Raw genomic sequence first — 56,151 nt, 5'->3', positions numbered from 1 at the left:
TTCAACCCGCCCCTAAAAAGCGGAGAAAGGGTAACCCCTGCCTTATGGCCCGGTAATCAGGGCAGCTTGGGCGGCGACAATCATTGGGGCCGAAAGTGGAGCCAAGGTCACGGGGCTCCATGTCATCCTGGAATTTCATGTCCTCGCGTATGGCACCGAAAAGCGAGTCATTCAGGCCACCCGACAGCATGCGGATGACTACCTCGGGCGCTGTCACGTTGAGGTGTTAGTGCCGCAATAGCGGAGAGAACGTGCATTGCTCAGAAAGCGAACGGATTTTGGGTGAGATCAGTGAAGCGACGCCACGCGGCAAAGCGTGCTGCGAGCTGTTCTCGATACAGTGAGGCGCGCAGCAAATGTCGCTTGAGCGCGAAGTGCTGGCGGATCGGACCGAAGCTCGACAGGAACGCCTGCGTACGGTTGGGATCGCGGAAGCCACGCATGCGGCGCTCGCGTTCACGCGTAGGCTGATGGCTATTTTCGGCACGATTGTTTAGGCGGGCACTGGCCTTGACAAAGACATGCTTGACGAGCAGCTGATAACTGCAGCCGGAAAGCGATGACCGTGATAAAGCGATTTTGCATTCTTCATCGCCCTATCTTACGCGACCGCCCAGGCAACGTGAGAATGCCGTCGGGATCTGATCGGCACCGCGATCGGCCGCGAAATCACGGGTAGTCCTGAGGACGGTTGGTGGCCGCGCTTGACAGCTCTCCTTATCGTGACCGCTCGTTTCAGACCGTCAATCGATTGCTCTTACAAATATGTTAGTCCTGCATCCGCTCTTGCGGGAACTGGTACGGCGGACGCGGGAGCCGAAGGCATCGGTTGAGGACAAACATATTTGCAACATCGGATCGGGGATGTGTCACGCGCGCCTCCTCGCTTGATGTTCGTGCGTGGGCAGTGTTGTGGCCGGACGCTTATTGGGCTGTTGTGGTTGCGAGCTTGGCTGGTGGCCTTCATCATCACGGACTCTCTTCACGCAGGAGCGTCCGGCTTTGATCGACGCCTTGTCGGGAGACGCCCTTTCCATTTCAGATTGACCCCGTGCTTTTGCAGCAAGGCCACGATCTGGCCTTCGCGCATGTGCGGCAACTGCGCCGGCGCCTTTGCCTTGAACCAGGCGTGCAATTCGACGAACTGGTAGTAGCCGATGTCGGAACGGAGCCAGAATTTCGATCCGGACGAGGAGTCCTGACACTGCATGCGCGTCCACACATACCGGCGCGCGCAGAAATGCCATTGCGTTTCGGCCAACTCGTCGCGCACCCCGTTGCAGCGCGGGTATGCCGATCGTGCACATACGACGTGACTCAGGTTAGCTGCGCGTCCGATGTGGCTCCTGGAAACCCTCACCGGTCGCTCGAGGCTGGCGTAGAGTTTGATCGCTGCCTGCCGGATTCTGTCGGCCAGTTCAGCATCCATCGGGTGGGGCGAGACGGGCCGCGTTGCGGCGTTCGTTGGTATCCCGCGGGATTTTTGCGCTGCTTCCGGCCCCGGGGCGCCCCTGCATAAGCAGCGTCATGTAGCAGATTCCATCGCCACGTTGCGATTGGAACTCGCCGTAGCCCTGCTGGCTTGCTTCGAAAGGTGCCCATGCTGCGGTCGACGAAACGAACATTTGTTAACACAGTCGTACTAGGAGATGACCTGTGGCTGCAACCCCCGCGCCGATCGCCGGCATCCGCAACATCGGCGTCATTGCTCACATCGACGCTGGCAAGACCACCATTACCGACCGGATTCTCTTTCACACGGGACGCACCCATCGCCTGGGTTCGGTCGACAGCGGCACGACGGTGACCGACTGGATGGCCCAGGAGCGCGAACGGGGGATCACGATCGTGGCGGCGGCCATCAGCGCGCGGTGGCGCGACTGCATGATCAACCTGATCGATACCCCGGGCCATATCGATTTCACCGCCGAAGTGCAGCGCTCGCTACGGGTGCTGGATGGCGCCGTGGTGGTATTCGATGCCGTGCACGGCGTACAGCCGCAAAGCGAGACGGTATGGCGGCAGGCCGATCGCTACCGGGTGCCGCGGCTGTGCTTCGTCAACAAAATGGATCGCATCGGGGCCGACTTCGAGCGCGCGGTGGCCAGCGTGCGTGAGCGCCTCGGTGCGCCGGTGGCGTGCCTGCAAATGCCTGTCGGCCACGAAGGGGCGTTCGAAGGCGAGGTCGATCTGCTGTCGATGCAGGCGCTGCGCTGGGGGGCTGCGCAGGAGGGCAAGCCGGAATGCGGTCCCATACCGGCTGAATATCGTGCGGCGGCCGAGGCCGCGCGGCAGCGCCTGATCGAGTCCGTCGCCGAGGCTGACGATGAACTGCTCTCGCTTTACGTGACCGGCGGCGACATCGGGACGGAGCCGTTGCGCGCGGCGCTGCGCCGTGCCACGCTCGCCAATCGCCTGTTTCCGGTTTGCTGTGGCGCCGCGTTACGGGACATCGGCGTGCAACCGCTGCTGGACTGCGTGGTCGATTTTCTGCCGTCACCGCTCGATATCGGCGAGGTACAGGGGACCGATCCCGACAGCGGCCTCACGATCTGCCTCGCGCCGCGCGACGAAGAACCGCTCGCGGCGCTGGTCTTCAAGATCGTCAACGATCCCTACGTCGGCCACCTGGCCTATGCGCGCATCTATTCGGGCATGGTCAGCGCTGGCATGACGCTGCACAATGCCACCCGTAACCGCAAGGAGCGGGCCGGGCGCCTGTTGCGCATGTATGCCAATCACCGCGAAAACGTCGAGGCGCTGCACGCCGGGGAAATCGGTGCGTTTCTCGGCCTGAATCAGACCTATACGGGCGATACGCTGTGCCACGCGGAACACCCGGTAACGCTGGAAACGATCACTTTCCCGGAGCCTGTCCTGCGGGCCACGGTAGAACCGAAAACGCTCGCCGAGCATGGCCGCATGGCCGAGGCGTTACGCCAGTTGACCGACGAGGATCCGACCCTGCAACTGAGCCTCGATAAAGACAGCGGCCAGTTGCTGATTGCCGCCATGGGCGAACTCCACCTCGAAATCTTGCTGGACAGGTTAGAGCGCGAATACGGTGTAGCGGCGAAAATGGGGCGGCCGCGCGTGGCCTACAAGGAAACCATCACGCGCGAAGTGGCGGCTGAGGAGGGGCGTTTCGTCCACCAGACTGGCGGGCATGGCCAATACGGCCATGTGATTCTTTCGCTGCACCCCGGCGCGCGCGGCTCGGGCATGCGCTTCGAAAACGCAATCACCGGCGGGGCTGTGCCGCGCCAGTTCATCCCGGCGGTGGAGCAGGGTGTGCGCGATGCCGCCGAAATCGGAGCGCTGGCAGGCTATCCCGTCACCGACCTCGAGGTGCGTCTCGAAGGCGGTTCCAGCCATTCCGTCGATTCGAGCGAATTCGCTTACCGCGCCGCGGCCATCCAGGCATGCCGCGCGGCGTTCGGCAAGGGGCGGATGGTGCTGCTTGAACCGATGTTCCGCATCGAGGTGCTGGTCCCGACTGAGTACACCGGGGCCGCGCTGGCGCAGCTCGGCGCCCGCCGCGCCGAGATTGATGCGGTGGCGTCGCGCCCGGGCGGTGTGGAAGCGATTGCCGGCCAAGTGCCTCTCGCCGAAATGTTCGGCTACGTTACTGAATTGCGCTCGGTCACCCAGGGCCGCGGGCTGTATTCCATGGAGTTCGACCACTATGCCGAGGTCGAGCTTGAGGTGGCAGGCGTGCCGTCCCGGAATTAAACGGCGGAACGACCTTCATCGGTCGAATTCAGCGCCTGCCGGCGCGGTTCGAAACCCGCCGTTTTTGGGTCACACGCAGGCGACCGGGATCCGTTTGGGCAGCGTCATCCCGCGCTTCGTGTGTAACCCTCGTTTGAACCATGCCCACCTGTTATGAGGCGTCCGGCCGTCTGCAGCATGCTGACTTCGCGGCTATAATACAGATCTGTGTTCCCTTGTCAGCGCATCGCGCAAACGGTCGTGTAGCCCCCAACTCCGGACGTCGTACGCCTGTTCCCAACCTTCGTGTGCCAGAGCCGCCTCGAACCAGCGTGCTATGAACCACTTGGCGTATGTCGAAACCTTGATGCGCGCTGGTAGCGGAACACGCACAGGTGCCACTTGGCAATCCGGGCACAAACAACATCAGATGCCCGAATTTGCTGCGCTGATCACTCGCATCGATGCAGCCGTGCACAACGTGGTCGCGTTTATCAAGATAGCCGATGCCCCGTTCCGCATCACGGGGTGCTGGGTCCAGGTGCGGCACACGCCACGCACAGCCATCCCAACAATTTCCTGAGCGGCGTCTACTATCTGCAAACGCAGGCAGGCACAGACACGATCAATTTCCACGATCCGCGCCCTCAGACTGCCATCATTCGTCCGCCGGTCACCGAATTGACGGCGTACAACACCGACCAGGCGGTGGTGACGGTGAGCGACGGCACCTTGCTCGTGTTTACCGCCTGGCTGCCACATTCGGTGTCAGTGAACACGAACGCCCGCTCGCGCATCAGCGTTAGTTTCAATGTCATGTTCACCGCTTACGACACGACCATGAGCCTGCCGCTATGGGGCCAGGACTAAGTGCCAGCCCGGCCCTGTAGATATCGGGCGGTGACGTTAATGGGTGAAACTGCGCGCACCATGGCTCCGCTGAAAATGATTGGGCGTTCCCTCATGCTGGGACTTCTCCGAGACAATAGGAGTCGAGTTCATGGAAGATAAGCGCAGCTACGAGTACATGGGTTTCGAGATGACTTCCGGTGTCAGCGGGGACTCGACCAACGGGTTCTACGTCGCCATGCAATGGATCAGGGAGACCACGCCGGCAAACCGGATCAACGTGCCGATTGACGGCATCGCCGCAGGCCGCTTCTGCAGTCTGGAAAATGCATTCGATGCGTCGTTTGATCGTATGAGGACAGCAATTGACCGCCAGGTTAGTGCTGGACGCACATCCTGATCCTGCGGCACATCTTCGATAGTCCGTCGCTTGACCGTCGGGCAGCGCATGCACTAACGCGCCACTGGAAAGAATAGGGCGTTCCTTCATGCCAGGATCCCTCGAGAATCAATGGGAGGACGGCAATGGCTGTCGAGTCGCCCTCTGATCCCCAGCGTTCGCGCTGATGAGTGGTCTTGAGCACGACCGCCTTCGCGAAGGCGTGCAACTCGGGCATGTTGATGAGCGTCGACAGTTGCGCATTCTCACGCTGCAGCTTTTCGACCTGATCGAGCAGGGCCAGGACCGTTGTAGGGTCGACAGCTGATATGTGGTCCACGTCAGCAGCGCCGCAAGCGACGTCGGCGTAGTCTCGGCGTACCATTGTCGCATGCAGTACGCCGCCGTCGGGGTCGCGCCCCGCAGTTTGGCGCTTAGCGCTATTGCTAGTCCACCATTTCAACGGACCCGGCGTCGCGCGTTCGGCAATCTCACGCAGCTTGTTCGTGTCAATGTTCATGCTGCGCGTCCTGCTCAATGATGATGGAGATTGACATGGCCCACGCTGAGAATACGTACAACGGATTTCAGTACCTGGTTCGAACGCTTGCGAAACAGGGCGTCGGGGGCGAGCAGTTGCAGATATTCGGATTCAACGGTTTCGTGCTTATCCCGCGCGAATTTGATGCAGAGCAACCCATGCAAATTCCCGTTCAATGCCTCGAGGAAGAGGGATATCGTCAAGAAGACTGGGCGTTGGATGCAGCGATTGACGAAGCGAAGGCGATCATCGACGGCAAGCGTCCGCTGAAAGACCCGAAAACGTTCCGATAAGGCTAGCTTCATTGCGTTTCCGCGAAGGTCGTCAGGTCGGACATTCGGTACGCCAGACCTCGAGGCGCGGCGGAATCTGCCAGCACGAAGGCGGAGAGGAGCCGGGGATGAGCCGGTACAACAGCCGGGAATGCGAACGGTTGTGACCAGGACAGAAGATCAGGAGGCGACGCTGTGCTCTGCACAGGATGCGCGTGCTGCCGGTCAAGTTCCGGGCCATGCAGGTTAACAAGGTAGGATTACTACTTTACGAATTTGGCGTGACATTTCGGGCAGGACGCGTGGCCGGGCTGGGCTGAGATCCGGGCCCGCATGGCAGCGCTGGAGGATAAGCTGCCAGGAACGATGATCGGCAGTCTGCAGGAACAGTTGAAAGGCGCTGTCACGTTGAGGTGTTAGTGCCGCAATAGCGGAGAGAACGCGCATTGCTCAGAAAGCGAACGGATTTTGGGTGAGATCAGTGAAGCGACGCCACGCGGCAAAGCGTGCTGCGAGCTGTTCTCGATACAGTGAGGCGCGCAGCAAATGTCGCTTGAGCGCGAAGTGCTGGCGGATCGGACCGAAGCTTGACAGGAACGCCTGCGTACGGTCCAGAAAGCCCGGCAGTAGCGCATGGCGGTGAAGCGGTGTCGAGATTCCTCGCTGACGCAGTGACGCGGTCACTGAACACCGCGACGGACGGCTGATTCCCAAACCGCGACACAAAGTAGATGCCGTCAAAGTGGCCAGCGTTGCTGTGGATCGCCTCGCTCCACAAATTTGGTACGGTGTAGTCGCCAATTGACAACACGCGTGTGTCGAAGCCAAGGTGCCAGAGGGGGCTGGCTGAGATCGGCGAGGCGCAAGTGTCAAACGAACAAAAGTTGGTACAAATTTGCTATTAAAGTTGAGACTTTCGGGATTCAGAGGGCGCGTCACAAGAGGAGGCCTTGAGTGCCAAGGCTTTGCGGGCAATTGACGTAAAGATGCAACACCATGCCAAGGATGAGTGACCGTATATCCGCACGATCACACCGTTGCAAACCACCCGGCAGAGCAGTTGCAGCGGAGGTTAGAGCGGAGCGTCGTCAGTTCGGAGGATGTGCGAGCCGTCCATGCAGCAGATATTTTCCTCTGACCTGCGTGAAGAGCGCGAAGCGCGAGCATGCCCAAGCCGATATATCGAAGTCTTCCGATAGCCAGAAGATCACCTGGTACGCGAGGAACCGTGTCAGCTGATCGACCAGTTGAGTGCTGTCACGCGATTAAAGTCAAGGCGTCATGTCCGGACTACGAATTCATCGCAGCGATTCGCCGCACAGTATGCGGGCATGGGCAATTGGGAGCATCCCACCGAAGAGTTCGTTCCCGACGCGTTTTATGAATTATTCGGTATCCAAAACATTATCGCAGAAATGCGGCCAGTCGGCTTGGGCGTAGAGCGGCCCGCTGGTTGCCGATCATCGTGTGGCAATAATGCAGCGTCTGCTTGGGAAGACGCTGAACTGGTACGCGAACAGGCTCTGTCATGACAGCGAGTCGGGGATTAACAATGTCCTGACTTTAGTTCAATTTCTCGAGAAGTCGCAAATTTAAGTCAATCTGAATTGACGTAAAAATGGGACCCGGCCTCACTCGTTTCATGATTGAAGCGGGTTTCGGAGATATCAGGGGGGTTCCATGTTTAGTTCGATTGACAGCCGCCTCTCATGTCAAACGTTGAGCGTCCGTTATTCGGCGGTCTGCTGGGCGTTTCGAGCGCCCGCTATGGGTCCAGGCTGTGTGGAAACGCCAAGAGAATTTCAATGCACGCGGTTCTGACCTCGCTTCGCACGTTTGGCGGTTTGCATGTTGACAGTTCATTCGGCGATGACGAACTGCTGAAGGGGTCAAGCGTCCTTTAACTGGCGATTGTGAGCTTGTTTTTAAGGTCGATGGGTATTCAGGCACCCACCAGCCGCATCGCTTTCATTGTCCTTTTGAACCCCAGGATTCTCAGCACTCTCATGAGGTTGTAGGCAAGCACGTTCAGACTCATCTCAGTCCCCACGTTGGGCAGCCTGCGTGTCAGGAAGTGCGTGTAACCCATCCAGTGCTTGAACGTCCCGAATACATGTTCGACGGTCCGCCTGCGCACGGTCATCGCATCAGGCGTCTTGTCCAGCCGACGTTGAACACCTTCCAACACCGACTCGTGCTCCCATCGCGTGATTCGCCGATACGGACTTGGCGTGCATTGCGATTTCATTGGGCACTGAGGACAGGCGCTGCTCCAGTAACGGCGCAATTGCATACCGTGTTCCTCCCCGGTGAAACGGTAGATTGCCCGTTCACCGGCTGGACACTGGTATTCGTCGTCCCGCGCAATATAGATGAAGTCTGCCCTATCAAATCGACCATGGCATTTTGCGCTGGATGTCGTGGGTTTCGGCAGCATTACCGCGATCCCGGCATCCGCGCACTCTTTGATCTGGGGCCCACTATAGTAGCCACGATCGGCGACTGCCCGCAGTCTGGTCCTACCCATAGCGTCGCGCGCAGCTTTAGCTATCGGACTGAGCTGCGCCCGGTCGCTACCAGAGTTTGTGACCTCGTGAGCAACGATGAGGTGGTGTTTGGCGTCTACTGCCACCTGTACGTTGTAGCTCACCATTCCCGAGCCTTTGCCGCTCGTCGCCATGGAGCGCGCGTCGGGATCAGTCATCGAGAGTTGGCCATCAGGCTGCGTCTTGAGTTGCTCCTTAATCTGATCGAGGTTTCGCATCTGCTCGCGTAAGCGCTCGATCTTGTCCCGCAATCGGCTCGTCTTTGCTTCCAGCTCAGCGGGTTGCGTACGATCGGCAGTCTCCAGCGCGTTCAGATACCGCTGGATGCTCTCCTCGATCTGCTTCTGGCGCTTATCGACCTTACCCTCTGTGAAGTTGCGATCGCGAGTGTTGACTGCCTTGAACTTGCTACCGTCGATGGCAACGAGCGCTTGCGAGAACAGCTTCAGTTCACGGCATAAGACGACGAAGCGGCGACATACGTTGCGGATGCCGGTACCGTTGTCACGGCGGAAGTCAGCTATGGTCTTGAAGTCCGGCGCCAAACGGCCGGTGAGCCACATCAATTCAACATTGCGTTGGCATTCACGCTCCAGGCGGCGGCTCGACTGGACCCGGTTCAGGTAGCCGTAGATATAGATCTTCAGCAGCACGCCCGGATGATAGGACGGGCGACCTGTAATCGATGGCATCGCTCCATCGAAGCCCAGTGATTCAAGGTCAAGCTCTTCAACGAACGCCTCGATGATCCTGATCGGATTGTCCTCGGCGACAAAGTCATCGAGACACTCTGGAAGCAGCGTCACCTGCTTGCGATCTTCACCTTCTATGAATCGCTTCATCCGGTCACCCAGGCTGAATGAGTTAATCCAGTTTAGGCGATCATGGCGTTTTCACACAGGCTCGGTCGAGAGGACTCATTCGTCGCACGCTGGATTCCGACCGCCATCCAGAGACCGACGGTGGCCACGAAACGCCCGGGCGTCTAACTCCTCCATTGCCGCCCAACTCCCCGATTGCAATGTTCGCGATACGAATCTGGACATTACAGATATGAAGTCGCAGGTCGATCGGCAGAAGCCTAATGGTTGTGTCGCGATAACACAAATGAAGCGATAGAATTCATGAATGAGTAGGAATGCTTACATGACCAGCGAATAGAATTGCTCCGCTGCGGTGTTTGTGGCGCCGTCGTTCTGCATCAGCTCTTTGCGGATCATGTGTGCGATTTCGATGCCGGACAGGATGATGCGCGCGCAGCGGAAATCCTTGAACCCCATCATCGGTCTGATGATGCGTTTGATGGCGCGGTGGTCCTGCTCGGGCAGATGAAGAGTGACGGTGGTCGGCATAGTTCAGTCGCCTAGCAGTTCTACGATCTTGCGAAATCAGCATTCCTATTCGTGCCGTCTCGACTTTTCCTGATTTTCGTTGCCGCGACAGATCCGATCATGGATGGCCTGGCAGGACTCTGGCCTTATTTCGGGCAGCTGGTGGCGATGCAGGTGCGCGCGTGGCTGGTTGCGCGGCCACTGGCGCGTTTGCTGTTGATGCAATTGGGGCTGGCGCTGGCGGCAGTGCTGCTCATCGGTGTCTCGTAGTACAGCTTGCCGGCGCGGCACCCGGCACCGCTACGTTTTTCAGTGGCGATCAACGTCGATCTTTTTGACCATTGATCTGCGCGGCGCAATCAGGCGGTAACCGCTAGAATTGCGGCTTTAGCCCGGAATACGCCAATGTCTTTTGCCTCGCTTGGCCTGATCGATCCCTTGCTGCGTAATGTGCAGGACCTCAATTACCAGACACCTACGCCGGTGCAGGCCAAGGCGATTCCTGCTGTGCTCAGTGGCAAGGACGTCATGGCTGCGGCACAGACCGGCACTGGCAAAACGGCGGGTTTTGCGCTGCCGCTGTTGCAACGGCTGGTGCAACACGGCCCGGCGGTGTCCAGCAACCGCGCGCGTGTTCTGGTGCTGGTGCCTACGCGTGAACTGGCCGAACAAGTGCTGCAAAGCTTTATCGATTACGGCAAAGGCCTCGACTTACGATTTCTGGCCGCCTACGGCGGTGTGAGTATCAACCCGCAGATGATGAAGTTGCGCAAAGGCGTGGATGTGCTCGTTGCCACGCCGGGCCGTTTGCTAGATCTCAATCGCCAGAACGCAGTGCAGTTTGATCAAGTACAAACGCTGGTGCTGGATGAAGCCGACCGCATGCTGGATCTGGGCTTTGCGCGCGAACTCAACGCCGTCTTTGCTGCCTTGCCCGCTCAGCGCCAGACTCTGCTGTTCTCTGCCACGTTTACCGATGATATCCGCGCCATGGCGGCGGGCATTCTGCGCGGCCCGGTCAATATCAGCGTCAGCCCGCCCAATGTCACGGCCAGCAAGATCAAGCAGTGGGTGGTGCCGGTGGATAAAAAGAACAAGCCTGACCTCTTCATGCACCTTGTGGCTGAGAACAACTGGGAGCACGCGCTGGTGTTCGTCAAAACCCGCAATGGCGTGGATTACCTAGCGGCCATGCTGGATGAAGCGGGCTATGCGGTCGACACCATCCACGGCGACAAACCGCAACCCGCGCGCCTGCGTGCGCTGGAGCGCTTCAAGACGGGCGAAGTACATATGCTGGTAGCCACCGATGTAGCTGCGCGCGGGCTGGATATCGACGACCTGCCGCTGGTGATCAACGTTGATCTGCCGATCGTGGCGCAAGACTATGTGCACCGTATTGGCCGTACCGGCCGCGCGGGCGCCAGCGGCGTGGCGGTGTCCCTTGTGTGTGCCGATGAAGCGCCGCAACTGGCCGCGATTGAAGCGCTGATCCGGCAAACGCTGCCCCGTGAAGAAGAGCCGGGTTTTGAAGCCGAACACCGAGTGCCGCAAACTAGCGCGACGGGCCAGATCATCAAGAAACCCAAAAAGCCTAAGAAGCCGAAAGTGCCGCAAGCTGCGCCGGGCGCCATGCAGGTGCTCAGCAATAAACCGCGCCCGCAAAGTGGCGAAAACAAACGCAAGCCTGCGGCGCAGCGCGCTGTGGCCGCGGGCAAAGGCACAAGCTTGTCCAGCGGTAACCCATTCAGCGTGCAAAAGCCACGCAGCAAACCCGCCAGCAAGCCAGCTGCGGGTTCACGTAAGCCGGCTGGCAAACCCGCTGGTGGCCGCGGCAAACGCCAACCCTGATCCGTGGGGATGAGTAACGCCAGCCCTGGAACAGGCTGGCGGTTTGCGGCCCGCTGGCAGGCAGCGGCGCGGCTTCGGCGTGCATCAGGTCGGCGGGTAACGGCGCACTGAATCCAGAATCGATAACAACTTCGGGGCCGAACGGACGTTGAAATCGTGCGTAGCGAGCGTCCGATCGAGGTCGTCTCTGGCGAATGTGTCCGCTTCTCACACGAAAGCCGTCATTTGATCGGCTCATTGCGAACTACCGCTATATTGGGTCGAAAGTACGCGTTCGCTGAATGCGTAAGCCGCCGTTCAGAACGGCCACGGAATGGATGGATGTTCAACCTACAGGCGCCGCCTGGCGCCAATAAGTAAATGTCTGCTATGGCCGACTTCCTTCCATCGGGCATCGGGGGGGCGTCACGAATCATGAAAACAACGGCGGCTTGCATAAAAAATGGCCAGCATGTGGTCAAGCGCCGTTCGAAAGGCTGGCTTGAGAGGCCGGTGGACGCTCCTGCGGCAATGCTCCTATCTGTAGGAGAATGTTCTGCGCCAGGCATAGATGTCGTGCCAGTTCAGTTCTCTTTGTTTTAGCCAGAGACTACGGCATGCCACGAGGTGAGGGTTAGGGCAGGGCGTGGCTGGCTTACGTGTCGGTACGGACGCGCCGGCTACGCTTTCCTGTCGGGGAACCTGCCTGCACTTTCCCGACGGCCGCTGTGACGCGCCTGGGTGTTGCCTTCTTCAGCACGGCCTTCTTCGACCTCCGCATCCGCTGCACCTTTCGTTCGACGTCAGCGAGCAGATCGCTTGGCGCACACCTCAAGGCGGCCGCAAGCGCAAACAACATCGTCAGCGTGGGTTGATTCTGACCCAGCTCGAGCATGCTGACGTAGTTGCGCCGGATATCAGCCTCGAAGGCGAGCTGTTCCTGGGTAAGCTCCGCACGAAGACGATGCTCGCGCAAGACCGCGCCAAAGACTACGGCCAATTCCAAAATTTTCTCCCAGTGAAATGGGAGAACTGTCCAGTTGACGCTATAATTTGTCTTCCCAGTGAACTGGGAATTAAGTGGATGGTATGTGTGTGCGATCCATATGCAGTAAGGGTTTGCAATTTTTTTTGATGTCGGCGAGATTTGCTCGATGCTGTGGTTGTTTCCTGGCGAAGGCGCACGTCGTCATCAGGTGGTTGATTCATTACGATAGCGTTCGAGGTAGTAGGCAGTATGTTTGTGACGAGTGAAAAGAACCGGATGCCTCCGTATGCAATGCCTTTTTTCGACGAACTATCGGGCGCCAGCACGTGGTCGGCAATCGAGCAGCTGATTCCGCGAGACATGTTGATCCTCCGGGTGTCGCCAGCACGCTCGCGTGTCATTCCGACAATCATGCTGCTGGACCTGTCCGCGATGGCACCGCATCTTGAGCGGTTCGTCGGCGGGGATGTCGTGCTACGAGGGGCCGCTGTGCTGAGCACACAACTGGCACACGAGGTCGACCGGTGGACGCTCGATCCGGTGAGCGAGATCCGGGTGGGGGTAACCGAGCCCGAACAGTACAGCCAGGGCGAACGGCTGGTGACGGTGACCCGGTTCACGACCGCGGCGGGGCGCACGTTCTCGGTGCCGTGCGCTATCGCAACGCGCCCTGCGCGCGGACGGCGGCTCTGGCGGGCGAAAGCGCCAGGCGCGCCGGCTCGTCGCTGAGCGGCGTCGGGCGTGGAAGCGCATACGGGCATGGGGCCGCGCTCGCCCTGCCAGTCGATGGACGTGCTGCCGCGCTGGCGAGGTGGTCTCGTGTTGTATCTCGATTTCGACGGAGTCCTTCACCCGGAAAACGTATGGCGCCACCCCGGCAGCGGGCCGTATGTCGCGAGTCCACCAGGGCATGTGCTGTTTGAACATGCTCCGCTGCTCGCGCGCTGCCTCGAGCCCTATCCCGAGTTGCGCATCGTGCTGTCAACGAGTTGGGTCCTGGTGTTCCGCAGCGTCCGAAAAGTTGCGCGCCGTCTGCCGCTGGCACTGCGCCGGCGCGTGGTCGGCGCGACTTTCCACGGCCGGATGGATCCGGTGTGGTTCCGGTCCATCCCGCGTGGCGTGCAGGTCTGGGGCGATGCGTGCCGGCGTCAGCCCGGAGCATGGCTCGCGCTGGACGACGATGATCAGGGTTGGCCGGCGGTGTGCCGGGGTAATCTGCTGCGTACCGATCCCGTGCTGGGCATCAGCGCGCCGGCGGTCGTCATGGAGTTGCAGACTCGGCTCGCAGCGATGCACGGTTTGGAAGAAGGCTTGCCGTGATAATCCGCCTTATCGTGGCAGGCGTGCAATTGCGCCCATCCGGGGCGCATCCTCTGGAGATCACATGAGCAGGCACAGGAAACCGCCGGCGCTACCGCCGGATGAGACGTCCGCGCAACTGCGCGCGCGCCTGCGGCGCTTCGCGCTTGCTACGCGCGACGACGCCTGCCGGCCCGCCGCTATCCCCTTCGCAGAGCACGTGACCGTACTCGCCGGGCCGCTGCGGCGGATCCGCCGCTTGCGCCGGGATGGGATCGGCGGGCAGCCGGAAGCGCCTGCAACCGCAGACGGTCCGACGGAAGAAGGTAGTGCACCCTGAGCAGCATCGGGCGGCCGGGTTTTGATGGCACGGGTGCGAGGGGTGATCTGGATGCACACGGACCATCTGGCCGCATCACCGGGCCAGGGATCCGGGAGTGCCGCTGCGGGACGGGATGCGACCGGGGCTGCGGGCCGCGCGTCCGCAAGAGAAAGAAGAGCAGAACATGACGGATACATCCTTTCACGGCGCGTTGCTCTGGCCGCTGCCGGCCGAGCTGCAAGGTGGCTCGAACAACCGCTATTTCATCGACACGGAGTTCACTGACTTCCGGCATTGCCAGCTGGTCAGTCTCGCCATCGTTGGAGAGAACGGGAGCGAGTTCTACGGCGAGCGCACCGACTTCGATCAGGCACGCTGCAGTGACTTTGTCCGCAAGGTGGTGCTGCCGCAGCTCGACCAGTTTGAGGGGTGCGCGATGCCGTTTGACCGGCTGCGCGAGGCACTGCGCGCATGGCTCGGCAGCATACCCGGCGACTCCGGGCCGGTGCTTTGCTACGACTGCGAGACGGACCTGAACCTGTTCCGGTTCCTGCTGGGCGGCCCCCTCCCACGCGGCTGGCGTGTCGAGAATATCGCGGGCCGTCGCGACCGGGAACGGCGCGCCGAATACTTCGCCCGGCATGGCGGCGAGCATCACGCGTTGCATGACGCTCGGGCCAACGCGTACGCGTTGGCTGGCTGAATGCGGTGGCCGATGCGGCCGTTGGAGACCACGCTTCCGGGGCGGGCGAAAACAACCTTTCCATGAAAAATCACAGGTATCAGGCAGGAGACCGGGATGACCGGAGGTCACGAGTGGATTCCGCGATCCGGCGCACTGCGGATCGGGCAACGCCTGCGTGAGCGTCGCAGGGCGTTGGGATTAACCCAGGCCGAACTCGCGGGCAGGGCGGGTGTGGCTCAATCAAAATTTGTGCACTGGGAGAAAGCGGGGTTGCCCAACGCCATTGCTACAGCTACCGTGAACGCGCTGGAAGTTGCCCTGCAGGTGCCGCAAGGATGGCTGCTCAGTCATGACATGCAGCCGTTGCCGGATCCCGTGTTCAATGCTGGAAGTGCAGCCGCCCGAGAACAAGGGGGTGACCTCCAGGCGCGAATTCCCCCGGCCCGGTGCAGGGAAATCGGCCCTCACGCGAGGCGGCTGCGCGAGGAGCTAGGCCTTTCGGTTGCGGAAGTGGCGCGCGCCTGTGCTGTATCAAATCCCACGCTGTTGCAGTGGGAGCAGGGGACGTTTCCGAAGGCGCTTACCGCGGAGCGTCTGCGCGCCTGGGAGCGTGCACTCCTGCTCGCGCCGGATCAACTGCTGGCGCCTCCGGCGGCACATCCAGGGTTGCGCGATGGCAGATGGCGCGTGGTCATAGAGGCTGAAACGCTCGAAACCGCAATCCGTCGCGTCGCGGAATGTCTGGCCACCCGCGGACGCAACCTGGTCAGGCCGGAGCAGTCGCTGGATGCAAAAGCCGTTCGGAATGCCGACCTGCTTGCGCACCGGTACGGCATCGGCGCGCATCGCTGGCCACTGGTCGACGTCGCCGTCGCGTACGGCATCACGCTCTCGCACGCGCACCAGACCATTGCCGGCATGATCGTGAGGGCGGCACAGTTCGAGTTTGGCATCGCGGTGCTGGACGCCATCGTGGAGGCCAGCGCGGCAGGCCTTCCGTCGACGACCGCTGTCGCCGATCGCCGCATGCGTGACCTGCTTGGGCCGTCGCTGTCTATGGAACGCGCTGCGGCATTCACCAGTGAGATATTGTCCCGGCGAATTGCTCGCGCTGATGCCCGCATGGCTGCGGCCTGTACCAGCATCCCACAGTAAGCGACGAATGTTCTGTTGAGCGCGCAGTCGATCGCGGTGCATGTACGAGCCCTCGACCGGGTGTGCGTCCGCAGGACTGCTGCACCGAATGAAAGGGTCATCAAAAGGAGAAGCGGATGCTTCGAGTCACCATTGAGTTGCTGCCCGGTGGACGGGAAAGCGGAAAGCGTGTCATCGCGACGGCGGATATCGCCCGGGTGAGTGGCGGGGCGCTCGCGGATTACCGGGTAGCCCTGGAAGATGCGGTGCTCGGTGAGGTAGGCGGGCGCGTTATTGTGCGCAGTTATCCGAGATGGGCGAGCAGTGTGTGGAACCTCGTTGCGCGCTGTCTTGCCGCTGCACTGAACGAGGGTCGCGAAGAGTTGCCACCGAGACCTGCGAAACCGGAGGTGACGGTTCGAATGAACGACGCGGGCTACCGTTACGTGCGTCTGGATGAGATTCCCGAGCCTGCCAGGACATTCTTCGACCAGACGCTGGCCGGTTCGGGCATTCCTGATCACGGCTGCGCTTACGCGCACGACTGGTTCGATTTTCTCAACGGCCAACGCTGATGCCAGAGGCACTAACCGGCCAATTTGAGACGTTCGACGCATTGCCCAAGATGGTCAACAATCGGAAGTCCAGCTTGAGATGAATGGGTCGTCGCGCATCATTCGAATCGGGCCGACGGGATAAGCCTAGGGGGCGGCGAGAATCGGTCCCCACCGACGCCTTACGCCTGAGTGAGCGATCCAGCTTCTGGCCTCGCGCACCGGGCGATTCTGTGCAATTGCAATTGCAAGTGCTCCTTTTGCGGGACGCTCAGATGAGCAATACCGAGCCACCCTTCTCGACGTACGCCTGCAGCAAATGATGGGCAATGGCGAACGGCTTGGGCGTCGACAGACCATTCGCATGCGTTCCCGCGAGCATCGCCGCAACCTCCTGGCGCGAGAACCAGCGGGCGTCTTCGAGTTCGTCCGTATCGACGACGATGTCGGTATCGCTCGCCTGCGCAAAGCAGCCGATCATCAGCGATGAAGGAAACGGCCACGGCTGCGACGCGAAGTAGACAACCCGTGCACACTTCACGCGAGCCTCCTCCATCACTTCGCGGCGCACGGCGTCTTCCGCGGTCTCGCCCGGTTCAACAAAACCAGCAAGCGCCGAGTACATTCCAGGGGCGAAATGGCGCTGGCGTCCGAGCAGACACCGTTCGCCGTCTATCACCAGCATGATCACGACTGGATCCACCCGCGGGAAATGGCGTGCGCCGCAAACATCGCAGATGCGTTGCCAGCCGGCCGTCGTGACGCGGCTTACAGAGCCGCAGTTTGCGCAGAAGGAGTGGCGGCGATGCCAGTCGAGCATCGACTTCGCCTCGGCCAGTATTCCGAGCGCTCCCGCAGCGACGAGGTCTTGCAACGCGAGCGAGCGAAGGTCGATGCGGTCATAGCCGGTGCCTGGCGATGGGTCCTCTGGCGCAAGGTTGAGCGCGAAGCCGAGCGCGAAGCGTCCGCCGCCGTTGGTATCCTCCCCGAGGAAGACGCTATGAAGCGGCTGGCCAAACGCAGCGGTCTCGCTGGCGACGAACCACGGGTCATACTCGCTGCCTCGCTTGAGCATGGGGACGTCGCCGTCGAAGACGAGAAAGCGCGCGGCCGGGTCGCTACGTAGATGCTCGACGAAGGCGTGGTCGTCCCGCTTGTCGGAGCGGCGGTCGAGCGGATTGAAGTTAAAGCCGATGGACGCGGAAAAGGCGGTCATCAAGGTCGTTGACATATGGGCGATGGGATTCGCAAGTATGGCACGGGGTTCAGTCCGGTAGCTCGCCGAGGTTCGGTCGGCGTCGGCACTAAGGACGCCGGCCGGCAACTTTCGGCCATTCGACATCGGCGCCTAGATCGCTAAGAATCGACACCGCATAGCAATGGTTTCGGTTGCCTTCTCGACCGTAGACGGTGATGCCCGTTGTCGTGCGTGGCGGAGCGCTTGTCCCTCGCGAACGGACAATCACAAGCCGGGGTGAACGATCACGATCGGGTTCGTACGTCGGTGCGCACAAGGTGGACAAGCCGGCCATTGTGCGCGGCCACATCGATGGTCTCGGGGAAGTGGAGACTGAACTGACCTGAGCATGGCGTGGAACAAATCCGTCGGTGCGTTGACGAACCGCTTGATGATGCGCGGGTGAACAGCGCCTAAGGTCAGCACAGTGAACGAACATGTAACACAGCGCGTGTTGCTGTAGACCAAATGGCGATGCCGCGCGTTGATCAAAAAAGTACCGGGGCACAGGAAAACGCATAACGTCCGCGCTCGACGCAACAAAGTGTGCGCGTGCAGGCAGGCCGTCCGGTGCAGCAGTGAGATTGTTCGATGAACAAGACGATTGGTGTAACGGAGCATGACGAACTGTGCTGAGCAGCACTGCAAGCAAGAGGATGCCGCCAGAATAGGGAAGGCAGTGGAGAGGCGGCAACGTGGCCCTGCAAGCGCTGCGCAATCGTTGTTATGCGAGCGCAAAATTGTAGGTGAGCGAATCTGTGATTCCAAGTGATGAATGTCGGGAGGCGGGCACGGCGCGATTTTCGCAACGTAGTTCGTGAAAAAAAATTTAAAAGGGTTTAGGATGAATTCGAGCGGTCGGCGATTTAGACAGTTCGTATCGCTTAAGAAAGTACGGCTCGCCATCGGTCTGCAAACTATCCGGCGAGCCGCGTTCCAACCTAGTCGCTAATGAGGTTCAAATTGAACCCGTATCTTGTTTTGTCGTGGGTCTACGCCGTCGCTTCCGCGACGTATGCAATTCTCGCATTTCATCACCCTTAAAGGAGGCTAACCCCGATTTCGGTCGGGGTGCCTATCGACAACTTAAATCTACCACCGGACGTCGGTTTGTCAATATACAAGTGGGGCTAATTTTCACTGTCAAAACGGGTGTTTCCAAATTTGACCGCTAAAGTACCTCTGCTCACAAAAGCAGAGGCGAAGCTATGCGTGGGCCTAGTGCTCTAGGAGGCTCACGGGCGAGTGTTGCGCGAGATATAAGGATTGACGGCGAACTCGGACTCCACGCTTGCCGAAACGTCGGCAATGACGCCAACGGTCGCCAAATCGCTCGGCTCCCAATCGTACCCCGAGGCGTTCTTGCCATCGGCCCCAATGGGGACCAAAAATGCTCGCATACCGGCTTTATAACCATGATGAGCGGGCAACCGTCGATTCACTTCCGAGATGAACTCTTCAGGCGAAATAACTTGCTTAGCCATCGGTGTGTCCCTTCTATGTTGTTAGCCGGTGTACTTTGTAAGTGCCAGCCAATCTTTGCCACGTTGGGTAATCACGAGGCCACCAAGTGCGGCATCCGTTGGTAGGTTCTGCGCCCTAGCAAATCCACGCGACATCATCCATTCCGAAACATCGAAATCGACCGGAGATCCTGGCTTCTTCGATAACTCGAGCAATTGATCCATGAAGCGTCGATCCACCTTCTCGATTTCGTCTGCCATTCCCGCCTCCGCTCTCATTGTCTTGGAAATCGTTGCATGAATGGGTGCTTGGCATTTGCGCCGAGGGGAGCCTGATCGCCGACGGCTCGCTGGGGTGATTTTTAGTGCGATTTGGTGCTGCAGCCTTGGCTCAATGTCCGTTTCGGTGAACGGCGAGTGTTGGCTCGGGGTCGATCTGCGACCTTCATGGCTTGGAGGAGGTAGGTCCGAGTCGTCGGATCATCGCGGCAAAACATGTCGTCGCATCATTGCGGCGATAACGCGGGTTATCACCGCACTGATGTGGCATTAAATGCACTCCTAATAATGGAGATTGTCGGGAGAGGGGAGCGGTAGCGGTGGGTGGCCCCAAAGGCGCGAACCCGCGGGCCGTGATCGTTGGAAGCTCTCGGTCGAAACGAATGCAGCCGCTGCACGCATGGGACTGCAGAAGTTGTGCAACGGAAGCGAATTTGCTGTGGCCTACCGATGCGGCCGACTGCAAATGAAGGCCCGGATAGTCAGAGCTATCCGACCCTTCGTTTCCGGACACGGCGGCCTAACGGGTCGGATCACGTCAGTAAATGCCGCGCAATCAGGGCGCCGTTGTGCAGCCAGTGGGCAGTCGGCGATTTCACAACCGGATCGGCGCGATGCGGCCCGGACGCCGGACAGCACGCAGGGCGCAGACGCGAAAGGCGCGACCGGCAGCGGGCGGTTCATCAGACGTACCCGACGGTGCGCGCGGGCGCGCAGGCGCCGACCACTTTTCCCGCCGGCGCGTCGCCGGAGCGGGCTGCGCCCGCCTGCTCATCAAATCCATGCCGCTGATACGGGCGATCGACAGCACAAGGATGCGACCCAGGGCGCAGGCCGGCTTCATGGCGGCGGCACACAGCGGTCATGCTCCGACGTGCGTGCCTTGTCTGTGTCGTGGATCCAGTCGGGCCGCGCGGCCGATTGCGCAAAGGCGCGCCGATCGGGTAGGGTGGCGACATCTCCACAACCTCAACGAGGCAAAAACAATGAACAAGCAGGAACTGGTAGACGCAGTGGCCGCGAAGACGTGCGAGAGCAAGGCGGCGACGGGGGAGACGCTTGACGCGGTGATCGCGGCGATCACCGGCGAGGTGACGAAGGGCGGCACCGTGCAGCTGGTCGGGTTCGGCTCGTTTTCGACGGGCGCGCGTGCCGCGCGGGTCGGCCGCAACCCGGCGACCGGCGCCGAGATCCAGATCCCTGCCGCGAAGACGGTCAAGTTCACGGCGGGCAAGGCTTTCAAGGATGCAGTGAACGGCGCCTGAGATCTGGCACAAGCCGTCGGCCGGTTTCGTGCCGGCGGCACCTCTGCCTGCCACGTTGCCGCGGCAGGTTGTTCGCGACGGTGGCGAAAAGTCGTATCCATGCAGAGGGCCTGGACCTGGCAATGTCTGCCTGGTAGCATCGGTGGCGAGATGCCGCGATGTACCGCGGCCCCTGCGATTCGCTGCATATCTATATAGATAGCCGTATGGAAAAGAAACGATTGCGGATCAGGCGGGACCCGCTGTGTCCACCGATCGGTGCGCTGTTGCGCTACCGCACGCGCATCGTGCGCGTGATCGCCGAAGCGCGTGGACAGCGCGCGATGATCGAGTCACTTGATACGACGGGCAGGACATTTGTCAGCACCATCAAGTGGAACAGCCTGCGCGAGCTCGGCGCCCAGCTGTTCTGAGTCGGGACGCCGTGCCGAAGCGGTCTGACGACCATCCTAAAAATCCAGCTGGTCCGGACACTCCGGCTCTCGAACTTCAATATGACTACCGGCGCCGCTCACCTGACGACGTGCAGCACGTCACGTCGCAGTGGATGCGGAAATTGGCGGCTTTTATACTGGCGCGGATGTCAGTCGAGGAAACACTATGCGGCGCGTGACCGTCCGGCGATCGTCAATTCACGGCAAGGGTGTATTTGCGATGCGACCAATCGCAGCGGGCGAGCGCGTGCTCGAGTACAAGGGTGAACTCACCGCGTGGCGCGATGCCGTTCGCCGCCACCGGCGCGAAGGCGTCGAGGGACACACGTTCCTTTTCGGACTGTCGGATGGGCGCGTCATCGATGGCAGTCGCGGCGGCAATAGCGCGCGCTGGCTGAACCACGCGTGCGAGCCCAACTGCGAGACCATCGAGGATGAGGGGCGGGTTTTCATTCACACGCTGCGGACCATCGAGCCGGGCGAAGAACTGTTCATTGAATATCTGCTGGCCATCGACGATCCTTCGGACGAGGAACTCCGGGCGCAATACGCGTGCCGGTGTGCCGCTGCGGGTTGCCGTCAGTCGATGCTGGCGGACGCAGCGTGAGTGAGTTGGTCGGGGAAAGGAGGGGCAGTCCGGCCGCGTTGGAAGGCAGCGACGCCCTGAAGTCGCCGGCTGATGGCATTGTCCAGATCAGCATGGACGCGGTTTTTCATCTTGATGTGTTGAAACCGGCCTTGCCAAGGGGAGATGCATCCGACGGATATCCTGTCGCAAACACGAAGAAACAGATGTCGCTGGATCTTGAGGACTTGCAGTGACGTCAGCGCGCGGCGTCTCCCGAATCAGGGGGTGGTCTTATGCGGAAGCGGAAGTCCGCAGGAAAGATGAGTGGGGACTCGGGTCTGCCGGAACTGCTGAACCGGCTTGAACTGGCATTGGCGGGAATGCCCGATCGCACGTTGACGCTGAGGTGGCCGCGCGCCCTGGCGTTCGCGATGGCGCTGAGGAGCGCCGTGGTATCACCTGCGGCTACCGTACACCGGCTCGGCGCGCGTACGCCGTCGCCCAGCGACAGCTTCCAGTTCTTCTCGCCGAGCTCAAAAACCATGTACAGCCGGGCGGCCACCGTCGTATCCTGCCCCTGAAGGGCTGTGTTGGACGCATTCATTTGCATGCTCCTTCGGAGAAAACGAGTCTGGAAATCCCGTTTTACTCCAGCGGGCTTACTTTCACAGCCCTCCCATAGCATCTAGTGTGCGGCACCGTGTGCGAGATAATGCCTGAACTCGGCCTCACGCGTTAGCTAGAAACCTCTTCAAGAGTGACTCCTTTGGTTTCCTGGCCTAATACGGCGATGGTCACTGCTGAGATGAGGAAACAGATGGCCCCCATGGCGAAGACGCCGCTTTGTCCGGTAACCGGAAGAGCTACTCCAATAGCATACGGACCAATGATGGAGCCAAGCCGGCCAACAGAAGAGGCCATGCCTGAACCCGTTGCGCGCGCGCGCGTTGGATAAAGCTCAGGAGTGTAGGCGTAGATTACGCACCACATGCCGAAGAAAAAGAACTGCATGGCGAGACCAGCCATTACGACCTGAGCAATGGGCAGGTGCAGAGCGGCGCATTGTCCATAGATATACGCGGTCAACGCGCTACCTAGCAGCATGAAAATCGCAGCCTTCTTTCGGCCCCAGGACTCCAGCAACCACGCTGCGAAGAAGAAGCCTGGAATACCTGCCGTGGAGATGATAATCGTATAAAAGACGGACTTTGTTGCCTGATAACCAGCAGCCTGGAGCAGGGCGCCCAGCCAGGACGTCAACCCATAATATCCGAGCAGGGTAAAGAACCAGACAACCCAGAGCATCAGAGTGCGCACAGCATACGGAGCTCGCCATAGCTCGGCAAAGATGGCAAACACGCCTCGCTTCGTCGTTTCGCCGACAGCCGCGACTTTCGGAATGGAGGGCAACTCGGTGCCGGTGGCGCGGCGAACCTTGTTTTCAATGGACGCAACCACTTTCTCAGCCTCAACGTTGCGGCCCACTGCCTCAAGCCATCGTGGCGATTCAGGAACCAGACGGCGAATGATGAGCAAAAATGCGGATGGGATCGCGAATGCGATGAACACGCCGCGCCAGCCGATTTCGGGCAGAAGGAAATAGATTAAGACGCCCGCCACCACGAAACCGACTGGCAGGAAGCCTTCCAGAATGGCGCTGTACTTCCCGCGATACTGGGTCGGCAGGAACTCCGAAACCATCGCGAGAGCGATCGGCAGTTCCATACCCATACCAACGCCCAAAAGCACCCGCGCGCCGACCAGTTGATTGAAGCTATGCGAGAGACCGCAGAGCAAGCTTCCCACTCCCCAGATGATCATGCTTACCTGGAACACCGGTTTCCGGCCGATCCGATCGGAAACGACACCGGCGAGCGCTGCGCCGACGAACATACCGAGGAAGCTGGAACTGGCAGCCAGCCCCGCTTGCGCGGTGGTCAATCCGAATTCCGCTTTGATCGAGCCGAGGACGAACGTCATAGCGGCAAGATCCATCGAATCGAACAGCCACGCCGTGGCAATGATAAGAAAAATGCCGCGCTGATAGCCGGTCATCGGGAGCCGTTCGAGGCGCCCCGCGACATTGACCGCTCCAGTGAAATTTTCAGCTTTCATACTTAGGTTTCCTAGACAATATAAACAGAAAATCGTCCTGGTCGACGACATCAGAGCGGCGTCAAACAAGAATCCTTATGGACATCAGTAATATATTACGTGGCGAATGGCCGACGACATGGTAGAAAACCCTTATGCAAGTCCAGCTGTGTAGCCATCCTGAAAAAAACTTCTGATATATTTCATGGATGCGCTGCCTACGAGCTCGCCATTTCGAGGGAAAAATGTTGCAAGTTCCAAAGTCAAACCCGTCGCTCGCTGACCAGGCTCACCGCAAGCTGGAAGAGCTAATCGTCACGCTCGAGCTTCCACCTGGTAGCACGTTCAGCGAATTCGCTCTGAGCGATCTCGTCGGAATCGGGCGCACGCCGGTGCGAGAGGCAGTCAAGCGGCTGGAAGCATGTCGTCTTCTGGAGACGGTGCCGCGGCATGGCGTTCGCGTGTCGAAAATTGATCTCTACGAGCAATTGCAAGTCGTCGAACTGCGTTCGGACCTTGAACGTCTCATTTCGTCCTGGGCTGCAAAACGCGCTCTGCCCGCCGAGCGCAATCAGCTTCTTGAAATGGCAAAAGCATTTGAAGATGCAGTCAAGCGCGACGACGTTCATGCATACCTGCGCACAGTCTTCGTTGCCAACCAGTACATCGCCGAGTGTGCTCGCAATCCCTTCGTGGCGGCGGCCATAGCACCGCTGTTCGGGCTTTCTCGACGCTTTTACTACATGTACCACGATGAACTTGCGAACCTTTCCGAAGTTTCGCGACTGCACGCGGATCGTGCGCGCGCAGTCGCTATGGGCGATGCGGACCTGGCTGCAAAGGCCGCAATGGCATTGATGGAGAACATCGAAAATTTCACCCGCATGGTTTTCATGCGGGAAGTAGGTCGGGGATGAGGCTAAAGAGCGCTTCCGTGCGATCGCATGAGGTCGCGCACGGTCTCGCCTGAAATATCGCGAACCTGCAGTCGGTTTTCAATTGAATGCGCGGCGGCAAGGCCTGCGGCTTGCCCGTACTCAAAGCACTGCGCTGTGACCCGAGCCGAGGCAAGGGCTTCATGCTCCGCGCTCAGACAGCGACCTGCAACCAAAATGTTCTCGCCTACCGCAGGAACCATCGCCTGAAACGGCACCTCATAATAGTCGTCAAGCAACCAGTGAAGTTTGGGACGCTCGCCGACGTGGAGTTCGATGGGCCAAGGTACGCGGCAGATTCCATCGGGACGCTTGCGGCAGTCAAGCACATCTGTATTGCGCAGCGTTTCCACACCAACGATGGAGCGCGTTTGTCGGATACCGGCCTCAACTCCAGTATCAATCACGTAGCTGTCCTCGCACCCTACGACGTTTTCTGCAAAAAACTTCGCATATTCCCGGACCTGCTGACGGCCGAGAACTTCTGCCTGTGTGAAGTCTTCGGGGTCGATGACGTTCAGCATCCTCCCGTCTTTTGCCTGAAGTCGCGTGGCGTTTACGAGCAGTTCGTTCTGACGGGGAGTCGGGAACACCCAGATTTTTTCGCGCGGCAACGTGTACCGCCCCTGTGTGTTTCCATCGCGGATGCGTTCGCTGACTTCTGGTGAGCAAATCGTATCAGCTCCCCAAGCCTCGGCAAACCGCTTTGTGTCAACGTTGCCCAGGCGGAAGAACATCGTCGGATTCTGAATCTTGCCGTTGTCCCCGAATGTGTAGCTGCCGGCCGCCCGAGCAACGACAGACGCGTCGCCCGATGCGTCGACCACGACTTTCGCGTGGATCTGACTACGGCCAGCGGACGATTCGACCAGCAGACCCCGATAAGCCCCTTGGTCGATGAGCACGCCGGTTACGACGGTGTGGTACAGGATGCGGACCCCGGCCTCATTCAGGAACTGATCGGCCGATTCGCGCCACACGAGCGGATCATGGGTGACAGTCCATGTCTTGCCGTAGATCTGAGGAGCGGTGAGTCCGCCGCGCTGGCTCAAACGCTTACGAAAGCGCTCAGTGAAGCCAAACACAACCTGCTCCGGCGTACGGATCTTGTCGCTAGCGAGATACATTCCGCAAATGGTGCCGGACATACCAGCAACGGCTGCCCCGCCGCAGAAGCCGTAGCGTTCGATCAGCATCACGGAGTGACCAGCTTCGGCTGCAGTAGTCGCGGCAGCCACACCGGCCGCGCCACCACCTACGACGCATACGTCAACCTCCGCAAGTACGGGCACATCTCCGAAGGACACAGTGTGGTGAATCGTCTCCCATGACGGGAAGTATCGATCAGATGCCATTGTCGGTCTCCTAAAACATTTGCAATATATTACAAGAATTATCTAGCGCAACCGTACCACATGCAGCGCAGAGTTTTCCAGCGAAAATCCCTGCGTATATGGGTTAACACCGATGACTGTGGTGTACATTAGTAATATATTACAACCTGGCTGGCGATTTACGAACGGTTTTGGCGAAGGAGCGTGAAGATGTCAAATGAAGGGACGCGCGTGTTGGGCGTGCATATGGAAGGCGGGGTTCTGGTGCTCACCATCGATCGGTTTGCTCGCCGAAACTCGATGGATCAAGCTTTGGTCGATGCGCTGCGCGAGTCGCTTTGGGATGCGGATCGCAATCCCGAGGTCAAGGCATTGGTTCTGAAAGGGCAGTCAGGGGGGTTCAGTGCGGGCAGCGACCTCGCGTTCATCTCAAACCTCACGCTTGAAGAGATGGGGCGGTTCGAGCAGGCGTGCGGCGACGTGGGTCGACTGATTGGATTCATCTCAAAGCCGGTCGTCGCCGCGGTTTCGGGTTTTGCGATCGGCGGTGGTTTTACACTGGCCGCATGCTGCGACATCGTCGTTGCAGGACAAATGTCGCGGTGGAGCATGCCTGAAGTGCCGCTCGGTTGGCTTACACCGTGGGGCCTGAAGCCGCTGATTGAACGAGTGGGCAATGTTCAGGCGCGCAAGCTTTGCTACTGCCTTGAAGAACTGAGTGGCGTCGAAGCGGAGAAAATCGGCTTGGTCGACTATGCTGTCGACGATAACGACGTCGAGGCTTTCGCGCTTTCGACTGCACAGAAGCTCGCTGCTTTGCCCGCGCCCGCAGTCTCGGCGACAAAGCGCTTCTTCTCGGGCCAGATGCTGAAGGACGCAGAGGCGATTGATTTCGAAGCTAATCGATTGTTTCTCGAGAATTGTCGCGAACCGGCTGCGCAGCAGACTTTCGAGCGCAAGCGGAAAGGGGGGGCGAAATGAGCAAGGTTTGTTCGGCCGCTGAAGCCCTTCGTTGCATTCGCGATGGCGATGTAGTCGCTAGCACAGGTGTTATTGGCTGGCTGACTCCCGACAGCCTGCTTAAGCAAATCGCAAAGGCCTATCGAGACCAAACTGGACCGGGCAACCTGACGTTCTATTTCCCGGTTGGAACAGGAGACGCGCAAGGCATTCGCGGTATGGACCACGTAGCGGTCCCTGGTCTTATGAAGCGTATCGTCTGCGGCAACTACATCAACCCTGTCAATCCCGTAACCGGGCAACGACCGGCGCTGATGCGTCTGATCCAGTCTAACGAAGTCGAGGCATACGCGTGGCCGATCGGAGCTTCGATGCATTGGCTCCGGGAAGTCGCCCGTCGTAGCCCCGGATACCTGACGAAGGTGGGCCTGGGAAGCTATATCGATCCTCGGCAGGAAGGCGGGCGTTTGAACGCCGCGACGCGCGAGCAACTCGTGCAGGTCCGTGAGTTTGACGGCGAGGAATATCTGTTCTATCCCTCCTGGGACATCAACGTTGCCCTTATCCGGGCGAGTGCCGCCGACGAGAACGGAAACCTCTCGTTCGACGATGAACCACTGCAGTCATCGGCGATTGCTTTGGCGCTGGCAGCCAAGGGGTCCGGTGGCAAAGTGGTTGCGCAAGTCCGGAAGATTGTGCCGCGGGGGCAACTGCAGGCTCACCAGATGCGCATTCCCTCGCCGCTCGTCGACTACGTGACAGTCGATTCTGAGGCGATGATGACCACCGACGTTCCCTTCGACGAACGTTATCTGGGTGGAGACTACGCGGCGAGCGCTCTACCTCCCAGTCCAGGCGGTGCCGACCGCATCATTGCCCGGCGAGCCGCTGCGGAGGTGCGCGAGGGTGAAGTCACCATCTTCGGCTTCGGAGCGTCCTCTGACATTCCTCTAGTGATGGCTGAAGCGGGGCAGTTCGACGGCGATGGCATATGGCGCTATCCGCATATCACGGAGCATGGGGTTTTCGGTGGTGTCGTGATGAGCGGATGGCAGTTCTCCGCAAACATGTTCCCTCAGGCACTGCTCGATGGCGCATACCAGTTCGACTTCATTGACGGAGGAAACTGTGACTTTGCTGCGCTCGCGTTTGCGCAGTTCGACGAGGGTGGACACGTGAACGTCAGCAAGTTCGCATCGTTTAATCCGGGTGCCGGTGGCTTTATCGACATCGCCGCCAACACGCGGCGGCTCATCTTCACTGGCACGTTCACGACAGGTGGTCTGAAAGTGTCTACAGAGGGCAACAGGTTGGTAATCGAACGGGAAGGTAAGTCCCGCAAGTTCGTGAAGCGCGTCGAGCAGATCACCTACCCATTACTAGATGGCGTACAGAAGCGTGGTCAATCGGCGTTGCTGATAACCGAACGTGCGGTCTTCCGTGTCGACGGCGATGGCCTGGTGCTTCAGGAAATCGCGCCCGGCGTGGACCTTGAGCGCGATGTGCTCGGCCAGATGGACTTTGCGCCAAAAGCGGTGGCGCAAGACCTGAAGGTTATGGACGCGACTCTTTTCAGTGCTTGATCTAATTTAATGCAAGGTGACCTCATGTTGATGGATCTGAACGCAGACGAAAAAATGCTGCTCGAAAGCGTGACCGATTTTGCGGAGCGAGCGCTTCGGCCATCTGTCAGACAGTTCGTTGAGCGGCACCAGTTTCCGACCGATCTGGTCAAGCAGTTTGCTCAGCTCGGATTTATGGGTACTGCCTACGATCCCGAGTATGGAGGCGGTGGTTTTGGAGTGCAGGGAGCGGCACTTGTCACCGAACAGCTCGCAAGAGTGGAGCCTGGCTTCGCAGCCATCTATCTTTGCAATAGCGCGCCGATGACGGTCATCTCGCGGTACGGCACCCCGGAAATTAAGCAGCAGTGGCTCGCGCCACTTTGCGCTGGCGAAATGATCGCGTCGTTCGGGGTTACCGAACCGATGGGCGGGTCGGACGTCGCAAGCATCAAGACGCGGGCTGAAGAGGATGGGGACTTCTTCGTTCTCAATGGTTCCAAGATTTTTTCGACGAATGCCGGCACGCCGATGCATGGGCTTTCCACCGTGATCGCGGTGACCGATCCTGACAAAGGTGCCAAAGGACTGTCAACGTTCATCGTCCCCGTCGGTACACCTGGGTTTTCGGTCGGCAAGGCGGCATCGAAAGTTGGTTGGCGAATCGCGAACTCGGTCGAGCTCTACTTTGACAACTGCAGGGTTCCGAAGAGTTACATGGTCGGCAATCGCGGCGATGGACTGAAGCAGATTCTGACTACCCTCAGTATCGGGCGAATTCTGGTGGGAGCCGCAGGCTTGGGTGTCACGAAGAAATGTCTTGACCTCGCACGGTCCTACGGAAATGGCCGACGCGTTGGTGGCAAGCCCATCTTTGAAAATCAAGGCCTGACTTTTCCTCTCGCCGATGTCATGACCAAGGCACACGCGGCAGACTTGATGATCCGAAATGCCGCAATGCTTACGGACGCGGGCCGTGCATTTCGTACGGAGACTTCGATGACGAAACTCTTCGCAACCGAACTCGCGTCTGAAGCGGCGGCGATTGCACTCCAGGTGCATGGTGGTTACGGTGTATTTGAGGACTACGAGGTCTCGGGGCTGCTGGGCGAGGCGAAGGTTCTCCAGATCGTAGAGGGCACAAGCGAAGTTCAGCGACTCATCATCGCTCGCGAACTCTCATCAGACGCTTGACTGGAGATCCCAAATGAAAATCTTGGTTGGTGTAAAAAGAGTAGTCGACTACAACGTGAAGGTCCGGGTGAAGTCGGACAGTACGGGCGTCGACATTGCGAACGTGAAGATGTCGATGAACCCGTTCGACGAAATCGCGGTTGAAGAAGCCGTGCGTCTGAAGGAAGCGGGCGTGGCGACCGAAGTGATCGCCGTGTCGGCGGGTGTGACGCAGGCGCAGGAAACGCTGCGCACCGCGCTGGCGATCGGCGCGGACCGCGCGATCCTGATCGAGTCGGGCGAAGAGCTGCAGCCGCTGGCGGTGGCCAAGCTGCTGAAGGCGCTGGTCGACAGGGAACAGCCGCAGCTGATCATCCTCGGCAAGCAGGCGATCGACGACGATTCGAACCAGACCGGCCAGATGCTGGCTGCTTTGGCTAATCTGCCGCAAGCAACATTTGCTTCGAAGGTTGTCGTCGCTGACGGCAAGGCAACCGTGTCGCGCGAAGTGGACGGCGGTGCGGAAACGCTGTCGCTGACCTTGCCCGCAGTGGTTACGACCGACCTGCGCCTGAACGAGCCGCGCTATGTGACGCTGCCCAACATCATGAAGGCGAAGAAAAAGCCGCTGGAAACGATCAAGCCGGAAGACCTGGGTGTGGACGTCACGCCGCGCCTGAAGACGCTGAAAGTCGCCGAGCCGCCGAAGCGCTCCGCCGGTGTAAAGGTGCCGGACGTGAAGACGCTGGTCGAGAAGCTGAAGACCGAAGCCAAGGTGCTTTAAGTAAAACGCGGAGACGGAACAAATGACGAATCTGGTAATAGCGGAACACGACAACGCGTCGATCAAGGCCGCGACGCTGAACACGATTGCAGCGGCGCAGAAGATCGGCGGCGATATTCACGTGCTGGTCGCAGGTCACAACGCACAGGCCGCAGCGGATGCAGCGGCAAAGATTGCCGGCGTTAGCAAAGTGCTGCTGGCCGACGCGCCGCAACTCGAAGCGGGCCTCGCGGAAAACGTCGAAGCAACGGTGCTGAACATCGCGAAGGACTTTTCGCACATCCTCGCGCCAGCCACCGCTTACGGCAAGAACACCACGCCGCGTATCGCAGCGAAGCTCGACGTCGCGCAGATCAGCGACATCACCGCAGTGGATAGCGCCGACACGTTCGAGCGTCCGATCTACGCTGGCAACGCCATCGCCACCGTGCAATCGACTGACCCCATCAAGGTCATCACGGTCCGCACGACCGGTTTCGATGCAGTGGCAGCCGAAGGCGGCAGCGCATCAGTCGAGAAGATCGAAGCGGCAGCGGACAGCGGCACCTCGTCGTTCGTCAGCCGTGAAGTGACGAAGCTGGACCGTCCGGAATTGACGTCGGCGAAGATCATCGTCTCGGGTGGTCGCGGTTTGGGGAGCGGCGAGAACTACACGAAGGTACTCGAACCGCTGGCGGACAAGCTGAACGCAGCACTGGGCGCCTCGCGCGCAGCCGTCGACGCGGGCTTCGTGCCGAACGACTATCAGGTGGGCCAGACCGGCAAGATCGTCGCGCCGCAACTGTACGTGGCAGTCGGCATCTCGGGGGCGATCCAGCATCTGGCCGGGATGAAGGACTCGAAGGTGATCGTGGCGATCAACAAGGACCCGGAAGCGCCGATTTTCAGCGTCGCCGATTACGGTTTGGTGGGCGACCTGTTCATGCACGTCCCCGAACTAGTCCGAGCGTTAGACTCCTAAGGGCAAGCGGAGCGGAGCTAGGGTGGAGCGTTACGGACAATGGCAGCAATCCGGTGTGAAGCAAAGGCGCGGGCCAACGCCGAGGATGGGGAACTTTGGCGCTGGTTTTCACTGCTTGTGCAAGATTCACGCATCCGGTGGTGCCGTGCCGGCGCTTGCTGGCTCGTATCCGTAGACCATCAACACCTGTCCACGGATAGCGACTTTGATCAGGCAATCCGCACAGCAAAAGCCAAGTCCGAAGCGGCCAAGGCTGGCCGACGGGTTCCACGACCGCCGCGACGTCTGCCTCGGGATATTTAGTTTGCCAGTCGGTCCGCGTGTTCGCGATGCCGGTGTCAAGCCGGCGTTGAATCCGCCTTGGCAGCCCTGGACGGAATTGTGAATCACGCCACGCATCGAGCGCAGACGGCCGTCCATCGCCTCATCCGACGATGCGGCGACTGAACACGCCCAGCACCACGTCATCTTTAGCCGGCCGTCGAGGCAATATGACAAAGCCGCGCCACATCGTCTCTGGACGAAAACACTCTTCCATCCCCGCAACAATGGAGGCAGGCCGACGACTGGCGCCTTGAAACTCCTTTGCAGATGGCCGTTTGCCGATTTCACAGTTTGGCGAGGCCGTCTGAGGGGGCGAGCGTTCTCCACAGTCGACCCAATTGCCTATCGAAATCTGGCGGGCTATGTTGAGACCGCTTTCAAAGTAGTGGCCGTATTGGCCTACCGCAAACCGGACCGGCCAAACTTCGTTGTCGGCAATCAAATGGGATCAATCGTGGCGCCCATCGATCATTTCAATCTTCGAACGTTTGACCTGAACCTCCTCGTAGCGTTTGATGCACTGATTCAGGAGCGAAGCGTGACGCGCGCGGCGGCGCGTCTGCGCGTGCAGCAACCAGCGATGAGCCATTCGCTTGCAACCCTGCGCATGCTGCTTGGTGACGAACTCTTTGTTCGCGTCGGACAGGCAATGGAGCCAACGGCGCGTGCTGCAGCCATGGCCGCACGCGTCAGCGATATCCTCCGGCAAGCGCAGACAACTTTGGGGTCCTTTGAACTTTTTGACCCATCCACGTCGAGTCGGACATTTCGTCTCGCGCTCACTGGCGAACTCGAGGTGCTGCTGTTGCCTTCGTTGTTGGCGCATCTTGAGAGCATTGCACCTGACCTTCGCATTCTTACGCAAGGCGTTGCCGAGCGCTCGCAAGCGCGTCGCTTACTGAATAGCGGTGAAGTCGATCTCGCAATTGGCTGTTTCAGCGAGTTCGATTCATGGCACCGCAAAGAGCTGTTGTTCGATGAGACTGTCTCGTGTTGCTTCAACAGCGACCTGCTTGGCCTGACGCCCCCTATCAGCGAGGGTACGTATCTTGAACTGCCCCACGTTCTGGCATCCTTCGACACCAAGCTCCATGGATGTTTCGAAGACTCCCTAGCGCACCTCGGCGTCAGGCTCAATGTTAAATGTACTGCGCCGAACTATCTTGCAGTTCTCGCGATGGCTAGCGTTGCACCGGTGCTGTGTACCTTGCCGACCCGCCTGGCCATGAAGTACGCAAAGCAGTTCCGCCTTTCGATAGCTCCGGTTCCATTGCCGATGGGGAAATTTCCCACGTGGGCCGTCTGGCACGCCAAGTCTGTGGGCGAAGGCGCCCTTGACTGGCTGCGTGCGCAGATTCGGGAGATGCTTTCGAGCCTCGTCAGGACGGAAGTTGAGGCTCCCGTCCCAGTTTAGTTTCAGCAGGTACGTCTGCTTAGAAAAGATGTTGTATGCCGAGAGTTACACCGGTCGTTGTGCCCTGACCAGGAAGGAATGACGCTGGGGCGTTCGATGCGATCGAAGTACGCATGGCACCCCGGTTATTGACTACACCCAATTGCGTGTATAGCGTGGTGCGCTTCGAGAGCAGGTATTGTGCGCCAGCGCCGACCAGGATCGATTCGTTTGCCGCGTCGCGCACGTCATGGTTGACATACACCGCCGCATTGAATACCAGGAATGGTGAAGCGGTCCATTGAAGGCCACCCGCGTAAACATTTACGTCGTTGCAGGCGGTCAGTTGCTGGTTTCTATATTTGGTGTAGGAAAGATGAAACGTTAGTGGCCCAATCGCGTAGCCAACTCCGGCGTTTTCCCCGATGAATGCCGTGTCGGATGTGTTCGGATTGTTTGCCTGAAAATACGCCAGAGTTGCACTGACAGGCCCGCGGCTGAAATTGAGCGCGGCGCTTACATGGCGCCCAGTCGCGACACTTCCAGCGACGTTTCCGAACGCATACTCCACCGATCCGCTCAATCCACCGATGGTCGGCGACGTGTAGATAACCGAATTGCTATCGAACAATCCTGTTCCGCCGAAATGGTCAAAATAGACGGAGACATGGCTGGCATATTGAGGCCCGCCGCGCGCGTCGGCGTTGACGAGGGACATGAAAAACGGGGAGAACTGGACCCCGGCATGTATCTGACCGAGGGGACCATTCACGCCAACGTACGAGTTCCATCCAAACAGATTGCCATTCGAATTGCCAAAGCCGCCGTTTGTCGTTGAAAAGCCGCTGCCAAGTTTAAACTCTGTGCTGTACCCGCCACCGAGGTCCTCCGTTCCCCTTAACCCCCAGACCGACGGCGCCCATGCACCATCGAGCGCGCTAAAACTGCTGCCACTGGCTTTGCTGGATTTACTCTGATAGTAGAGTCCGGAGTCCATGATCCCGTAGACGGATACCGATGACTGAGCCCAAGCGCAAACCGATCCAACCGACAACGTTAAGCCTGCGAATAATCTTCGCATCACACAACCTCCATAGCGAACAACTCAATTGAAGAGGTAATATCAACACGATTTGACGTGCTTGATTGACTTGCATATTGGTAATCCTAAGGGTTATGCGTGGGAGATCCAATCGAGGCCAATAATCTGAGCATCGACGCGATTGATGGAGTGTGAGATCTCGCGAGCCGGCCTCCGACCTCAACGGTTCACAATGTGTTGTATGGGGCATGGGATGCGGCCGAGCACGATGGCGGATCGTTGCTGGTTTGGAAGACTTCAAAATAAAGTTGTTTAGCGCCCTCGTTGAGGCGGAGGCGCTGGCCGCATGCCATCGACCATGTTCACAGCACCTGACAGAGCGTATGAAGGGTTGGTTTGCGTTTGCGCGTGGAAGAAGCTTTCCACCGGTGCGCCGGTCTCACGGGGAGACGGAAATGCCCGCAATCTGGAGCAATAACACCAGGTTCAGCGCCAGCACGGCGATGGCGCTCGTCACTGCCGAGATGGTCGTCAGACGGCTGTTCCGGTGGCGGCCCATCAGTTTACCGCTCGAAGTGAACCACACCAGCGCGATCATCGGTATCGGCAACGCGACGCTCAGCACGACCTGGCTCAGCACGAGCGCACGGGTGGCATCGACTCCCCACGCCACTACGGCGAAGGCCGGAATCATCGTGACGAGCCGCCGAGTCCACACTGGGATGCGAAAGCCGACGAAGCCTTGCATGATCATCTGGCCGGCCATCGTGCCGACCACCGAACTCGACATACCGGAGGCGATCAGCGACGCGAGGAACAGGCCAGCCGCAGCGCCGCCGAGCAGTGGCGTCAGCGTGTGCCAGGCAGTTTCGATGCTCGCAATCTCCGGGTGCGTCTGATGGAATGCGCTGGATGCCATGATCACCATCGCCATGTTGACCAATCCCGCCACCCCGAGCGCAACTACGACCTCAATGTTTGAGAACGCGAGCAGCTTCGAGCGTTCGCGGTCGTTGCGCGGCTTCACGCGATTCTGCGTCAGGCCCGAGTGCAGGAACAGGGCATGCGGCATCACTGTTGCGCCGATGATGCCAACCGATATCGTCAATGCGTTACCGTCTGCCATGCGTGGCGTAAAGGTATGGCGAAAGACCTCGGGCCACTGAACTGGAGCGATCAACAGTTCAGCCAGATACGACAGGCCGATCACGCCGACGAGGGCGGTTATCACAAGCTCAAGCGGGCGGAAACCCTTTCTCTCGAGCTGCAGTAGCGCATACGTCACGGTAGCGGTAATTAGCATGCCCGCCATCATCGACAGATGCAGCAGTAGCGATAAGCCGACCGCCCCACCAACGAACTCGGCAAGGTCGGTCGCCATCGCGGCAATTTCGCTTATCACCCACATCGCGATCACCCATCGACGTGGCAACGATTCGCGGCAAAGCTCCGCGAGATTGCGGCCTGTGACGAGGCCAAGCTTGGCCGACAGCGACTGGAACAACATCGCGATCAGGTTGGCGAGACCCACGACCCACAGTAGTGTATAGCCGTAGCCGGCACCCGCCTGGATGTTGGTCGCGAAGTTGCCGGGATCCATGTACGCAATCGACGCGACCACTGCCGGCCCTGCAAACGACAGCATCGCTCGTGGCCCGCGACGTCGACCCGCGAGCGTTTCGCTCATACCGAAACTGGTCTGCTCGGTGAGTGTCTGCGGCAAGCCGTTCTGAGTGGTGATTTCGTTCATGACTGGGTCACGTTCGATGCGCTGTCTGAAAATTTGCAGCGGCATGTCGCACAAGACTTACCACGGCTGCACTTCGCCGTCGTGATAGAACGTGCCGGTTGGGCCGTCGTCTGCGAGCGTGGCCAGTTGCACGCTGGTGCGCGCGCCTTCTTCGGCGGACAACGGTGCGTCGACGCCATGAAGATCGGTCTTGACGAACCCCGGATGGGCCGCGTTGACCTTGATCGCAGTGTCGCGCAACTCATACGCAAGGTGCACCGTCCACGCGTTGACCGCTGATTTCGAAACGTTGTACGCCGGGATCTTGAAGTTGTAGAACGTCGATGCGGGATCCACGTTGGCTGCCATCGATCCAAGGATGCTTGACACGTTGACGATCCGTCCGCGCGCCGATTTTCTGACGAGCGGAAGGAATGCGTTGGTGACCGCAACGAGGCCGAAAAGATTGGTGTTGAATGTCTTGCGCCACGTGTCCAGCGGCTGTGCCGATGGTGCCTTGTCGAACGCGTCGAGCATGATGCCGGCGTTGTTCACGAGCACGTCGAGATGGGGATGCCGGCTACTGACCGCGGCGACAGCAGCGGCGATCGACGCGTCGTCGGTGACGTCGAGCTGGAGCGCTTCGGCGCTGATGCCTTCGCGCTCGAGTTGCGTGACGGCTTCCGCGGCGGCTTGTGCGCGGCGGCTGCCGACGATCACATGCATGCCTGCGCGGCCAAGCTGGCGTGCGGTTTCGAAACCGATGCCCTTGTTGGCGCCGGTAATGAGAGCAATTGTTTTTTCCACTTTGAAGTTCTCCTGGTTGAAAAAGTGCGCGAGACGTCCCGGGCTTTGCGGATGAATGTGCCGTCACGTAACTCGATAAGCGGATTTCTTCTGCCATGCGGAGCGGCGACCGTGCCGCATGGCACGATCCGATCAACTGGCTGAAGAAGGCGCGTCGAATGTTTCTTCGAAGAAGCCGGCGATGGCATCGAACACCTGCCGGCGATTCTTCTCGAGGACGGCCATATGCGTTGCCTCGCCGATCTCGACCCAGCGCCGGTACGGTGCGCCGCGCAGTTCGGCGAAATACGCACGTGCGAGGTCGAGCGGCACGTCCTGGTCCCATTCGCCGTGCACGAGCAGTGCCGGCACTTCGATATCCGCGGGATCGTAGAACGGCTTGCCCGCTGTCCAGAATTCGCGGATGTCGAGGATCGCGCCATTGGTGGCGCGGATCGACTGCTTGTCGCGCAGCGCCGCGTCGGGCTCGGTCCTGATCGTCGCCGCCGACCACGCTTCGAACCAGCCGTCGGGCAACAGCGCAGCCCGCTTGTGCGCCGGCGCGGCGCTGAGCCAGCGCTCTTTCGTGTCGGCAACGGGCACGAGCCGATAGGCGTCGAGTTGCCCGCCTGTGTCGATCGGGACGGGTTTGTTGCTCAGCCATTGCGGCGCGATGAGTGCCAACTTGGTCACTTTATCGGCGTTGCGGCTCACGTAGGCGCCGGCGACGCTGCCGCCCCACGACATGCCGATGACGTTGAGCCGGTGCAGATTGCGGGTACGCAATACGAAGCTCACCGCGCTCGAGAAATCGCGCACCCCTGTCTCCGTGCGCACGAGCGGCGCGTTCCCGGCTGGCGGGCGGTCCATCTCCACGGGGCGCGTCGAGCCGCCATAGCCTCTGACGTCGACGGCATAGACATCGAAACCCTGTTGCGCCAGGTAGTCCATGAACGAATATCCGCCAAGCGGTACGTCGTACAGGCTGCCCGACGAATAGGTCGCGCCGTGAACCATCAGAACCGTGCGCCGTTCGCCGAATTCCTTCACGTCGGCGAGGCGTTTGTTGATGATATGGAGTTTGATGTCCGGCGAATCGCTCGGGATCAGAAACTCATCCTTGATGATGCGATTGGTGTCTTTCATTTTGAAGTCCGGTCAGTTCGGTTGATCGAGATGGCCTTAGCAGTAACGCCACGAGAACTGTTCGCCTTTGCGCGTGACGAGGCCGGCCGACGATTCGGCAAAATGGGTGCTGAAGAAAATGGCGCGCCGCTCGGCGACGTAATCGAGCGCCCACTTGCGGGACTCGCGGGCCGCGTCCTGGAACTCGCAGAACACGGAGTTCCATTGCGGTCGCACGACCTGGACCGGGTGGTGCATCACGTCTCCGCCGAACAGCGCTTCGTGGCCGCCGGAAGACAGGCTGATCGACAGATGATCGAAGCTGTGTCCCTGGGTTTTGTGAAACGCGAGACCGTCGATGAATTCGCTGCCGTCCGCGTCGATCATGATCGCCAGGCCTGCGTCCACGACCGGCTTGACGCTGTCTTCGAAGACCCCGGCGCTGGGCTCCTGAACGTTATCCGGGTTTGAGTAGAACTCGTGTTCGGCCTTCGAGAACACATACTTCGCGTTGGGAAAGGTCGGCACCCACTGGCCGTCCTTCAGGACCGTATTCCAGCCCACGTGGTCGACATGCAAATGCGTGAGGAGCACGAAGTCGACGTCTTCTGGGTCGACACCCGCTTCGCGAAGGCGCGCGAGGTAAGGCGTTTGCAGCCGGTGAAAGATCGGATTGAGCGGTCGCTCCTTGTCGTTGCCGGACGCCGTGTCGATCAGGATCGTGTGGCGGTCCGTCTTGACCACCCACGTGTGGATGCTCTGGATCAGGTGTTGGCGGTCGGCGGTCATGTTGCCCGGGATCAGCCACCCGCCGTGCTCGTTCGCCACATCGTCATTCCAGGCCGGATAAACGAATGAGGGCGGCACTTCGCCAAGCGTGAGCTCGGTCACACGGGTGACGGTTGCGTTGCCGATCTGATAACTTAGTGTCTGTGTCATGACTTGGTCCATCCTGTCTTTCGAACGATGCGATGGCGCCATAGTGACGCGGACAGCCCGCGGGAAAAACAGGGGACGGCCGAAAACACTATTCCCTGGCTGGAACAATGGCGTGTGTTCCGGTTTCCGCGTCGATCATTCCCACATGCCTTTAAGCGATCGAGATGGATAAATTCACGGCTCTGCAAACGTTTATACGCGTGGTGGACTCCGGCAGCTTCAGCAAGGCGTCCGACCTCCTGGACATGCCGAAGTCCACCGTGACACGTCTCGTACAGCAACTCGAGAGCGAACTCAAGGTCAAGCTGCTGCACCGTACAACCCGCCGGCTCACCGTGACCCAGGAAGGAGCCGCTTACTACGAAGGCGCGGTCCGGTTGATGGAGTCTCTCAGCGAGCTTGACTCCGGCATTGCGCTCGCTTCCGCGACGCCGCAAGGCAAGGTGAAGATCGAGGCTCCGGACTGGCTGGCGACGATGGCGGTCATTCCATCGCTGCCGGATTTCCTCGCACGCTATCCGGAGATTCAACTGGAGATCGGCATCAACAACCGGTCCATCGACCTGATTTCGGAAAACGTCGACTGCGTGCTGCGCGTGGGTCCGCTACTGAGCGACTCGCTGATCGCGAGGCATCTCGGCGATCTGCCGCTCGTCACGTGTGCGTCGCCCGACTATCTGGAGCGTCAGGGCATGCCTTCGCATCCGCAGGACCTTGCGATGGAGCACTCGCTGGTGCAGGTGGCGTCGCCTCGTACGGGCCGACACTTCGTGTACGAGCTGAGTCGTGACGATGATCGCATCGAGATCGCGGGCCAGCACTGCATATCGGTGAACAATGCGAACGCAGCGCTTGCTGCCGGCCTGGCGGGGCTCGGCATCGTCACGACGTATGCATTTCTTGCACAGGCTCATCTTGATTCAGGCGCCTTGGTAAAGGTGTTGCCGGGATGGTCGAGCGGCTCTGTCCCGCTGCACGTTGCGTGGCCGTCCAACCGGCATCTTGCGAACAAGGTCCGGGTGTTCGTCGACTGGATCTGCGAGACGGTCGCGCAGCGGGTGATTCCTCAGGGAAAGCTGCGCGTCTGAGCGACACATCGCGATTGTGATATTGATATCTGCGTGATATGTTAATCGGATGGTAATCGACGACAGAATATTTCCCGTGGCTGCGTCGCACCTTCCATTTCACGATGTCACAGGAGCGCAGTGTCATGTCAGGAATGCCGGAAGTGCCGGAAGTGCCGGAAGCGAGCGAGTTGCTGCGAATTGCAGACGAGTATGGATTTCAGATATCGCCTGAAGAACTGGGTGTGTATACGGCATCGATTGACGAGAGTTTGCAGGCATACGCCCAGATAGAGCGGCTGCATGGCGAGATAGCAGCTACGCCGTCGCCAATGCGCGAGGGCGCGCGGCCTGCCGATGCCGACAATCCACACGGCGGCTGGGCCTGGAAGATGTCGCTGCAAGGTGCAACGTCCGGACCGCTCGCCGGCAAGCGCATCGTTATCAAGGACAATGTCGCGGTGGCCGGCGCGCCGATGCTGAACGGCAGTGCGCTGCTCGAAGGTTTCGTGCCGCAAGAGGATGCGACGGTCGTGTCGCGCATCCTCTCGGCGGGCGGGATGGTCGCCGGCAAGGCCGTGTGCGAAAACCTCTGCTTTTCAGGCGGGTCCCACACATCCTATCCGCGCTACGTCGAGAATCCGCGTGCGCCTGGCTATATGACGGGAGGATCGTCCAGCGGTTGTGCAGCGCTGATTGCGAGCGGCGAATGCGACATGGCGATCGGCGGAGACCAGGGCGGCTCGGTCAGAATTCCCGCTTCGTGGTGCGGCATCATCGGCCTAAAGCCGACGTGGGGCTTGATCCCTTATACCGGGGCGTTCCCGATTGAGCCGAGTCTCGATCATCTTGGGCCGATGGGCACACGGGTCGAAGATATTGCGTGCCTGCTCGATGTGGTGGCGGGGCGGGACGGGCTCGATTCGCGCCAGATCGACGTTCCGTTTGAACGACCGTCGTACAGCGCGGGCCTGAATGAGCCCGGGCGAAAGTTGCGGATCGGCATCCTGCAGGAAGGCTTCGGCTGGGAAGGCGTGTCGAATCCGCAAGTCGATGCGCTCGCCAGGCAGACGGCGGAAAAATGGCGCGGTGCCGGGTGTGAGGTCTACGACGTCTCGGTGCCGCTGCATCGGCACGGGCTCGACATCTGGACCGGCATCGCGACAGAGGGCGCATGGGGCACGATGGTGCGTGACAATTCGGTCAGCCACGGGCCGGCCGGCTTTCAGGACGTCGGTCTGATTGCTCACTATGCTCGCGCGCGCCGCGAGCGGGCGTCGGACTTTTCTGCCACGGTCAAAAGCGTGATTCTGCTCGGCGCCTATCTGCACGAAACGGACGGCGGCATTCACTATGCGCGGGCGCAGAACCTGCGCCGCACGCTGCGCGCCGCATACGATGCGGTACTCCGGGATGTCGACGTGCTGGTCATGCCGACCACGCCGCAATTGCCGACGCCGCTCGAGGCCGACGGCTCTCTCGATACGTATCTCGGCACTGCGCTCAACATGATGAACAACACCGCGACCTTCGACGCATCGGGCCATCCGGCATTGAGCATGCCGTGCGGCACGTTGGACGGTTTGCCTGTCGGGATGATGCTGGTCGGCAGGCGCTTCGACGAAGCCACGCTACTGGCCGCCGCCTGGCGATTCGAACAGTCCGGTTACGCGCAGTAGTTCCGCAGTCGCGGGCCGGCCATATCGGTTCAGCGCTCGCCATGCGGCGTAGCGCTGAAAATCGGCATGCGCTCGACGATGAGCCCGAGCAGCGTTGCCGCTGCTTTCGACAGGTGGCGTTCCTCGCGGACCAGGACTCGCGCATAAGTCGAGTTGAACAGGGGATGGGCGAGGTCGATCGCCGTCAGATCCTGGTCGAGCGGCGCGAGCAGCGTCGTGGACCTGCCGAGAAAGGTCAGGCCTCGGCCCGTGCGTACGAACCGCTTCAAGGCGGTCACGGAGTTTGAGGTGAGGGTGGGCGTGAGCCGCACATGCTCCATGTCCGCGACGATGCGCACGATCTGCCCCAGCCCGAATGCCGACGTCATGAGTGCGAGCGGCCACGCCTCGACCTCCGCCAGTTGTAGCGGCGCCGTGCGCGCGGCGAGCGGGTGCTCACGCGACGCGACCAGTCTGACGGGATTCCATCCACTCGCCCGATGCACCACGCGCGGGGCCGGCGGCGGATTGTATGCCAGCCCAATATGGGCGACATCGTTCGCGACCTCGCTCACGACGTCGTTCACCGGCATCACGCTGACCGTCACATCGAGCTTCGGATAGTCGTTGATGAAGGGGGTGAGGACGTCATCCATCAGCGACTCGACAAAGCCCTCGCTCGTCGCGATTCTGACGCTGCCCATCTGCAGTCCTTTGAGATCCTGCAGCGTGCTTTCGAGCGCCTCGCGCTCCGACTGACAGCCACGCCAGTACGCGAGCAGCGCATGCGCGGCCTCTGTGGGAGAAACGCCGCGATTGCCGCGCTCGAACAGGGGCGCGCCGACCTCATCCTCCAGAAGACGCAACTGCCGCGTCAGCACGGACGAAGCCGTGTTGAGCGCATCGGCTGCGCCGCGTATCGATCCTCTGGACAGAACCTCGTAAAAGTAACGCAGGCGGCGTTGGTTGATTTCGCGAATGCCCATCTGATTCTCCCGGCGCTGCCAGGTCGGCAGCGCAAATAGCCTGATTTTGCTGTTGCAGAGGATTTTATTGGCTGGCGAGCATAGCGCCGAAGTTACGGAATCTGCGGGACTTCCTCGCTCGGCTCATGCCGTTGTCACTCATGATAAATATAGGAATACAAATCAATGGAGAAGGCTACTCTCTACGGAATTTCGTGTGCAGCGACGCTGTTCGGTTGCCAGGCGGTGATGGCGCAAAGCTCGGTCACGCTGTATCGCATCGTAGACGCGGGCATTATGTACACGAACAACCTGAACGGCGGCAGTGCGGTTTAGCTCGCTCCCGGACGTCTTGGTGGCGATCGCTGGGGCCTGCGTGGAGACGAGGATCTCGGCGGCGGATTGCGTGCGCTGTTTGTTCTCGAGAATGGGTATAACGGAGTCAATGGCGCACTTGGACAGGCAGGGCGGATGTTCGGCCGTCAGGCGCTGGTGGGGCTCAGCACCGGCCGCTATGGCACGCTGACGTTCGGCCGGCAGTACGACGCGCTGACCGAGCTTGCCGCACCGTATTCCGCATCGGGATGGTGGGTGCCGGCCACGCATATCGGCGACAGCGATAACTTCGACGGATCCGTGCGCATCAACAACTCGATCAAGTATCGTTCGCCAACGCTTTACGGCTTCACCATGCAGGGCATGTATGCGCTCAGCAATCAGGCGGCCGGCGGTACCGGCGGCTTCGCAAACAACCGTGCGTGGAGCGTCGCGGCAAACTATGTCAATGGTCCGTTCTCGGTCGGCGCCGGCTATCAGTTGCTGAATCATTCGAATTCGACGACCAATACGAGTGGCGCAGTGGGCGGGGCGTCGACCACGAACGGCGACGACTACAGCACGGTCTTTTTCTACGGTATCGACGGCGGCGTGGCGCGCCAGCAGATCGCCGGCGCGGGTGGTAGCTTCACAAGCGGAGCGCTGATTGCTGCCCTCAGTTTCAGCCACGTCCAACTCGACTATAACGACGGCGCGTCGCGGCGGCTGAACAACTACGAGGGCAGCGTGCGTTACCGGATCAGCACGCCGCTGCAACTGGTTGCGGACTATGTGTTCACCGACGGTCATGCAAGCGGTCTCCCTAAGACAAATGGAGCGTCGCTTCATCCACAGTGGCACCAGTTCACGCTTGGCGCCGATTATCTGATGAGCAAGCGCACCGAGCTCTACGTGTCCGGCGGATTTCAGATCGCCGCCGGAGACGCAAGCACGTTGCGTAATGGTTCCTACCAGAAGATTGCCGCAATCGCCGTTGCCGGTGCCTCGTCGAACAGCCGCCAAGTCGTTGTGATGTCTGGCATCCGCCACCGCTTCTAGGCGAGACTGCGGCGAGGAGGCCGACCCGGAGTGCGCGCTGGCCGCTTCCTCGCTCGCTGGAACAAGGCGGCATCAGGCGACATCGGCGCAGACATTTGTCACGCCCCAGTCATTCTGGTTGATCGATGTGCATTCTGATATGTCAGCAGAATGGTAGAAGAGTATCATGAACAGAATTCGCATCAATAAAGCGCGTTCAGCCACTGTCTCTATGTCTGCATTGTTTCTTCGGCACAAAAAAAACGCACGTTAGCCGCGAATAGTAGGAATCGTGTCGATCGTTCAGCTGTTCTGCATGGGCAACATACCCGCTTGACAGCGGAGAAGCGGCCACACTATTCTGTCGTCTTCTGATATGTCAGCGGTCGACTAATCGGGTGTCGATGTTTGCGCGCAACTGCGACGTGCGCCGTCGCAGGCATATGCATACTTTTGCGCCTGTTCCCCGGCTGGCGCTTGATTACATTGAAGGGGTCAACATGCAGGCAACACAAACGGGAGCCGTACGGCAGTTCATGCTGGATCGGCCTGAACGCCGCAACGCACTCGGCTCGGAGACGATCCGGCAATTCGAAGAGGGCTTGCGCGACGCGCAGCGGGACGAAACCGTCGGCGCAATCGTTCTGTCGGCGGAGCCGCCGGCGTTCTGTGCCGGTAGCGATCTGAAGGAACTGGGCACCTTGTCGATCGACGGCATGTGCGATCACGAACTCGAAACGGCACGTGTTGCCCGATTCATCGCAGCGATGTCGAAGCCGGTGATCGCCGCGGTGGACGGCTACGCGCTGGGTGGCGGTTTCATTCTTGCCGTGTCGTGTGACGTCGTGGTCACTGCGCCCGCAACACGCTGGCATCTCCCCGAAGTGCCGAACGGCTGGCTGCCGCCGTGGGGTTTGCAGGCGTTGATCGCGCGCGTGGGTCCGGTTAAGGCCCGCTTGCTGACGTGGGGCGCGGATGCGATCGACGGTGCCGAAGCATACCGGCTCGGCGTCGCGGACTATCTGGCGGAGCAAGGCGGTGTCGATGCGGCAGCGTTGGCGCTGGCGTCCAGACTTGCCGCGCTGCCCGGCGATGCGGTGCGCTCATGTAAGCGCTTCTTCGAACCGTTCGTCAGTCTGGACGGTGAAAGGCTGGATCGTTTGGCAGCTGAGCATTTCGCCCGCAATTGCGCAGCACCGCGGGCAAAGGCCACGCTGTTACGCTTCGGGAGCAAGTCATGAGCAAAGTGATCTCCGCAAGCGATGCCGTAGCCTCGATTGCCGACGGCCAGACCGTTGCCTCGGTCGGCGTTATCGGCTGGGTCGTGCCCGACGCGACGTTGAAGGCATTGGGCGAGCGTTTCCAGCAGACCGGTTCGCCTCGCAACCTGACGTTCTATTTTCCTTGCGGTACGGGTGACGCAGTCGGCATCCGCGGCATGGATCACGTAGCGCAGGAAGGTCTGATGAAGCGGATCGTGTCGGGCTCCTACATCAACCCTGTCAATCCGGCTACGGGCGAGCGGCCGGCGTTGATGGAGCTGATTCGCGCGAACAAGGTGGAGGCGTATTCGTGGCCAATCGGTGCGTCGATGCACTGGCTGCGCGAGGTGGCGCGCAAGAGCACTGGCTACCTTACCCATATCGGCATCGGTACTTACGCAGATCCCGATCATGGCGGCGGAAAGTTTACGGAGCGGTGCAGCGACGATCTGATCCGCAAGGTTGACTTCGAAGGGAAAACGCTGCTGTTCTATCCGGCATGGAACATCGATGTAGCAATCATTCGTGCCTCCAGCGCCGATGAATTTGGCAACCTGTCGTTCGAAGACGAACCCCTCGTCTCCGCCGGTCTGGCGCTCGCGCTGGCTGCCAGAGCCAGCGGCGGGCGCGTGATCGCACAGGTACGCCGGATCGTCCCGCGAGGGGTACGCGTGGCCACGGAGGTCAGATTGCCCGGCATGTTCGTCGATGCGCTGGTCGTCGATGAGGACATGATGATGAGCACGGATACGCCCTACGATTCGGCCTATCTGCAGGCGGGCAATGGGACCGGCCGGCTTCCCGACATTCCGTTTGGCCCGGACAAGGTGATCGCGCGGCGCGCGGCTCAGGAAGTCCGCAAACGCGAGTTGTCGATCTTCGGCTTCGGCGCGGCCGCCGACGTGCCGCTCGTCATGCTGGAGCAAGGCGAGATCGATCTCGTCAACGCGCCCGACGATTATTGGTTTACCACCGAGCATGGCTCATACGGCGGGGTCGTGATGAACGGCTGGCAGTTCTCCGCGAACCTCTATCCACAGGCGTTGATGGACGGACTGTCCCAGTTCGACGCGATCGACGGAGGCCTATGCCGCTTCGCTGCGCTGGCGTTTGCCGAGTTCGATGCGCGCGGCGTCGTCAACGTCAGCAAATTTGGGCGTGCGAATCCTGGTGCCGGTGGATTCACGGACATCGCGGTGAATGCGCAGCGTCTGGTTTTCACGGGCACTTTTACCACCGGAGGTCTGGACATCGCCTATCGGGACGGCCGCATGTCAATCGTTCAGGAGGGCAAGGTAAGCAAGTTTGTCGCGGACGCGCAGAGCATTACCTATTCGGTAGCCGAAGGGGCCCGGCGTGGGCAGAGCGCATTGGTCGTCACCGAGCGTGCGGTGTTCGAGGTCACGCCGGAGGGGCTTGTATTGATCGAGATCGCGCCGGGCGCCGATCTGCAAAACGACATACTGCGTCTGATGAGTTTTCCGCCTGCCCGTATTCTCGATCCGCTACCGCTGATGGATGCGCGGCTGTTCGATCCCGCTCCCGTATCTGCGCGGCTTTCGCAACCCGAACTGGCCTAGGAGCATAGTCGCGCGGCGCCCGGCGCCGCGCGTCCAGTAGCACTTTCCGCGCGGGTTCCATTCCGTGCGAGCCGGCCCGGCCCACGCGGCGTCTTTATCACTGTGCGAGGGAGAAGGAATCGAGCGCCGAGCGCGTCAGCCGGTCGAGTAGCGACATGAGGTCGGCGGACGCAGCGACGGCCTCCGCCGTCGTACCAGCGGCAATGCCTTCGAGTACAGCAGCGTGCAATTTGGCCGCTTCGAGAAATGCATCGGCCTCTTCAACGGTCTGATACCAGAAGCGCCGTGACTGCGCGTGGATGGCCAGCATCGTATGCGACAACATCGCGTTGTGCGTGGCGCGTACCTGAGCGTCGTGAATGGCGCGGTTGACCTGGAAATACTCGTCGACGTTCTTGCGTTTTGCTGCATCGACGATCCGCTTCGCCAGGCGTTTCAGTTCCGTGCGTTCGGCGGGCGTGACCCGCATGCAGGCGCACCGGACAATCAGTTCCTCCAGCGGTCGGCGTACTTCGAGCAATTCGAGTTGCTGGCGTACGTCGACATTGCAGATCGAGGTGCCTCGTCGCGGCCGCATTTCGACAAAGCCGAGCTGACGAAGGCGCTGTAGCGCTTCGCGCACCGGCGTGCGGCCCATGTCGAGTTCGTCGGCCAGCTGCACTTCGGACACCATGTGCCCCGGCGGCAATTGGCGCGTGACGATCATCTGTTCGATGCGGGAAAACGCGATATCGGTCAAAAGCTGGTCGGCCGCTGGATCGTCTTCCTGCACCGGGACGGCCTTTCTGGATGTCATTCGATTGCCTTCCTGTATAGAACGAGTCGGCGACTAGTATATCAAGTGAGCAGCTACGGCTTCAATCGGCGTGGGCGCGGCTTTTCGCAACCCGTTCAGCACTCAAAGGTGCACGCCGGCGTGTTCGTTCATGAGCTGCGGATCGCCGAGATGCTCGTGCGGAATTTCGGCGCTGATTTTGCCTCGCTTGATGACCAGCACCCGTTCGGAAACCGAGACGATGAACTCGAGATTCTGTTCGACCAGCACGATCGACAGACCGGTTTTCGCGCGTAGCCGCACGAGCGTTTCGGCGATCTCTTCGATGATGGAAGGCTGGATGCCTTCGGTCGGTTCGTCCAGCAGCAACACGCGCGGCTTGCCGGCGAGCGCCCGCGCGAGCGCCAGCAACTGCTGCTCGCCACCGGACAACTGACCGCCGGGCCGTTGCAGCAGCGGTTTGAGGCGGGGAAAGTCTTCCAGCAAGGTATCGAGCACCTCTGCCTTGGACGGGCCCTGCCTGACGGCGCCCATATTCAGGTTGTCGAGCACGCTGAGGGTCGGAAATATTTCGCGCCCCTGTGGCACATAGGCCAGCCCGAGACGGGCGCGCGAATGAGTGGGCAGCCGGGTGATGTCCTCGCCGCCCAGCAGAACGCTTCCGTGGGTGGCGCGCAGTGCGCCCACGATCGTGCGCAACAGCGTGGTCTTGCCCATGCCGTTGTGCCCGAGAATGCCTACGGCTTCGCCGTCGGCGACCTGAAACGAGATGCCGTGCAGTACCGGGATAGGTCCATAGCCCGCACGCAGTTCGGTAACGTCCAGCATGGCCGGCTCCTGTCAGTGTGATTTCTTGCCGAGATAGATCTGCTGCACGAGCGGATTCGCGAACACGCGCTCCGGCGTGTCCTCCATCAGGATGGCGCCCTGGTGAAGGACCGTCACCTGTTTCGCAATGCGTCGGATGAACGACATGTCGTGCTCGACGACGATCACGGCGTGCTGCCGGTTGATCTCGAGAATCAACTGGGCGGTTCGTACCGTTTCAGCATCGCTCATCCCGGCGGCGGGCTCGTCCAGCAGGATCAGTTGCGGGTCGGCCGCGATCACCACCGCCAGTTCGACCCACTGCCGCTGACCATGCGCGAGCAGTCCCGTCACAGCGTCGCGATACGGCGCCATGCCGACACGCTCGAGCGTCTCGAGCGTGATGCGCGCAGCGTCTGCCGATGAACGCTTGCGGCGTACCGAAAGCCAGACGTTTTCGAACACGGTCAGGCCGTTGAACAGACTCGGCACCTGTGTCTTGATGCCGATTCCGAGCGCGGCGGGCGTGTGAGGCTGCGCACCGGCGACGTTCTGCCCGCGAAACAGGATCTCACCCGAGGTCGGCTTCACCTGGCCCGTGAGCAGTTTGAAGAACGTGCTCTTACCGGCGCCGTTCGGCCCGATCACGCAGCGCAACTCGCCTTCGGCCAGCGTGAAGTTGATATCGCGGGCGGCGTGCACGCCGCCGAAGCGCACGTTGAGGTTTCGCGTTTCGAGTAAAGCGTTCATGCGGAGCGCTCCGGTGCGGAAGAGGTGCTGCCTGGCGCCGCATCGTGCGCGGTGGGTCTCTTGGCGAGCAGGCGGATGATCCGTTCGATAAGCGCTCCGCAACTGGGCACGATCCCGCTGGGTAGCAGCAATACGGTGGCCATCAGGATTGCGCCAAGCACGAGACTGGCGTTGACGGTCTGCTGCGTGCCGATCTGCGCGGTCAGCCACTGGATCGCCACACAGCCGAGCACCGGACCCACCAGCGTGCCGGCGCCGCCGACCATGACCCAGATGATGATCTGCGCGGACTGTGCGAGGCCGAATACATTGGGGCTGGTGAACGAGCCCCACGTGGCGAACAGGCATCCTGCCAGCCCTGCAATCGCGCCGCCGATGGTAAAGACCAGCAGCTTGTAGGCGCGCGTGTCGTAACCGAGCAGCGACGCACGCTGTTCGTTTTCGCGCACGGCGACGATCACACGGCCGGTCTTCGAACGCAACAGGGCGCGCAGGCCGAGATAGATCAGCAGCAACGCGCCCATCGCAAACTCGAACAGTCCACGCGGTTCGAGCACGGAGTCGGGCTGGCCGGGCCAGTTCAGCGGCGCGATGCCAGGGATGCCGTTGAAGCCGCCAAGCAGCGTATTGCCGATTTTCCATTCCGGGCCGGAGGTCGAGTTGACCAGATTGAACAGGATCAGCGTGACGGTGAGCGTGGTGACGCCCGCATACACGTCGGAGATGCGGCCATAGAACATGACATAGCCGAGCAGGGCCGAGAACAGGGCGGGCACCGCGATCGCCAGCATCAATGGCACCGTACTGTCGCCTAGGTTGCCGACCGCTATCGCATAGGTATATGCGCCAATGCCGAACATCGCCGACTGGCCGAAACACAGAATGCCGCCAAAGCCCCAGATAAAGCCGAGACTGAGCGCGAGTATCGACATCACCACATAGACGCTTGCCTGAATCAGCGTGAAGTCATCGAGTATTCGCGGCAGAAGCACCATCAATCCGAGGGCCACGGCGGCGGACACGCCGGCGCTAGCCCACGATTGCCGGTAGCGTGCCATCGCACCCGGGCGAGGCGGCGAGACAGGTTCGGACGAGTTCATAGTGATCCCTTGAGGAAGCGGCCAGTAATGCCTTGCGGCAGCAGCCGCAGCATGACAATAGCGACGACCAGCAGCGCGACCTCTCCGAGCACCGGCGTCGTGCCGAAGGTGGCAAGCTGATTCACCGTGCCGAACAGCGACGCGGCGCTAACGAGGCCCGTTAGCACGGCCGGTCCGCCGCTGATTACGGTGATGAATGCCTTCGCGATGAATGCCGCGCCCATTGTCGGCACCACGCCGGTGAGCGGTGCCACCAACGCGCCGGCGAAGCCGGCGAGCGCGGCGCCGGCAGCGAACGTCAGCGAATACACACGGGACGGATCGATGCCAAGCGCGGCCGCCATGGCCGGGTTCTGCATCGTGCCGCGGGCAATCAGGCCCCATTGCGTGCGCAACAGGACCCAGCGGCACAGCAGCGTCAGGACGATGGCGCAGCCGATCACCGCCAGCGTGTACAGACTGATCGAATAGCTGCCAACGGACACGCTGCCGAGCGGCGCTGAAATCCCCACTGTCGTATTGCCCGCTACTGCGGTCATGATGCCGGTGAGCAGTAGCGACAGCCCCCACGTGGCGAGCATGGTGTCGACCATGCGGCCGTACAGATACCGGATGAAAAGCCGCTCCACGACGATCCCGGCGATGCCGATTGCCAGCGGCGCGACGACGAAGATCGCGAGCCAGATACTCACGCCCAGTCGCGTCGCCATGATCGTGGTGTATGCCCCGAGCATCATAAACTCGCCGTGCGCGAGATTGATCACCTTCATCATGCCGAAGATGACCGCGAGGCCAGCCGACACGATCACGAGCGACGCAATCGCATACAGGATCTGGACGAGAAAGACGAGGTAGATATCCATGGCCGTCCTTGCTGCGCGTGACGATTAGAGTTTGATGACGTACTGCTGATTGTCGTCAGGATTTTTCTTCAGATTGCAGACAGCGCTCATGTCGCCGGGGTGCTGCTGCGGGAAGGTCTGCTTGACGTCGAAGTCTTTTGCCCTGACTTCGGCGAGACTCACGTCGAGCGTGCAATGGTGAGTAGCCGGGTCGATGCTGATCTTGCCGCTCGGGCCGGCGAAGCCGATGCCCGATTCGAGCGCCTCGATCATTTTCATCCGGTCCAGCGAGCCTGCCTTGCTCACACCTTCGGCCCACAGGTTGAAGCCTTGATACGTGGCAACCGAAAACTCGCTGAAGCTCGTATAGTTCTGGCCGAAGCGTGCGCGCATGCGCTGCTTGAATGACCGGTTCTCGGGGTTGTCGAGGTTCTGGAAATAGTTGTATGCGACGAGGAAACCGTCGCATTCCGCCGGCGAAAGGGTGATCTGCTCATTGCCGGTGCCAAACGTGGTGGAGGCGAGCGGAATCTTCTTGTGCATGCCCGATGCAGCCCACTGCCGGTAGAACGACATATGCGAGCCGCCCACGAGCGCCGATACGACCATGTCGGGTTTCGATGCCTGAATCTTCGAGATGACGGCGCCGAAGTCGGTCACGTCAAGCGGGAAGAAGTCGGTGGAGACGATCGAGCCCTGGTTGTCGAGTACATATTTCTTGATGTATTGCGACGCGATCTGACCGTAGTTATAGTCGGCGGCAATCACATACACTTTCTTGCCCCACTGCTTCATTGCGTAGGGTACGAGCTTTGCGGTCGTCTGTCCGGGCGTGACACCCGTGCAGAATGTGTTGCGGTCGCAAACGCCGCCTTCGTACTGCGTGTTGTAGAAGTAGAGCGTGTGATAGCGCCTCATCACCGGACGGATCACCTCTCTCGATGCGGACGTAATGCCGCCCTGAACGACCGCGACCTTGTCGCGCAAGGCGGCTTGCTGCGCGAACTGGGTGGCGAGTTGCAGATTCGACTGCGGATCGTAAGAGAGCAGTTTCAGCTTTCTGCCGAGCAGGCCGCCCTTGGCATTCCATTCCTCGACCGCGAGGGTCAGGGAATCCAGCATCGGCTTGCCGTAGATATCCATTCCTCCAGACTGGTCGTGAATGCTGCCCACCAGGATTTCGTCTGCCGCCAAGGCGGCGAATGGGATGCCGGCGCCTGCGGTCGATGCGACGGCTGCGGCGGTGGACTTGATGAACGTACGACGATCCATTATTTGGACTCCATATGAAAGCGTTCTGGACCTGGGAAGCGGGAGACGCGCCTGCATGCTGCCGGCGCGGAGAAGGGGGCACGCATTGCGAAATACCGCTAGCGGGTTGCCGCTTCGACGACGGCGGCGGCTCGCAATAAGGCGGCATCGTCGAAGTGGCGGCCGGTCAGCATCATGCCGACCGGTAACCCTTGCGATACGCCGCACGGCACGCTCAGCGACGGATGGCCGGTCATGTTGAATGGCGCCGTGTTGGCGACCATGTTCCAGCCGGCCACCACCAGTTCCTCCGCATTCAGAGTGGGGTTGTACCGGTGGGCTTTCATCGGCGTGGTGGGGGTCACCAAGATATCGACGTCCTGCAGCAGCCGGTCGTATTCGGCCCGCAATGCCGCGCGTAGCGACTGGCCTTTCGCATAGAAGCGTCCCTGGTAGTTTTCGCGCATGTACGAGCCGAGAAGCAGGTTGAATTTCGCCTGCATCGGCAGGTGTTGCGCGCGTTGTTGCATGCCCGTGCCGAACGCAACGCTGAGGTCGGGATCGTAGCGGCCGCTCCAGTGATGTCCCTGGCCGTTGTTCTGGAACGTCGCGCTGACGCCCTCGGCAAACACCCCCCAGACGATGGCGCCGGCGGCGGAATGCGCCGGGCAACTCACGCGCACGACGGTAGCACCGCGCGCGCTCAGCGCGTTGATTGCATCGAGCACACACGCGTCAACGTCGTCTTCCGCTCCGTCGGTGCCGAAGCCTTGCTCGAGAATGCCGATGCGCAGTCCGCTGATGTCGATTGCGCCGGCTGCATGGGTGTAGTGCTGCAGGGGCACGATGCCCTGGCGCGGATCGAAGGAATCTTTACCGGCCAGCACGTCGAGTGCCACCGCGACCTCGCGTACTGTGCGCGCCATCGGGCCTGTGTGATCGAAGCTCAGGTCGAAGCCGAGAATGCCGGTGTACGGCACGAGTCCGAAGGTCGGCTTGATGCCCACCACGCCGCACCAGGAAGCTGGAATGCGGATCGACCCTGCCTGGTCGCAGCCGATGGTCAGATCAATGTCTCCAGCAAATAGCGCGGCGGCGGAGCCACCCGAGGAACCGCCCGCGAGATGCGCGCTACTGTGCGGATTGAACGTCGGTCCGTAGGCGCTGGTGTCGCCCGCACCGGAGAACGCGCAATTGTCCATATTCAGGATCGCAACGATGTTGGCTCCCTCGTCGAGTATGCGGGTGACGATCGTGGCGTCCTGCGCCGGCGTGTAGTCGAACACGCGCGAACCGCAGGTGAGCGGCACGCCCGCGAGACTGATGCTGTCCTTGAGGCCGACGCGTACCTGGGCGAGCCGGCCTGCGGCAGCGCCACGTACCGAGCAGCGCCGAACGATCGCGTTGCAGAAGTTGTCGGCATCGGCGGGGCGTTCACCGGTGCTGCGCTGTGGATATTTCAGCGGGATGGGCGCGAGCGGCCATTGCGCCAACGCGTCGTAATTCTGTAGAACCCTTTCGAACAGCGCGCCATAAGCGCTCTCCTCGTCGGCGCCGACGTCGAAATGATTTTGCTCGGCAAGGTTTCGGATTTCACTCAGGTTGGGGCGACGCACTGACATGATGAGTTCCTGTCCAATGACTTTTTTCGGAGCGCGACGGTGTCGCGCCGCGCACAGTAGCAATCCATCGACATCTGATATGTCACATGTCGGCAAATTAGATGCGTCAAAAAATAAAGTCAACTAATGAGCGAAGCTGGATTGCCGATCGCGTGCTGGCGCCAGCGCCGAATGAGGAAGTAGGCGCCCTGTGCTGCCTTTTGGGCAGCGCAGGGTGGTGACGTTTGCTGTTGTCATGGCGTTTTTTGGATGACGACCATGTAGCCAGCTCCACGCCACGCCTGAAAGAGGGAACCGATGAAAGTACTGGGTGAAACAACCGGGAAGCAGTTGTACGCGCCGAGACCCGACGCCGGAATGAACATGGAAAAGGCCGCGCTTTACCGCCAGATAGGATGGCGCGTGCTGCCGTTTCTGATGATCTGCTACATGTTCGCGTATCTGGACCGCATCAACATCGGCTTTGCCAAGCTGCAGATGCAGTCTGACATCGGCCTCACCGATACGGCTTATGGGCTTGGCGCCGGAATTTTCTTTCTGGGCTATGTGCTGTTCGAAATCCCGAGCAACCTGTCGTTGCCCAAGGTCGGCGCACGCAGAACCATCAGCCGGATCACGGTGCTATGGGGGCTGACGTCTGCGTCAATGCTGCTCGTCCGTAGCGAACACGTGTTCTACGCGGTCCGGTTTCTGCTCGGCGTATTCGAAGCCGGTTTTGCGCCAGGCATGATCTTCTACTTGACGTACTGGTATCCGAGGGACCGTATGGCGCGCGTGATCGCGATCGTCATGTGCGCGAGTCCGATCGGGGGGATTCTCGGCGGACCTTTGTCCACCTGGGTCATGACGGCCTTTGCAGGCGCCCATGGGCTCACCGGATGGCAGTGGATGTTCCTGCTGGAAGGACTACCGTGCGTGGTACTCGGCGCGCTTGCGCTGTGGTACATGGACGACCGGCCGGACGACGCGCCCTGGCTGAGCGCGCGTCAGAAGATCCTTCTGCGGGACGATCTTGCCGTCCCGCCGGGCCGTCACCATTCGTTTCGCCAGGTTCTTGCCGATCCGCGCCTGACCGTGCTCGCGCTCGCGTACTTCTGCATAATCTGTGGCATCTATGCGGTGAGCTTCTGGCTGCCTACGATCCTGAAAGCGGCCGGCCTCAAATCGATGCTGCAGATAGGACTCTATTCGGCTTTGCCGTACGTCGCCGCAATCATCGGCATGGTCTATTTCGGCCGGCGTTCGGACCGCTACGGCGAACGCCGTTGGCATAGCGCGCTGACGGCTCTCGGCGGCGCTGTAGGCCTGACGATCGCCGCGCTGTATCCCGGCGACTTTTCGGTTTCGCTGATCAGCATTACGGTTGCGACCGGACTGATGTGGGCCGCGTACGCGGTGTTCTGGGCGATGCCATCTGGCTACCTGAAGGGCGACGCAGCTGCGGGCGGTATTGCCTATATCAATACCGTTGGGCTGCTCGGCGGTTTTCTCAGTCCGACCATCATGGGCTGCGTCAAAGACATGACCGGCACGATGACGGCCGGACTGTTCGTGATGGTCGGACTGCTGGTTGCCGGGGCGCTCCTGACGATTGCGAACCGCCTGCCCGTCGATTCGACCCAATGACCCATGCAACGACCCATCGATCCACGAACGTTCATCTTCCATGCGAATTCTCATTGCCGGCTTCCAGCACGAAACCAATACCTTTGTCGCGCTCAAGGCGCATTATCAGAACTTCGTCAACGGCGAGACGTTTCCTTCGCTGAAGCGCGGCGAGCAGATGCTCGAGTTGCGGCACATCAATATTCCGGTCGGCGGCTTCATCAACGAAATCGAGCCGGACGGTCATACGCTGATCCCGGTGCTCTGGGCCGGTGCGGGGCCATCCGCGCACGTGACGCGCGAAGCATTCGAGAGAATTGCCGGCGAGATCGTTGACGCCTCTCGATCGTCCCTCCCGGACGCAGTGTATCTCGACCTTCACGGTGCGATGGTGACCGAACAGGCGGACGACGGTGAGGGCGAACTGCTGGCGCGCGTGCGCGCGGTGATCGGACCTGACGTACCGCTGGTGGCGTCGGTGGATCTGCACGCCAACGTTACGCGGCGCATGCTTGAAACAGCCGACGCGATCGTGGCCTATCGGACTTATCCGCATGTCGACATGGCGGAAACGGGCCGACGGGCGGCGCGTCTGCTGCGCGCGCGTCTGGCTGGCGAGCGGTGGCGCTGCGCCTGGCGCCGCCTGCCATTCCTGATACCGATCAATGCGATGTGCACGCTGGTCC

52 protein-coding genes and 6 pseudogenes are annotated in these 56,151 nt (G+C 60.4%); 32 read left to right on the top strand and 26 right to left on the bottom strand.

The features are described 5' to 3' along the window. Positions 1-260: 260 nt before the first annotated feature. Both AC3WLT_RS08290 and AC3WLT_RS08285 read right to left on the bottom strand, forming a co-directional pair. Positions 261-530 (bottom strand): annotated as a pseudogene (locus AC3WLT_RS08290) (IS6 family transposase); the annotation flags it as partial. 452 nt (positions 531-982) lie between these two features. Continuing rightward, the gene (locus AC3WLT_RS08285; RefSeq protein ID WP_492591410.1) at positions 983-1,429 is read right to left on the bottom strand and encodes a hypothetical protein; all 447 of its coding nucleotides are present in this window, start codon (positions 1,427-1,429) and stop codon (positions 983-985) included. A gap of 227 nt (positions 1,430-1,656) precedes the next feature. Between AC3WLT_RS08285 and fusA the strand changes: the two genes are divergently transcribed. The 3 genes from fusA to AC3WLT_RS08270 all read left to right on the top strand — a co-directional run bounded on the left by fusA (position 1,657) and on the right by AC3WLT_RS08270 (position 4,960). Next, positions 1,657-3,732, top strand: a complete 2,076-nt coding sequence (gene fusA / locus AC3WLT_RS08280) for an elongation factor G (protein ID WP_492591409.1) — start codon at positions 1,657-1,659, stop codon at positions 3,730-3,732. 507 nt (positions 3,733-4,239) lie between these two features. Further along, positions 4,240-4,581, top strand: coding sequence for a TIGR02466 family protein (locus tag AC3WLT_RS08275; RefSeq protein WP_492591408.1), 342 nt, complete (start codon positions 4,240-4,242; stop codon positions 4,579-4,581). Between the two features lie 130 nt (positions 4,582-4,711). Then, positions 4,712-4,960 carry a hypothetical protein gene (locus tag AC3WLT_RS08270; RefSeq protein ID WP_492591407.1) on the top strand — a complete coding sequence of 83 codons (249 nt, stop codon included), beginning with the start codon at positions 4,712-4,714 and terminating at the stop codon, positions 4,958-4,960. Here AC3WLT_RS08270 and AC3WLT_RS08265 read toward each other — a convergent pair. Then, positions 4,938-5,459: an ead/Ea22-like family protein gene (locus tag AC3WLT_RS08265; RefSeq protein ID WP_492591406.1), complete on the bottom strand. Its 522-nt coding sequence runs from the start codon at positions 5,457-5,459 to the stop codon at positions 4,938-4,940. The genes AC3WLT_RS08270 and AC3WLT_RS08265 overlap by 23 nt on opposite strands. Before the next feature lie 35 nt (positions 5,460-5,494). Between AC3WLT_RS08265 and AC3WLT_RS08260 the strand changes: the two genes are divergently transcribed. Both AC3WLT_RS08260 and AC3WLT_RS08255 read left to right on the top strand, forming a co-directional pair. Next, complete coding sequence (locus AC3WLT_RS08260) at positions 5,495-5,773, top strand: hypothetical protein (protein ID WP_492591405.1); 279 nt, start codon at positions 5,495-5,497, stop codon at positions 5,771-5,773. A 115-nt stretch (positions 5,774-5,888) separates the two neighbouring features. Next, a pseudogene (locus tag AC3WLT_RS08255) lies at positions 5,889-6,148 on the top strand (IS110 family transposase); the annotation flags it as partial. Between the two features lie 54 nt (positions 6,149-6,202). On the opposite strand, the pseudogene AC3WLT_RS08250 reads toward AC3WLT_RS08255, so the two are convergent. The 3 genes and pseudogenes from AC3WLT_RS08250 to AC3WLT_RS08240 all read right to left on the bottom strand — a co-directional run. Beyond that, a pseudogene (locus tag AC3WLT_RS08250) lies at positions 6,203-6,373 on the bottom strand (IS6 family transposase); the annotation flags it as partial. 1,321 nt (positions 6,374-7,694) lie between these two features. Further along, positions 7,695-9,140, bottom strand: coding sequence for an IS1182 family transposase (locus tag AC3WLT_RS08245; protein ID WP_492591404.1), 1,446 nt, complete (start codon positions 9,138-9,140; stop codon positions 7,695-7,697). 300 nt (positions 9,141-9,440) lie between these two features. Continuing rightward, positions 9,441-9,629, bottom strand: a pseudogene (locus AC3WLT_RS08240) (IS6 family transposase); the annotation flags it as partial. A 72-nt stretch (positions 9,630-9,701) separates the two neighbouring features. On the opposite strand from AC3WLT_RS08240, the gene AC3WLT_RS08235 reads away from it, so the two are divergent. Both AC3WLT_RS08235 and AC3WLT_RS08230 read left to right on the top strand, forming a co-directional pair. Beyond that, positions 9,702-9,899, top strand: a complete 198-nt coding sequence (locus AC3WLT_RS08235; RefSeq protein WP_492591403.1) for a hypothetical protein — start codon at positions 9,702-9,704, stop codon at positions 9,897-9,899. Positions 9,900-10,034: 135 nt separating this feature from the next. After that, the gene (locus AC3WLT_RS08230) at positions 10,035-11,480 is read left to right on the top strand and encodes a DEAD/DEAH box helicase (RefSeq protein ID WP_492591402.1); all 1,446 of its coding nucleotides are present in this window, start codon (positions 10,035-10,037) and stop codon (positions 11,478-11,480) included. A 634-nt stretch (positions 11,481-12,114) separates the two neighbouring features. Here AC3WLT_RS08230 and AC3WLT_RS08225 read toward each other — a convergent pair. Next, the gene (locus tag AC3WLT_RS08225) at positions 12,115-12,435 is read right to left on the bottom strand and encodes a helix-turn-helix domain-containing protein (RefSeq protein WP_492591401.1); all 321 of its coding nucleotides are present in this window, start codon (positions 12,433-12,435) and stop codon (positions 12,115-12,117) included. A 303-nt stretch (positions 12,436-12,738) separates the two neighbouring features. Here AC3WLT_RS08225 and AC3WLT_RS08220 point away from each other — a divergent pair, with 303 nt between their 5' ends. The 6 genes from AC3WLT_RS08220 to AC3WLT_RS08195 all read left to right on the top strand — a co-directional run bounded on the left by AC3WLT_RS08220 (position 12,739) and on the right by AC3WLT_RS08195 (position 16,462). Continuing rightward, entirely contained in the window at positions 12,739-13,176 is a 438-nt protein-coding gene (locus tag AC3WLT_RS08220; RefSeq protein WP_492591400.1) for a hypothetical protein, read from the top strand. Between the two features lie 12 nt (positions 13,177-13,188). Continuing rightward, the gene (locus tag AC3WLT_RS08215; RefSeq protein WP_492591399.1) at positions 13,189-13,767 is read left to right on the top strand and encodes an HAD domain-containing protein; all 579 of its coding nucleotides are present in this window, start codon (positions 13,189-13,191) and stop codon (positions 13,765-13,767) included. 64 nt (positions 13,768-13,831) lie between these two features. Then, positions 13,832-14,086, top strand: a complete 255-nt coding sequence (locus tag AC3WLT_RS08210) for a hypothetical protein (RefSeq protein ID WP_492591398.1) — start codon at positions 13,832-13,834, stop codon at positions 14,084-14,086. A gap of 97 nt (positions 14,087-14,183) precedes the next feature. Next, positions 14,184-14,771 (top strand): 3'-5' exonuclease family protein, encoded by a 588-nt coding sequence (locus tag AC3WLT_RS08205; protein ID WP_492591397.1) that lies wholly within the window; start codon positions 14,184-14,186, stop codon positions 14,769-14,771. A 96-nt stretch (positions 14,772-14,867) separates the two neighbouring features. Continuing rightward, a complete protein-coding gene (locus AC3WLT_RS08200) occupies positions 14,868-15,908 on the top strand; it encodes a helix-turn-helix domain-containing protein (RefSeq protein ID WP_492591396.1) in 1,041 nt (346 codons plus the stop codon). Positions 15,909-16,024: 116 nt separating this feature from the next. Beyond that, positions 16,025-16,462 (top strand): hypothetical protein, encoded by a 438-nt coding sequence (locus AC3WLT_RS08195; protein ID WP_492591395.1) that lies wholly within the window; start codon positions 16,025-16,027, stop codon positions 16,460-16,462. Between the two features lie 250 nt (positions 16,463-16,712). On the opposite strand, the gene nudC is transcribed toward AC3WLT_RS08195, so the two are convergent. Then, positions 16,713-17,657 (bottom strand): NAD(+) diphosphatase, encoded by a 945-nt coding sequence (gene nudC, locus AC3WLT_RS08190; protein ID WP_492591394.1) that lies wholly within the window; start codon positions 17,655-17,657, stop codon positions 16,713-16,715. A gap of 272 nt (positions 17,658-17,929) precedes the next feature. Between nudC and AC3WLT_RS08185 the strand changes: the two are divergent. Then, positions 17,930-18,025 (top strand): annotated as a pseudogene (locus tag AC3WLT_RS08185) (2-keto-4-pentenoate hydratase); the annotation flags it as partial. Positions 18,026-18,913: 888 nt separating this feature from the next. Here AC3WLT_RS08185 and AC3WLT_RS08180 read toward each other — a convergent pair. Together AC3WLT_RS08180 and AC3WLT_RS08175 are read right to left on the bottom strand one after the other, a co-directional pair. Beyond that, on the bottom strand, positions 18,914-19,162 hold the full coding sequence (locus tag AC3WLT_RS08180) for a hypothetical protein (protein WP_492591393.1): 249 nt from the start codon (positions 19,160-19,162) through the stop codon (positions 18,914-18,916). A 21-nt stretch (positions 19,163-19,183) separates the two neighbouring features. Then, a complete protein-coding gene (locus AC3WLT_RS08175; protein ID WP_492591392.1) occupies positions 19,184-19,402 on the bottom strand; it encodes a hypothetical protein in 219 nt (72 codons plus the stop codon). Between the two features lie 563 nt (positions 19,403-19,965). Here AC3WLT_RS08175 and AC3WLT_RS08170 point away from each other — a divergent pair. The 4 genes from AC3WLT_RS08170 to AC3WLT_RS08155 all read left to right on the top strand — a co-directional run bounded on the left by AC3WLT_RS08170 (position 19,966) and on the right by AC3WLT_RS08155 (position 21,941). After that, positions 19,966-20,685, top strand: a complete 720-nt coding sequence (locus AC3WLT_RS08170) for an HU family DNA-binding protein (RefSeq protein ID WP_492591391.1) — start codon at positions 19,966-19,968, stop codon at positions 20,683-20,685. A gap of 206 nt (positions 20,686-20,891) precedes the next feature. Next, on the top strand, positions 20,892-21,098 hold the full coding sequence (locus AC3WLT_RS08165; RefSeq protein WP_492591390.1) for a hypothetical protein: 207 nt from the start codon (positions 20,892-20,894) through the stop codon (positions 21,096-21,098). Positions 21,099-21,285: 187 nt separating this feature from the next. Beyond that, positions 21,286-21,726 (top strand): SET domain-containing protein, encoded by a 441-nt coding sequence (locus AC3WLT_RS08160; RefSeq protein WP_492591389.1) that lies wholly within the window; start codon positions 21,286-21,288, stop codon positions 21,724-21,726. Then, the gene (locus AC3WLT_RS08155) at positions 21,723-21,941 is read left to right on the top strand and encodes a hypothetical protein (protein WP_492591388.1); all 219 of its coding nucleotides are present in this window, start codon (positions 21,723-21,725) and stop codon (positions 21,939-21,941) included. Before AC3WLT_RS08160 ends, AC3WLT_RS08155 begins: the two co-directional genes overlap by 4 nt. Before the next feature lie 2 nt (positions 21,942-21,943). On the opposite strand, the gene AC3WLT_RS08150 is transcribed toward AC3WLT_RS08155, so the two are convergent. Together AC3WLT_RS08150 and AC3WLT_RS08145 are read right to left on the bottom strand one after the other, a co-directional pair. Further along, positions 21,944-22,291 (bottom strand): hypothetical protein, encoded by a 348-nt coding sequence (locus tag AC3WLT_RS08150; protein ID WP_492591387.1) that lies wholly within the window; start codon positions 22,289-22,291, stop codon positions 21,944-21,946. 131 nt (positions 22,292-22,422) lie between these two features. Beyond that, positions 22,423-23,802 (bottom strand): MFS transporter, encoded by a 1,380-nt coding sequence (locus AC3WLT_RS08145; protein WP_492591386.1) that lies wholly within the window; start codon positions 23,800-23,802, stop codon positions 22,423-22,425. Positions 23,803-24,026: 224 nt separating this feature from the next. On the opposite strand from AC3WLT_RS08145, the gene AC3WLT_RS08140 reads away from it, so the two are divergent. Then, on the top strand, positions 24,027-24,698 hold the full coding sequence (locus tag AC3WLT_RS08140) for a GntR family transcriptional regulator (protein ID WP_492591385.1): 672 nt from the start codon (positions 24,027-24,029) through the stop codon (positions 24,696-24,698). A 2-nt stretch (positions 24,699-24,700) separates the two neighbouring features. On the opposite strand, the gene AC3WLT_RS08135 is transcribed toward AC3WLT_RS08140, so the two are convergent. Continuing rightward, on the bottom strand, positions 24,701-26,071 hold the full coding sequence (locus AC3WLT_RS08135; protein ID WP_492591384.1) for an FAD-dependent oxidoreductase: 1,371 nt from the start codon (positions 26,069-26,071) through the stop codon (positions 24,701-24,703). A gap of 189 nt (positions 26,072-26,260) precedes the next feature. On the opposite strand from AC3WLT_RS08135, the gene AC3WLT_RS08130 reads away from it, so the two are divergent. From AC3WLT_RS08130 to AC3WLT_RS08105, 6 genes are all read left to right on the top strand, one after another. Further along, positions 26,261-27,031: an enoyl-CoA hydratase/isomerase family protein gene (locus tag AC3WLT_RS08130; RefSeq protein ID WP_492591383.1), complete on the top strand. Its 771-nt coding sequence runs from the start codon at positions 26,261-26,263 to the stop codon at positions 27,029-27,031. After that, the gene (locus AC3WLT_RS08125; RefSeq protein WP_492591382.1) at positions 27,028-28,593 is read left to right on the top strand and encodes an acyl CoA:acetate/3-ketoacid CoA transferase; all 1,566 of its coding nucleotides are present in this window, start codon (positions 27,028-27,030) and stop codon (positions 28,591-28,593) included. The genes AC3WLT_RS08130 and AC3WLT_RS08125 overlap by 4 nt, the downstream gene beginning before the upstream one ends. A gap of 24 nt (positions 28,594-28,617) precedes the next feature. Then, positions 28,618-29,766: an acyl-CoA dehydrogenase family protein gene (locus AC3WLT_RS08120; protein ID WP_492591381.1), complete on the top strand. Its 1,149-nt coding sequence runs from the start codon at positions 28,618-28,620 to the stop codon at positions 29,764-29,766. A 13-nt stretch (positions 29,767-29,779) separates the two neighbouring features. Then, the gene (locus tag AC3WLT_RS08115) at positions 29,780-30,529 is read left to right on the top strand and encodes an electron transfer flavoprotein subunit beta/FixA family protein (RefSeq protein ID WP_492591380.1); all 750 of its coding nucleotides are present in this window, start codon (positions 29,780-29,782) and stop codon (positions 30,527-30,529) included. Positions 30,530-30,551: 22 nt separating this feature from the next. After that, on the top strand, positions 30,552-31,490 hold the full coding sequence (locus AC3WLT_RS08110) for an electron transfer flavoprotein subunit alpha/FixB family protein (protein WP_492591379.1): 939 nt from the start codon (positions 30,552-30,554) through the stop codon (positions 31,488-31,490). Between the two features lie 574 nt (positions 31,491-32,064). Continuing rightward, complete coding sequence (locus tag AC3WLT_RS08105) at positions 32,065-33,228, top strand: LysR family transcriptional regulator (RefSeq protein WP_492591378.1); 1,164 nt, start codon at positions 32,065-32,067, stop codon at positions 33,226-33,228. A 19-nt stretch (positions 33,229-33,247) separates the two neighbouring features. Here the strand turns inward: AC3WLT_RS08105 and AC3WLT_RS08100 are convergent, their stop codons facing one another. From AC3WLT_RS08100 to AC3WLT_RS08080, 5 genes are all read right to left on the bottom strand, one after another. Beyond that, positions 33,248-34,288 carry a porin gene (locus tag AC3WLT_RS08100; protein WP_492591377.1) on the bottom strand — a complete coding sequence of 347 codons (1,041 nt, stop codon included), beginning with the start codon at positions 34,286-34,288 and terminating at the stop codon, positions 33,248-33,250. 400 nt (positions 34,289-34,688) lie between these two features. Then, positions 34,689-35,936 carry an Nramp family divalent metal transporter gene (locus AC3WLT_RS08095; protein ID WP_492591516.1) on the bottom strand — a complete coding sequence of 416 codons (1,248 nt, stop codon included), beginning with the start codon at positions 35,934-35,936 and terminating at the stop codon, positions 34,689-34,691. Between the two features lie 120 nt (positions 35,937-36,056). Continuing rightward, positions 36,057-36,785, bottom strand: coding sequence for an SDR family oxidoreductase (locus AC3WLT_RS08090; RefSeq protein ID WP_492591376.1), 729 nt, complete (start codon positions 36,783-36,785; stop codon positions 36,057-36,059). A gap of 132 nt (positions 36,786-36,917) precedes the next feature. Continuing rightward, positions 36,918-37,910, bottom strand: a complete 993-nt coding sequence (locus AC3WLT_RS08085) for an alpha/beta hydrolase (protein ID WP_492591375.1) — start codon at positions 37,908-37,910, stop codon at positions 36,918-36,920. Between the two features lie 36 nt (positions 37,911-37,946). After that, positions 37,947-38,828, bottom strand: coding sequence for an MBL fold metallo-hydrolase (locus AC3WLT_RS08080; protein ID WP_492591374.1), 882 nt, complete (start codon positions 38,826-38,828; stop codon positions 37,947-37,949). Positions 38,829-38,992: 164 nt separating this feature from the next. Between AC3WLT_RS08080 and AC3WLT_RS08075 the strand changes: the two genes are divergently transcribed. Together AC3WLT_RS08075 and AC3WLT_RS08070 are read left to right on the top strand one after the other, a co-directional pair. Continuing rightward, a complete protein-coding gene (locus AC3WLT_RS08075) occupies positions 38,993-39,916 on the top strand; it encodes a LysR family transcriptional regulator (RefSeq protein WP_492591373.1) in 924 nt (307 codons plus the stop codon). Positions 39,917-40,041: 125 nt separating this feature from the next. Next, a complete protein-coding gene (locus tag AC3WLT_RS08070) occupies positions 40,042-41,574 on the top strand; it encodes an amidase (protein WP_492591372.1) in 1,533 nt (510 codons plus the stop codon). A 29-nt stretch (positions 41,575-41,603) separates the two neighbouring features. On the opposite strand, the gene AC3WLT_RS08065 is transcribed toward AC3WLT_RS08070, so the two are convergent. Further along, positions 41,604-42,533, bottom strand: coding sequence for a LysR family transcriptional regulator (locus tag AC3WLT_RS08065; RefSeq protein WP_492591515.1), 930 nt, complete (start codon positions 42,531-42,533; stop codon positions 41,604-41,606). A gap of 171 nt (positions 42,534-42,704) precedes the next feature. On the opposite strand from AC3WLT_RS08065, the pseudogene AC3WLT_RS08060 reads away from it, so the two are divergent. The 3 genes and pseudogenes from AC3WLT_RS08060 to AC3WLT_RS08050 all read left to right on the top strand — a co-directional run bounded on the left by AC3WLT_RS08060 (position 42,705) and on the right by AC3WLT_RS08050 (position 46,713). Continuing rightward, positions 42,705-43,892, top strand: a pseudogene (locus AC3WLT_RS08060) (porin). A gap of 479 nt (positions 43,893-44,371) precedes the next feature. Next, the gene (locus AC3WLT_RS08055) at positions 44,372-45,112 is read left to right on the top strand and encodes an enoyl-CoA hydratase/isomerase family protein (RefSeq protein WP_492591371.1); all 741 of its coding nucleotides are present in this window, start codon (positions 44,372-44,374) and stop codon (positions 45,110-45,112) included. Further along, positions 45,109-46,713 (top strand): CoA-transferase, encoded by a 1,605-nt coding sequence (locus AC3WLT_RS08050; protein ID WP_492591370.1) that lies wholly within the window; start codon positions 45,109-45,111, stop codon positions 46,711-46,713. The genes AC3WLT_RS08055 and AC3WLT_RS08050 overlap by 4 nt, the downstream gene beginning before the upstream one ends. A gap of 97 nt (positions 46,714-46,810) precedes the next feature. Here AC3WLT_RS08050 and AC3WLT_RS08045 read toward each other — a convergent pair whose 3' ends face one another. The 7 genes from AC3WLT_RS08045 to AC3WLT_RS08015 form a co-directional block, all read right to left on the bottom strand. Next, a complete protein-coding gene (locus AC3WLT_RS08045) occupies positions 46,811-47,509 on the bottom strand; it encodes a GntR family transcriptional regulator (RefSeq protein ID WP_492591369.1) in 699 nt (232 codons plus the stop codon). 102 nt (positions 47,510-47,611) lie between these two features. Then, the gene (locus tag AC3WLT_RS08040; protein ID WP_492591368.1) at positions 47,612-48,316 is read right to left on the bottom strand and encodes an ABC transporter ATP-binding protein; all 705 of its coding nucleotides are present in this window, start codon (positions 48,314-48,316) and stop codon (positions 47,612-47,614) included. A 12-nt stretch (positions 48,317-48,328) separates the two neighbouring features. Next, positions 48,329-49,045, bottom strand: a complete 717-nt coding sequence (locus AC3WLT_RS08035) for an ATP-binding cassette domain-containing protein (RefSeq protein ID WP_492591367.1) — start codon at positions 49,043-49,045, stop codon at positions 48,329-48,331. After that, a complete protein-coding gene (locus tag AC3WLT_RS08030; RefSeq protein ID WP_492591366.1) occupies positions 49,042-50,145 on the bottom strand; it encodes a branched-chain amino acid ABC transporter permease in 1,104 nt (367 codons plus the stop codon). The genes AC3WLT_RS08035 and AC3WLT_RS08030 overlap by 4 nt, the downstream gene beginning before the upstream one ends. Then, positions 50,142-51,008 carry a branched-chain amino acid ABC transporter permease gene (locus AC3WLT_RS08025; protein WP_492591365.1) on the bottom strand — a complete coding sequence of 289 codons (867 nt, stop codon included), beginning with the start codon at positions 51,006-51,008 and terminating at the stop codon, positions 50,142-50,144. The genes AC3WLT_RS08030 and AC3WLT_RS08025 overlap by 4 nt, the downstream gene beginning before the upstream one ends. A 24-nt stretch (positions 51,009-51,032) precedes the next feature. After that, positions 51,033-52,259 (bottom strand): urea ABC transporter substrate-binding protein, encoded by a 1,227-nt coding sequence (locus tag AC3WLT_RS08020; protein ID WP_492591364.1) that lies wholly within the window; start codon positions 52,257-52,259, stop codon positions 51,033-51,035. A 98-nt stretch (positions 52,260-52,357) separates the two neighbouring features. Further along, the gene (locus AC3WLT_RS08015) at positions 52,358-53,860 is read right to left on the bottom strand and encodes an amidase (protein WP_492591363.1); all 1,503 of its coding nucleotides are present in this window, start codon (positions 53,858-53,860) and stop codon (positions 52,358-52,360) included. A 357-nt stretch (positions 53,861-54,217) separates the two neighbouring features. On the opposite strand from AC3WLT_RS08015, the gene AC3WLT_RS08010 reads away from it, so the two are divergent. Both AC3WLT_RS08010 and AC3WLT_RS08005 read left to right on the top strand, forming a co-directional pair. Next, positions 54,218-55,486 carry an MFS transporter gene (locus AC3WLT_RS08010; protein ID WP_492591514.1) on the top strand — a complete coding sequence of 423 codons (1,269 nt, stop codon included), beginning with the start codon at positions 54,218-54,220 and terminating at the stop codon, positions 55,484-55,486. 40 nt (positions 55,487-55,526) lie between these two features. Continuing rightward, a partial coding sequence (locus AC3WLT_RS08005) for a M81 family metallopeptidase (RefSeq protein WP_492591362.1) occupies positions 55,527-56,151 on the top strand: 625 nt, incomplete at its 3' end.

Source organism: Paraburkholderia sp. FW306-2-2C-D06C, assembly GCF_058781505.1.
The sequence above is the reverse complement of the archived record's forward strand: the minus strand, read 5'-3'. Positions and strand labels throughout refer to the sequence as shown.

Bases quoted from the DNA above. Each gene is read 5' to 3' on its own strand.
- AC3WLT_RS08210 (WP_492591398.1), top strand. From the start codon at position 13,832: ATGAGCAGGCACAGGAAACCGCCGGCGCTACCGCCGGATGAGACGTCC.
- AC3WLT_RS08120 (WP_492591381.1), top strand. From the start codon at position 28,618: ATGTTGATGGATCTGAACGCAGACGAAAAAATGCTGCTCGAAAGCGTG.
- AC3WLT_RS08125 (WP_492591382.1), top strand. From the start codon at position 27,028: ATGAGCAAGGTTTGTTCGGCCGCTGAAGCCCTTCGTTGCATTCGCGAT.
- AC3WLT_RS08010 (WP_492591514.1), top strand. From the start codon at position 54,218: ATGAACATGGAAAAGGCCGCGCTTTACCGCCAGATAGGATGGCGCGTG.
- AC3WLT_RS08180 (WP_492591393.1), bottom strand. From the start codon at position 19,162: ATGGCTAAGCAAGTTATTTCGCCTGAAGAGTTCATCTCGGAAGTGAAT.
- AC3WLT_RS08145 (WP_492591386.1), bottom strand. From the start codon at position 23,802: ATGAAAGCTGAAAATTTCACTGGAGCGGTCAATGTCGCGGGGCGCCTC.
- AC3WLT_RS08030 (WP_492591366.1), bottom strand. From the start codon at position 50,145: ATGAACTCGTCCGAACCTGTCTCGCCGCCTCGCCCGGGTGCGATGGCA.
- AC3WLT_RS08200 (WP_492591396.1), top strand. From the start codon at position 14,868: ATGACCGGAGGTCACGAGTGGATTCCGCGATCCGGCGCACTGCGGATC.
- AC3WLT_RS08055 (WP_492591371.1), top strand. From the start codon at position 44,372: ATGCAGGCAACACAAACGGGAGCCGTACGGCAGTTCATGCTGGATCGG.
- AC3WLT_RS08080 (WP_492591374.1), bottom strand. From the start codon at position 38,828: ATGACACAGACACTAAGTTATCAGATCGGCAACGCAACCGTCACCCGT.
- AC3WLT_RS08175 (WP_492591392.1), bottom strand. From the start codon at position 19,402: ATGGCAGACGAAATCGAGAAGGTGGATCGACGCTTCATGGATCAATTG.
- AC3WLT_RS08265 (WP_492591406.1), bottom strand. From the start codon at position 5,459: ATGAACATTGACACGAACAAGCTGCGTGAGATTGCCGAACGCGCGACG.
- AC3WLT_RS08140 (WP_492591385.1), top strand. From the start codon at position 24,027: ATGTTGCAAGTTCCAAAGTCAAACCCGTCGCTCGCTGACCAGGCTCAC.
- AC3WLT_RS08150 (WP_492591387.1), bottom strand. From the start codon at position 22,291: ATGAATGCGTCCAACACAGCCCTTCAGGGGCAGGATACGACGGTGGCC.
- AC3WLT_RS08260 (WP_492591405.1), top strand. From the start codon at position 5,495: ATGGCCCACGCTGAGAATACGTACAACGGATTTCAGTACCTGGTTCGA.
- AC3WLT_RS08040 (WP_492591368.1), bottom strand. From the start codon at position 48,316: ATGCTGGACGTTACCGAACTGCGTGCGGGCTATGGACCTATCCCGGTA.
- AC3WLT_RS08025 (WP_492591365.1), bottom strand. From the start codon at position 51,008: ATGGATATCTACCTCGTCTTTCTCGTCCAGATCCTGTATGCGATTGCG.
- AC3WLT_RS08020 (WP_492591364.1), bottom strand. From the start codon at position 52,259: ATGGATCGTCGTACGTTCATCAAGTCCACCGCCGCAGCCGTCGCATCG.
- nudC (WP_492591394.1), bottom strand. From the start codon at position 17,657: ATGACCGCCTTTTCCGCGTCCATCGGCTTTAACTTCAATCCGCTCGAC.
- AC3WLT_RS08015 (WP_492591363.1), bottom strand. From the start codon at position 53,860: ATGTCAGTGCGTCGCCCCAACCTGAGTGAAATCCGAAACCTTGCCGAG.
- AC3WLT_RS08130 (WP_492591383.1), top strand. From the start codon at position 26,261: ATGTCAAATGAAGGGACGCGCGTGTTGGGCGTGCATATGGAAGGCGGG.
- AC3WLT_RS08045 (WP_492591369.1), bottom strand. From the start codon at position 47,509: ATGACATCCAGAAAGGCCGTCCCGGTGCAGGAAGACGATCCAGCGGCC.
- AC3WLT_RS08075 (WP_492591373.1), top strand. From the start codon at position 38,993: ATGGATAAATTCACGGCTCTGCAAACGTTTATACGCGTGGTGGACTCC.
- AC3WLT_RS08245 (WP_492591404.1), bottom strand. From the start codon at position 9,140: ATGAAGCGATTCATAGAAGGTGAAGATCGCAAGCAGGTGACGCTGCTT.
- AC3WLT_RS08270 (WP_492591407.1), top strand. From the start codon at position 4,712: ATGGAAGATAAGCGCAGCTACGAGTACATGGGTTTCGAGATGACTTCC.
- AC3WLT_RS08135 (WP_492591384.1), bottom strand. From the start codon at position 26,071: ATGGCATCTGATCGATACTTCCCGTCATGGGAGACGATTCACCACACT.
- AC3WLT_RS08050 (WP_492591370.1), top strand. From the start codon at position 45,109: ATGAGCAAAGTGATCTCCGCAAGCGATGCCGTAGCCTCGATTGCCGAC.
- AC3WLT_RS08110 (WP_492591379.1), top strand. From the start codon at position 30,552: ATGACGAATCTGGTAATAGCGGAACACGACAACGCGTCGATCAAGGCC.
- AC3WLT_RS08160 (WP_492591389.1), top strand. From the start codon at position 21,286: ATGCGGCGCGTGACCGTCCGGCGATCGTCAATTCACGGCAAGGGTGTA.
- AC3WLT_RS08170 (WP_492591391.1), top strand. From the start codon at position 19,966: ATGCCGCGCAATCAGGGCGCCGTTGTGCAGCCAGTGGGCAGTCGGCGA.
- AC3WLT_RS08230 (WP_492591402.1), top strand. From the start codon at position 10,035: ATGTCTTTTGCCTCGCTTGGCCTGATCGATCCCTTGCTGCGTAATGTG.
- AC3WLT_RS08035 (WP_492591367.1), bottom strand. From the start codon at position 49,045: ATGAACGCTTTACTCGAAACGCGAAACCTCAACGTGCGCTTCGGCGGC.
- AC3WLT_RS08220 (WP_492591400.1), top strand. From the start codon at position 12,739: ATGCCTTTTTTCGACGAACTATCGGGCGCCAGCACGTGGTCGGCAATC.
- AC3WLT_RS08285 (WP_492591410.1), bottom strand. From the start codon at position 1,429: ATGGATGCTGAACTGGCCGACAGAATCCGGCAGGCAGCGATCAAACTC.
- AC3WLT_RS08070 (WP_492591372.1), top strand. From the start codon at position 40,042: ATGTCAGGAATGCCGGAAGTGCCGGAAGTGCCGGAAGCGAGCGAGTTG.
- AC3WLT_RS08085 (WP_492591375.1), bottom strand. From the start codon at position 37,910: ATGAAAGACACCAATCGCATCATCAAGGATGAGTTTCTGATCCCGAGC.
- AC3WLT_RS08165 (WP_492591390.1), top strand. From the start codon at position 20,892: ATGGAAAAGAAACGATTGCGGATCAGGCGGGACCCGCTGTGTCCACCG.
- AC3WLT_RS08115 (WP_492591380.1), top strand. From the start codon at position 29,780: ATGAAAATCTTGGTTGGTGTAAAAAGAGTAGTCGACTACAACGTGAAG.
- AC3WLT_RS08095 (WP_492591516.1), bottom strand. From the start codon at position 35,936: ATGAGCGAAACGCTCGCGGGTCGACGTCGCGGGCCACGAGCGATGCTG.
- AC3WLT_RS08195 (WP_492591395.1), top strand. From the start codon at position 16,025: ATGCTTCGAGTCACCATTGAGTTGCTGCCCGGTGGACGGGAAAGCGGA.
- AC3WLT_RS08100 (WP_492591377.1), bottom strand. From the start codon at position 34,288: ATGCGAAGATTATTCGCAGGCTTAACGTTGTCGGTTGGATCGGTTTGC.